General features: G+C 46.4%; 63 protein-coding genes and 3 pseudogenes (1 of these 66 only partly in view). 43 read left to right on the top strand and 23 right to left on the bottom strand.

Translation table 11 applies throughout. The features are described from left to right. From HWY38_RS10800 to lacG, 9 genes are all read right to left on the bottom strand, one after another. Positions 1-1,270 carry the 5' portion of an MDR family MFS transporter gene (locus HWY38_RS10800; protein ID WP_224181832.1) on the bottom strand. The gene continues 143 nt to the left of window position 1, outside the view, so only the first 1,270 of its 1,413 coding nucleotides appear in the window; its start codon is at positions 1,268-1,270; its stop codon lies off the left edge, out of view. Positions 1,271-1,394: 124 nt separating this feature from the next. Beyond that, a complete protein-coding gene (locus tag HWY38_RS10795; RefSeq protein WP_224181831.1) occupies positions 1,395-1,859 on the bottom strand; it encodes a MarR family transcriptional regulator in 465 nt (154 codons plus the stop codon). Positions 1,860-2,145: 286 nt separating this feature from the next. Continuing rightward, positions 2,146-3,258, bottom strand: a complete 1,113-nt coding sequence (locus HWY38_RS10790; RefSeq protein ID WP_224181830.1) for an arabinogalactan endo-beta-1,4-galactanase — start codon at positions 3,256-3,258, stop codon at positions 2,146-2,148. Positions 3,259-3,309: 51 nt separating this feature from the next. Continuing rightward, entirely contained in the window at positions 3,310-4,809 is a 1,500-nt protein-coding gene (gene galT / locus HWY38_RS10785) for a UDP-glucose--hexose-1-phosphate uridylyltransferase (protein WP_224181940.1), read from the bottom strand. 1 nt (position 4,810) lies between these two features. Beyond that, entirely contained in the window at positions 4,811-5,803 is a 993-nt protein-coding gene (gene galE / locus HWY38_RS10780) for a UDP-glucose 4-epimerase GalE (protein ID WP_224181829.1), read from the bottom strand. A gap of 3 nt (positions 5,804-5,806) precedes the next feature. Then, on the bottom strand, positions 5,807-6,976 hold the full coding sequence (locus tag HWY38_RS10775; protein ID WP_224181828.1) for a galactokinase: 1,170 nt from the start codon (positions 6,974-6,976) through the stop codon (positions 5,807-5,809). A gap of 15 nt (positions 6,977-6,991) precedes the next feature. After that, entirely contained in the window at positions 6,992-8,689 is a 1,698-nt protein-coding gene (locus tag HWY38_RS10770) for a PTS lactose transporter subunit IIBC (RefSeq protein ID WP_224181827.1), read from the bottom strand. Positions 8,690-8,700: 11 nt separating this feature from the next. After that, a complete protein-coding gene (locus tag HWY38_RS10765) occupies positions 8,701-9,015 on the bottom strand; it encodes a PTS lactose/cellobiose transporter subunit IIA (protein ID WP_224181826.1) in 315 nt (104 codons plus the stop codon). A gap of 62 nt (positions 9,016-9,077) precedes the next feature. Then, positions 9,078-10,478 carry a 6-phospho-beta-galactosidase gene (lacG, locus tag HWY38_RS10760; RefSeq protein ID WP_224181825.1) on the bottom strand — a complete coding sequence of 467 codons (1,401 nt, stop codon included), beginning with the start codon at positions 10,476-10,478 and terminating at the stop codon, positions 9,078-9,080. Between the two features lie 252 nt (positions 10,479-10,730). Between lacG and HWY38_RS10755 the strand changes: the two genes are divergently transcribed. Together HWY38_RS10755 and HWY38_RS10750 are read left to right on the top strand one after the other, a co-directional pair. Beyond that, positions 10,731-11,492: a DeoR/GlpR family DNA-binding transcription regulator gene (locus HWY38_RS10755; RefSeq protein WP_140957284.1), complete on the top strand. Its 762-nt coding sequence runs from the start codon at positions 10,731-10,733 to the stop codon at positions 11,490-11,492. Between the two features lie 17 nt (positions 11,493-11,509). Then, positions 11,510-12,193, top strand: a complete 684-nt coding sequence (locus tag HWY38_RS10750) for an HAD family hydrolase (RefSeq protein WP_224181824.1) — start codon at positions 11,510-11,512, stop codon at positions 12,191-12,193. A 539-nt stretch (positions 12,194-12,732) separates the two neighbouring features. Here the strand turns inward: HWY38_RS10750 and HWY38_RS10745 are convergent. Continuing rightward, positions 12,733-13,065 (bottom strand): hypothetical protein, encoded by a 333-nt coding sequence (locus HWY38_RS10745; protein ID WP_224181823.1) that lies wholly within the window; start codon positions 13,063-13,065, stop codon positions 12,733-12,735. A 100-nt stretch (positions 13,066-13,165) separates the two neighbouring features. On the opposite strand from HWY38_RS10745, the pseudogene HWY38_RS19265 reads away from it, so the two are divergent. After that, positions 13,166-13,562 (top strand): annotated as a pseudogene (locus HWY38_RS19265) (MgtC/SapB family protein); the annotation flags it as partial. Between the two features lie 283 nt (positions 13,563-13,845). On the opposite strand, the gene HWY38_RS19260 reads toward HWY38_RS19265, so the two are convergent. The 4 genes from HWY38_RS19260 to HWY38_RS10725 all read right to left on the bottom strand — a co-directional run bounded on the left by HWY38_RS19260 (position 13,846) and on the right by HWY38_RS10725 (position 15,428). Then, positions 13,846-14,028 (bottom strand): hypothetical protein, encoded by a 183-nt coding sequence (locus tag HWY38_RS19260; RefSeq protein WP_076983061.1) that lies wholly within the window; start codon positions 14,026-14,028, stop codon positions 13,846-13,848. Positions 14,029-14,141: 113 nt separating this feature from the next. Continuing rightward, positions 14,142-14,315 carry a YjfB family protein gene (locus HWY38_RS10735; RefSeq protein ID WP_012117340.1) on the bottom strand — a complete coding sequence of 58 codons (174 nt, stop codon included), beginning with the start codon at positions 14,313-14,315 and terminating at the stop codon, positions 14,142-14,144. A 43-nt stretch (positions 14,316-14,358) separates the two neighbouring features. After that, complete coding sequence (locus HWY38_RS10730) at positions 14,359-14,760, bottom strand: DUF2809 domain-containing protein (protein WP_224181822.1); 402 nt, start codon at positions 14,758-14,760, stop codon at positions 14,359-14,361. A gap of 98 nt (positions 14,761-14,858) precedes the next feature. Further along, positions 14,859-15,428 (bottom strand): YjgB family protein, encoded by a 570-nt coding sequence (locus tag HWY38_RS10725; protein ID WP_224181821.1) that lies wholly within the window; start codon positions 15,426-15,428, stop codon positions 14,859-14,861. A 124-nt stretch (positions 15,429-15,552) separates the two neighbouring features. Between HWY38_RS10725 and fdhF the strand changes: the two genes are divergently transcribed. From fdhF to HWY38_RS10705, 4 genes are all read left to right on the top strand, one after another. Beyond that, entirely contained in the window at positions 15,553-18,510 is a 2,958-nt protein-coding gene (gene fdhF, locus HWY38_RS10720; RefSeq protein WP_224181820.1) for a formate dehydrogenase subunit alpha, read from the top strand. Next, positions 18,503-19,045 (top strand): DUF1641 domain-containing protein, encoded by a 543-nt coding sequence (locus HWY38_RS10715; RefSeq protein WP_012117344.1) that lies wholly within the window; start codon positions 18,503-18,505, stop codon positions 19,043-19,045. Before fdhF ends, HWY38_RS10715 begins: the two co-directional genes overlap by 8 nt. A gap of 207 nt (positions 19,046-19,252) precedes the next feature. Further along, positions 19,253-20,473 carry a cytochrome P450 gene (locus tag HWY38_RS10710; protein WP_224181819.1) on the top strand — a complete coding sequence of 407 codons (1,221 nt, stop codon included), beginning with the start codon at positions 19,253-19,255 and terminating at the stop codon, positions 20,471-20,473. Next, a complete protein-coding gene (locus HWY38_RS10705; protein WP_191974056.1) occupies positions 20,470-21,654 on the top strand; it encodes a macrolide family glycosyltransferase in 1,185 nt (394 codons plus the stop codon). Before HWY38_RS10710 ends, HWY38_RS10705 begins: the two co-directional genes overlap by 4 nt. A gap of 42 nt (positions 21,655-21,696) precedes the next feature. On the opposite strand, the gene HWY38_RS10700 is transcribed toward HWY38_RS10705, so the two are convergent. Beyond that, the gene (locus HWY38_RS10700; protein ID WP_003154919.1) at positions 21,697-21,882 is read right to left on the bottom strand and encodes a hypothetical protein; all 186 of its coding nucleotides are present in this window, start codon (positions 21,880-21,882) and stop codon (positions 21,697-21,699) included. Between the two features lie 175 nt (positions 21,883-22,057). Between HWY38_RS10700 and HWY38_RS10695 the strand changes: the two genes are divergently transcribed. Continuing rightward, the gene (locus HWY38_RS10695) at positions 22,058-22,876 is read left to right on the top strand and encodes a uroporphyrinogen-III synthase (protein ID WP_224181818.1); all 819 of its coding nucleotides are present in this window, start codon (positions 22,058-22,060) and stop codon (positions 22,874-22,876) included. Positions 22,877-22,898: 22 nt separating this feature from the next. On the opposite strand, the gene HWY38_RS10690 is transcribed toward HWY38_RS10695, so the two are convergent. The 3 genes from HWY38_RS10690 to HWY38_RS10680 are packed head-to-tail and all read right to left on the bottom strand — an operon-like array spanning position 22,899 to position 25,408. Further along, positions 22,899-23,660, bottom strand: a complete 762-nt coding sequence (locus HWY38_RS10690; protein ID WP_003154915.1) for an ABC transporter permease — start codon at positions 23,658-23,660, stop codon at positions 22,899-22,901. A gap of 1 nt (position 23,661) precedes the next feature. Further along, positions 23,662-24,399 (bottom strand): phosphate ABC transporter ATP-binding protein, encoded by a 738-nt coding sequence (locus HWY38_RS10685; protein ID WP_224181817.1) that lies wholly within the window; start codon positions 24,397-24,399, stop codon positions 23,662-23,664. Between the two features lie 25 nt (positions 24,400-24,424). Next, the gene (locus tag HWY38_RS10680) at positions 24,425-25,408 is read right to left on the bottom strand and encodes a multidrug resistance efflux transporter family protein (protein WP_057080067.1); all 984 of its coding nucleotides are present in this window, start codon (positions 25,406-25,408) and stop codon (positions 24,425-24,427) included. A gap of 129 nt (positions 25,409-25,537) precedes the next feature. Between HWY38_RS10680 and HWY38_RS10675 the strand changes: the two genes are divergently transcribed. The 8 genes and pseudogenes from HWY38_RS10675 to HWY38_RS10640 all read left to right on the top strand — a co-directional run bounded on the left by HWY38_RS10675 (position 25,538) and on the right by HWY38_RS10640 (position 35,138). After that, positions 25,538-26,035, top strand: a complete 498-nt coding sequence (locus HWY38_RS10675) for a cupin domain-containing protein (protein ID WP_024085183.1) — start codon at positions 25,538-25,540, stop codon at positions 26,033-26,035. Between the two features lie 387 nt (positions 26,036-26,422). Further along, positions 26,423-26,839 carry a DUF1641 domain-containing protein gene (locus HWY38_RS10670; RefSeq protein ID WP_003154908.1) on the top strand — a complete coding sequence of 139 codons (417 nt, stop codon included), beginning with the start codon at positions 26,423-26,425 and terminating at the stop codon, positions 26,837-26,839. A gap of 39 nt (positions 26,840-26,878) precedes the next feature. After that, positions 26,879-28,057 (top strand): NAD(P)/FAD-dependent oxidoreductase, encoded by a 1,179-nt coding sequence (locus HWY38_RS10665; protein WP_003154907.1) that lies wholly within the window; start codon positions 26,879-26,881, stop codon positions 28,055-28,057. Between the two features lie 188 nt (positions 28,058-28,245). Next, complete coding sequence (uxaC, locus tag HWY38_RS10660) at positions 28,246-29,643, top strand: glucuronate isomerase (protein ID WP_003154906.1); 1,398 nt, start codon at positions 28,246-28,248, stop codon at positions 29,641-29,643. A gap of 24 nt (positions 29,644-29,667) precedes the next feature. After that, complete coding sequence (locus tag HWY38_RS10655; RefSeq protein WP_043867009.1) at positions 29,668-31,059, top strand: MFS transporter; 1,392 nt, start codon at positions 29,668-29,670, stop codon at positions 31,057-31,059. A gap of 70 nt (positions 31,060-31,129) precedes the next feature. Continuing rightward, a complete protein-coding gene (locus HWY38_RS10650) occupies positions 31,130-32,128 on the top strand; it encodes a LacI family DNA-binding transcriptional regulator (protein ID WP_003154904.1) in 999 nt (332 codons plus the stop codon). Positions 32,129-32,201: 73 nt separating this feature from the next. Further along, positions 32,202-33,635 (top strand): annotated as a pseudogene (locus tag HWY38_RS10645) (tagaturonate reductase); the annotation flags it as partial. Positions 33,636-33,644: 9 nt separating this feature from the next. Next, positions 33,645-35,138: a UxaA family hydrolase gene (locus HWY38_RS10640; protein WP_103694994.1), complete on the top strand. Its 1,494-nt coding sequence runs from the start codon at positions 33,645-33,647 to the stop codon at positions 35,136-35,138. A gap of 33 nt (positions 35,139-35,171) precedes the next feature. On the opposite strand, the gene HWY38_RS10635 is transcribed toward HWY38_RS10640, so the two are convergent. After that, the gene (locus tag HWY38_RS10635; protein ID WP_003154887.1) at positions 35,172-35,936 is read right to left on the bottom strand and encodes a sulfite exporter TauE/SafE family protein; all 765 of its coding nucleotides are present in this window, start codon (positions 35,934-35,936) and stop codon (positions 35,172-35,174) included. A 148-nt stretch (positions 35,937-36,084) separates the two neighbouring features. Further along, a complete protein-coding gene (locus HWY38_RS10630; protein WP_014304838.1) occupies positions 36,085-36,552 on the bottom strand; it encodes a DinB family protein in 468 nt (155 codons plus the stop codon). A 204-nt stretch (positions 36,553-36,756) separates the two neighbouring features. Here HWY38_RS10630 and HWY38_RS10625 point away from each other — a divergent pair, with 204 nt between their 5' ends. The 3 genes from HWY38_RS10625 to HWY38_RS10615 all read left to right on the top strand — a co-directional run bounded on the left by HWY38_RS10625 (position 36,757) and on the right by HWY38_RS10615 (position 39,113). Continuing rightward, positions 36,757-37,893: a Rap family tetratricopeptide repeat protein gene (locus HWY38_RS10625; protein ID WP_088005367.1), complete on the top strand. Its 1,137-nt coding sequence runs from the start codon at positions 36,757-36,759 to the stop codon at positions 37,891-37,893. Beyond that, positions 37,883-38,017, top strand: a complete 135-nt coding sequence (locus HWY38_RS10620) for a PhrA family phosphatase inhibitor (RefSeq protein WP_003154881.1) — start codon at positions 37,883-37,885, stop codon at positions 38,015-38,017. The genes HWY38_RS10625 and HWY38_RS10620 overlap by 11 nt, the downstream gene beginning before the upstream one ends. A gap of 142 nt (positions 38,018-38,159) precedes the next feature. Continuing rightward, positions 38,160-39,113 carry an N-acetylmuramoyl-L-alanine amidase gene (locus HWY38_RS10615; RefSeq protein ID WP_003154880.1) on the top strand — a complete coding sequence of 318 codons (954 nt, stop codon included), beginning with the start codon at positions 38,160-38,162 and terminating at the stop codon, positions 39,111-39,113. A gap of 37 nt (positions 39,114-39,150) precedes the next feature. Here the strand turns inward: HWY38_RS10615 and HWY38_RS10610 are convergent, their stop codons facing one another. Next, the gene (locus HWY38_RS10610; RefSeq protein ID WP_003154878.1) at positions 39,151-39,528 is read right to left on the bottom strand and encodes a PH domain-containing protein; all 378 of its coding nucleotides are present in this window, start codon (positions 39,526-39,528) and stop codon (positions 39,151-39,153) included. Between the two features lie 109 nt (positions 39,529-39,637). On the opposite strand from HWY38_RS10610, the gene HWY38_RS10605 reads away from it, so the two are divergent. Both HWY38_RS10605 and HWY38_RS10600 read left to right on the top strand, forming a co-directional pair. After that, positions 39,638-40,243, top strand: a complete 606-nt coding sequence (locus HWY38_RS10605) for a poly-gamma-glutamate hydrolase family protein (protein ID WP_032858666.1) — start codon at positions 39,638-39,640, stop codon at positions 40,241-40,243. Beyond that, positions 40,233-40,382: a hypothetical protein gene (locus HWY38_RS10600; protein WP_162918038.1), complete on the top strand. Its 150-nt coding sequence runs from the start codon at positions 40,233-40,235 to the stop codon at positions 40,380-40,382. The genes HWY38_RS10605 and HWY38_RS10600 overlap by 11 nt, the downstream gene beginning before the upstream one ends. Positions 40,383-40,397: 15 nt before the next feature. On the opposite strand, the gene HWY38_RS10595 is transcribed toward HWY38_RS10600, so the two are convergent. Together HWY38_RS10595 and xre are read right to left on the bottom strand one after the other, a co-directional pair. Next, a complete protein-coding gene (locus HWY38_RS10595; RefSeq protein WP_003154873.1) occupies positions 40,398-40,988 on the bottom strand; it encodes an ImmA/IrrE family metallo-endopeptidase in 591 nt (196 codons plus the stop codon). A 148-nt stretch (positions 40,989-41,136) separates the two neighbouring features. Beyond that, positions 41,137-41,475, bottom strand: coding sequence for an HTH-type transcriptional regulator Xre (gene xre / locus HWY38_RS10590; RefSeq protein WP_003154871.1), 339 nt, complete (start codon positions 41,473-41,475; stop codon positions 41,137-41,139). 191 nt (positions 41,476-41,666) lie between these two features. Between xre and HWY38_RS10585 the strand changes: the two genes are divergently transcribed. The 22 genes and pseudogenes from HWY38_RS10585 to HWY38_RS10480 form a co-directional block, all read left to right on the top strand. After that, positions 41,667-41,846, top strand: coding sequence for a hypothetical protein (locus HWY38_RS10585; protein ID WP_003154869.1), 180 nt, complete (start codon positions 41,667-41,669; stop codon positions 41,844-41,846). Continuing rightward, positions 41,836-42,663 carry a FaeA/PapI family transcriptional regulator gene (locus HWY38_RS10580; protein WP_088037083.1) on the top strand — a complete coding sequence of 276 codons (828 nt, stop codon included), beginning with the start codon at positions 41,836-41,838 and terminating at the stop codon, positions 42,661-42,663. Before HWY38_RS10585 ends, HWY38_RS10580 begins: the two co-directional genes overlap by 11 nt. Then, positions 42,563-43,363 (top strand): ATP-binding protein, encoded by an 801-nt coding sequence (locus HWY38_RS10575; protein ID WP_088037084.1) that lies wholly within the window; start codon positions 42,563-42,565, stop codon positions 43,361-43,363. Before HWY38_RS10580 ends, HWY38_RS10575 begins: the two co-directional genes overlap by 101 nt. Continuing rightward, entirely contained in the window at positions 43,363-43,530 is a 168-nt protein-coding gene (locus HWY38_RS10570) for a hypothetical protein (RefSeq protein WP_224181816.1), read from the top strand. Before HWY38_RS10575 ends, HWY38_RS10570 begins: the two co-directional genes overlap by 1 nt. Before the next feature lie 97 nt (positions 43,531-43,627). Next, complete coding sequence (locus HWY38_RS10565) at positions 43,628-43,969, top strand: phage portal protein (RefSeq protein ID WP_224181815.1); 342 nt, start codon at positions 43,628-43,630, stop codon at positions 43,967-43,969. Further along, positions 43,959-44,162, top strand: coding sequence for an XtrA/YqaO family protein (locus HWY38_RS10560; protein WP_007610788.1), 204 nt, complete (start codon positions 43,959-43,961; stop codon positions 44,160-44,162). The genes HWY38_RS10565 and HWY38_RS10560 overlap by 11 nt, the downstream gene beginning before the upstream one ends. Positions 44,163-44,268: 106 nt before the next feature. Continuing rightward, complete coding sequence (locus HWY38_RS10555; RefSeq protein ID WP_032874577.1) at positions 44,269-44,781, top strand: sigma-70 family RNA polymerase sigma factor; 513 nt, start codon at positions 44,269-44,271, stop codon at positions 44,779-44,781. A 112-nt stretch (positions 44,782-44,893) separates the two neighbouring features. Continuing rightward, complete coding sequence (locus tag HWY38_RS10550) at positions 44,894-45,691, top strand: terminase small subunit (RefSeq protein WP_224181814.1); 798 nt, start codon at positions 44,894-44,896, stop codon at positions 45,689-45,691. After that, complete coding sequence (locus tag HWY38_RS10545; RefSeq protein WP_224181813.1) at positions 45,688-46,986, top strand: PBSX family phage terminase large subunit; 1,299 nt, start codon at positions 45,688-45,690, stop codon at positions 46,984-46,986. Before HWY38_RS10550 ends, HWY38_RS10545 begins: the two co-directional genes overlap by 4 nt. A 48-nt stretch (positions 46,987-47,034) precedes the next feature. Then, positions 47,035-48,426 carry a phage portal protein gene (locus HWY38_RS10540; protein WP_224181939.1) on the top strand — a complete coding sequence of 464 codons (1,392 nt, stop codon included), beginning with the start codon at positions 47,035-47,037 and terminating at the stop codon, positions 48,424-48,426. Between the two features lie 19 nt (positions 48,427-48,445). Next, complete coding sequence (locus HWY38_RS10535; RefSeq protein ID WP_007407275.1) at positions 48,446-49,291, top strand: XkdF-like putative serine protease domain-containing protein; 846 nt, start codon at positions 48,446-48,448, stop codon at positions 49,289-49,291. Positions 49,292-49,317: 26 nt separating this feature from the next. Continuing rightward, positions 49,318-50,253: a phage major capsid protein gene (locus HWY38_RS10530; RefSeq protein WP_007407274.1), complete on the top strand. Its 936-nt coding sequence runs from the start codon at positions 49,318-49,320 to the stop codon at positions 50,251-50,253. Positions 50,254-50,269: 16 nt separating this feature from the next. Then, positions 50,270-50,653, top strand: coding sequence for a DUF3199 family protein (locus HWY38_RS10525; protein ID WP_063095517.1), 384 nt, complete (start codon positions 50,270-50,272; stop codon positions 50,651-50,653). Continuing rightward, positions 50,650-51,006, top strand: coding sequence for a DUF3599 family protein (locus tag HWY38_RS10520; RefSeq protein WP_224181812.1), 357 nt, complete (start codon positions 50,650-50,652; stop codon positions 51,004-51,006). The genes HWY38_RS10525 and HWY38_RS10520 overlap by 4 nt, the downstream gene beginning before the upstream one ends. After that, positions 51,003-51,506, top strand: coding sequence for an HK97 gp10 family phage protein (locus tag HWY38_RS10515; RefSeq protein WP_045207169.1), 504 nt, complete (start codon positions 51,003-51,005; stop codon positions 51,504-51,506). Before HWY38_RS10520 ends, HWY38_RS10515 begins: the two co-directional genes overlap by 4 nt. Beyond that, a complete protein-coding gene (locus HWY38_RS10510) occupies positions 51,503-51,949 on the top strand; it encodes a hypothetical protein (protein WP_007407270.1) in 447 nt (148 codons plus the stop codon). Before HWY38_RS10515 ends, HWY38_RS10510 begins: the two co-directional genes overlap by 4 nt. After that, positions 51,946-52,155 (top strand): hypothetical protein, encoded by a 210-nt coding sequence (locus HWY38_RS10505; protein ID WP_007610809.1) that lies wholly within the window; start codon positions 51,946-51,948, stop codon positions 52,153-52,155. Before HWY38_RS10510 ends, HWY38_RS10505 begins: the two co-directional genes overlap by 4 nt. Further along, positions 52,155-53,552, top strand: coding sequence for a phage tail sheath family protein (locus HWY38_RS10500; RefSeq protein WP_045207171.1), 1,398 nt, complete (start codon positions 52,155-52,157; stop codon positions 53,550-53,552). The genes HWY38_RS10505 and HWY38_RS10500 overlap by 1 nt, the downstream gene beginning before the upstream one ends. 1 nt (position 53,553) lies before the next feature. Beyond that, positions 53,554-53,997: a phage tail tube protein gene (locus HWY38_RS10495; RefSeq protein ID WP_224181811.1), complete on the top strand. Its 444-nt coding sequence runs from the start codon at positions 53,554-53,556 to the stop codon at positions 53,995-53,997. Positions 53,998-54,071: 74 nt separating this feature from the next. Next, positions 54,072-54,518, top strand: coding sequence for a phage tail assembly chaperone (locus HWY38_RS10490; protein WP_032874591.1), 447 nt, complete (start codon positions 54,072-54,074; stop codon positions 54,516-54,518). A 41-nt stretch (positions 54,519-54,559) separates the two neighbouring features. Further along, positions 54,560-54,712 (top strand): hypothetical protein, encoded by a 153-nt coding sequence (locus HWY38_RS10485; protein WP_015239684.1) that lies wholly within the window; start codon positions 54,560-54,562, stop codon positions 54,710-54,712. Further along, a pseudogene (locus tag HWY38_RS10480) lies at positions 54,700-55,752 on the top strand (phage portal protein); the annotation flags it as partial. The gene HWY38_RS10485 and the pseudogene HWY38_RS10480, both read left to right, overlap by 13 nt.

Here is a 55,752-nt window from a genome sequence, read left to right as displayed (position 1 = left end):
TAACGGTTGCGATCACAGCTGACCCAAAGCTGGAACCGAGGTTTTCAATCATATGAATACCGACACCTGCTTCGGGAAGCTGTTTGCTGTCAAGGCCTGTATAAGCGTCACTCATCAATGGTAGCATAATTCCTCCAAAACTGGTGCCGCGGATAAATAATACGACGGAAATCCAAATCATACTTGTGTTATCGGTGATAAAAATAAGCGGGATAGATCCGATCAGCGAAAGAACAAGACTGACCGTAACCACGTATTTCGCACCGATCTTATCAATCATTTTTCCGATCAGCGGACGAGTCACGAGCATTCCGACTCCTTGAGGGATTAAAGCGAGTGCTGCTCCGACTGCCGTGAAATGACGAATGTTTTGAAAAAACAGCGGAAGTATTAACATCGGCCCCATGATGGCAACATTCGCTAAGAACAACCCGATCGAAGATGATAAGAAGCTCTTGTTTGCAAACAAATTCATAGGCAGCACGGTTTGGTTTTTCTTGATCAGATTATATACAAGATAAATGGCTGCTGAAACAAGACCGATGCCCGCCCATAAAATGGTGTCGCTATTGTTAAATGATGCATGCTCCGCCGCTTTCGTAATACCGTAAATCAATCCCGCGCTCATTAATGACAAATTGATAATCCCGAAAATATCGAGTTTACGATCTTTGTTGAATGGTTCAAAGTCTGGAATGGTTTTCATCATAAGCGGTGCAGCAATCAAAACGATGAACACGTTGATGTAAAAAATCCAATGCCATGAAGCGCCTTGGACGATGAAGCCTCCGATGACAGGTCCTAAAATCGGGCCGAAGATCATAGGGGTGCTGACGATTGCCATCACTTTTCCCAGGTTTTCCGGACCTGCCGTTTTAACCAAGAGTGTTGACATAAGCGGAGTCATAATGCCGGCGCTGAATCCTTGAAGCAATCGGAAGAAGATGAAGCTGGAAACGTCACGGCTCATCCCCGCAAAAACAGAAATGACACCAAAGGCGATGACTGAGCCGATGAAGATTTTCTTACCGTTATATTTATTCATAAGCCAGCCGGATACGGGTACTGCAATCGCAAGTGCTAAGACATAGCCTGTAACGGACCACTGAATGGTATCCAATGTCGTGTTGAAGTCTTTGGTCAGTTTGTCGATGGCGATGTTTACCATCGTAGAGTCAAGCATTGGAGCGATTGCTCCCAGTGCAATAGCCCAGGCGGCTGTGAGAACTTCTTTTGGCATCCGAAGTTCCTTTCTTTTATGTGTTGACATAGTATTCTCCTCTCAAAATTTCCATATTTGTTTCCTTGTCAACAAAATAATAGAGTGATTTTGTTTCTTTGTCAACAATAAGAGGGATATAAAAAGGCAGCCCGTTTTCATGGAGAAGGGCTGCCTATGTGTCTGCACCAAGTTTCTTTATTTCTGAATCCAAATGCCTGCTGTATGTTTCCACGAAGTTCAGCATCGTGTCAAATTGTTCATCGGTTACTTGTTCAAACACGATTTTGTCCCGTTCTTGAAACTCTTTGTGCAATTTCTCGTGAATTTTATAAATGACTTTTCCTTGCTCAGTAAGCCTGAAATAGATTTCTTTCTTGTTAAGCGGCTTCTGATAGCTTTCGATAAGGCCTTTATTGATAAGCTTTTTCGTTAATTTACTTATGGCGCCTCTTGTCATATAAAGGGACTCCGCAAGTTTAGTCACATTGGCGTCTTCAATTTTTTCGATGAATTCGATGCAATGCACTTCAGAAGGTTTATGCCCCTTAAGGCTTTCTTCCATCTTCAGCCTATTCAGCCACACCATCTTGTTAAAAAAGTCCCTGAAATTCGTGAGGAGCTGTTCTTTTTTGTCCATGGCCCGTCCTCCTGCTCGGTGGTGCTTACACAATATTATAAAATGTTTGTTTCTTTTTCAACAATCGTAAAGTTATTATTTAGGAAATGAGAGATAGTGCGCAGAAATTAAGAAGGAGGGGGAACAGAAGAAGTATTCTATTTAAAAAGCGGCTTTTTAACCGAAACGTGGGTTTTCGAGTATTTTTCCTTCCGTATTCGTTACTTGCTCTGTTTCATAACAGGCCAACACTACAGCTTTATAAAAAAGCAGGCTGCGCAATGAGCCTGCTTGAGATTCGCATCAATCATTTTCCTGTTGCGGCGTCATGAAAAGCGTCAATTGCGGTTGTGTATTTCAAGACGTTTTTAGACACTTTGGCGGTTGCGCCTAATGGATACGCGTCTGACAGAACGCTGGAGTGAGCTTCGGGTTCCCAGTAAAATACGCCGGTTCCTTTGCCGTTCGGAACGGCTTTAACCAGTTTTATGGTGTCTTTTATGGTCCAGTAGGAATCTTTCGGATTATTTTCATCTCCGCCCAGTTCAACCACCATGACTTCCTTGTTGTAGCGTGAGGCGATGTCATTCAAATTAGATGATAAATGGCTGGTGAGCTCCCAGTACGGCTTACCTTCCCAATAGGGATAGAACGAAACGCCGATGATGTCGGTTTTTCCTCCGTTTTTAAAGAATTGATCAAACCACCATCTGAATAGGCTGTTGTCCGTGCCGTGTGCCAAATGGCTGATGACCTTGGTGGCCGGGCTGACGGATTTCACGGCGTCATAGCCTCTGTTCAGTAAGGCGGTCAATTTGCTGAAATCGCTCGTGCTGCCGTCGGGCAGTAAAATTCCTGAATTCATTTCATTCCCTACTTGCACCCAATCAGGGGAGATGCCGTGATTTTTAAGTTCTTTCATGACATCGTACGTATGGTTATACACGGCTGCCAGCAGCTGGCTGTTTGAATAGCCGGTCCATTTGTTCGGCTTGATCTGGTGGCCGGGATCAGCGAACACATCACTGTAATGGAAGTCAACCATTACCTTCATTCCTAACGCTTTTGCCCTTTTGGCCGCCGCAAGTACGCCCGCTTTGTCACTATAGCCGAGCATGGTCCATGTTGTGCCGTCTTTCAGCCAATAATAGCTGCTTGGCGGATTCACAAACACTCTCAGTCTCACGGCATTTATTCCGTGATCTTTAAGAATCTGCAAGGCATCTTTCTGTTTTCCGCCGTCATCCAGCCAGCGCACACCTTCGTCCTCCATTTGTTTCAGCCATCCTATATCAGCGCCATAGGCAAACGGGGCATCCGCTTTTGCTTTAGGAGACTTCTCAAAGAATGTAAAAGCAGTGAAAATGAGAGAAAGACAGATTGCGTTTACAAATACACGTTTCAATCGGTTTTTGAACATCACAATACCTCCTGATAAAAAAGATTGTTGATTGATTTCACTCTGAATGTTTCAGCTGCCATTCTCCAATAACGTCGTGAAACGCTGAAACGCCTGAATTCCTTCGGGTGTCATTTTAAAAACGCCTGCATCGGTCAGCGCGCGTAAAAATACATTCGCGGTTTCTTTTTGTAAAACAGCGGCTGCATTTTCCGGTGTTACGTCTTCATCCGCTTTGATGTTTTCAGCCCACGGAAGATGAATGTCTTTGATGTCATGAGGTTCATTCAGTAAATACTTTTTCACTTCTGCCAGTTCATCTTTCAGGCGGGGAGGTAAAACGGCGAGTCCCATCACTTCAATCAGACCGATATTTTCTTTTTTGATGTGATGGACATCTTGATGCGGGTGAAAAATGCCATCCGGATAATCTTCGGAGGTGCGGTTGTTTCTGAGAGCGAGATCCATTTCGAAATCCGTTCCCCTGCGTCTGGCAATTGGGGTGACGGTATTATGGGGTTCATTTGTCTTTGCGATGATGCTGACGGTTTCGTCTGAATATTCCCGCCACTTTTCAAAAACATACGCAGCGGCATCTGTCAGCAAATCCGGATCTTTTGCGCGAAGGCGGATCACTGATACCGGCCACTTCACGGCTTCGGCCTGAACGTCTGGAAAATGACGCATATGAAAAGGGTAGAGGGAACCCGCTTTTGCCATCGGAAACTCATGGGCGCCGCCTTGATAATGATCGTGAGAAAGAATGGAGCCTCCTACGATCGGCAAGTCTGCGTTTGATCCCGCGAAATAATGCGGGAAGATTTCCGTTATGGCCAGAAGCCTTCTGAAGCTGCCGCGGCTGATGTTCATCGGCTTGTGCACGCTTGATAGAAAGATGGCATGCTCGCTGTAATACGCATAAGGAGAGTATTGAAAACCCCACTGTTCTCCCGCTAAGTCAAGCCTGATGATGCGGTGGTTTGAACGGGCGGGGTGATGCGGTGTTCCGGGATACCCCTCGTTTTCCATACAGAGCAGGCATGTCGGATAACGGTTTTCCGGACTGTTTTTTACCGCGGCGATGTCTTTAGGGTCTTTTTCCGGTTTTGATAAATTAATGGTGATGTCCAATTCCCCAAAAGGTGTTATTGAGCGGTACACGATATTTTTTCGAATGGCCCGCGTCTTAATATAGTCGTTGTTTTGACTCAGTCGGTAAAAGTAATCTGTTGCTTTTTTCGGGCAATCTGATAACAATTCGCTGAATGCGGCATTGATCAGAGAAGGGGCCGGTGTGATCACGTCCATGATTCTGCTTCCCAGCATGTCTCTTTCAGCCGGCGTATCGTTAATGATTGACCGTTTTACCGCGTCTTTCACCATTTCGTCCAAATAGTAAAGCCTGTTTTGTTTCTTGATATGTTTCGGTTCTGCATAATCCGTCAGTCCGAGCAGATCGAGAAGTCTGTTTCTTGTGTAAATCACATCTGTTTCATTTATGTCGCCTAAGACAGTGCTTTCTTTCAGAAACCCTGCCACTGATTCAAAAACTTCAATGACCGCCGCCTCCATTTCATTTGTCTTTGTATCCGTTTGGATGATGCCGATGCCAATTCCATGCTGACGCAATGATTTCCGATATGTCCGTTTGTTTCGGATTCCAGCCCAGAATGTTCCGCGCTTTATCGCTGGAAGCGATGAGGGTGCTTGGATCACCGGGTCTTCTTGCGGCCGCTCTTACTTTTATGTCTCTTTCGGTCACTTGCCGGGCCGCTTCCGCCATTTCTGATACGGAAAAACCGCTGCTTGATCCTAAATTGAAAATGCCGCTGTCTCCGCCGTTTTGCAAATATTCCAGAGCGAGAATATGGGCATCGATTAAATCGGAAACATGGACATAATCGCGGATGCACGTGCCGTCTTTTGTTTCATAGTCAGTGCCGAATATCAAAACCTCCTCGCGCTGACCGAGCGCGGTTTGTAAAAGGATAGGGATAAGGTGGGTTTCCGGATGATGATCTTCTCCGATGGAACCGTCCGTTTTCGCGCCGGCAACGTTAAAATACCGAAGCGAGACATATTTTATACCGCAGGCGGTTTCGCACCACTTCAGCATTTTTTCTGCCATGAGTTTTGATTCGCCGTATGCGCTTTCCGGCTTTTCCGGCATGTCTTCTGTGATGGGCACTTTTTCAGGTTCGCCGTATACAGCGGCGGATGAAGAAAACACAATGTGTTTCACCCCGAATTCCTGCATGACCTCCAGCGTAATTTGCGTACCGTACACATTATTATTGAAATATGAAAGAGGGTCTTTCATTGATTTGCCGACAAGGGATTGAGCGGCAAAATGGAGAACGCCTGTTACGTTTTCCTTCGCAAACACAGAGCGAAGAAACGGTTTGTCACGGATATCTCCATAGTAAAAGACTGCTTTTTCATGAACGGCTTTCCGGTGGCCTGTCTGCAGATGATCAACAGCTATCGTTTTCAATCCTTTGTTTAATAATTGATCAACTGCATGAGAACCGATATAGCCGGCTCCGCCGAGAACGAGAATCGCCATGATTTATTTTTCCCTCCATTCAGCCGCGCCATCGCTTATATCCGCGATGTAGAAAGAAGCTTCAAGTCCTGTCCTGCTGCGGTAGTGAGATGAAACGGCCCGGGTAAAGCCGGCGGTTTCTTCACTTTCCACAATGGCTATGGCGCAGCCTCCGAACCCTGCGCCAGTCATCCGCGCTCCGAGCGCTCCTTCTTTCCAGGCTGCTTCAGCGAGCGCGTCTAATTCGTCACCGGTCACTTCATAATCATCGCGTAAAGAACGGTGGGACGCATTCATCAGCTCGCCGAACGTTTTCAAATCATTCGATTTGAGAGCCTCCGCGGCTGAGAGGGTCCGCTCGTTTTCGTTGACCGCGTGCCGGGCTCTTTTACGCAAAGTTTCACAGGAGAGAAGGGATTCGAGTTCGTTGAATTCTTCTGCCGTCAATTCCGCAAGTGATGCGATATTCCGATATTGCCGCAGTTCTGAAAGAGCTGCGTCGCATTCGCTGCGGCGTTCATTATATTTTGAAGCCGCCAGCTCCCGGCGCTTGTTCGTATTCATAATGACGATTTTATATCCGTTAAAAGCAGCCGGAATCATTTCGTGCTCAAGCTTATCGCAGTTTAACAGAATGGCCATGTTCTTTTTGCCTTTTTGCACTGCGAATTGATCCATAATGCCTGAATTCACGCCGATAAATTCATTTTCGACTCTTTTCCCGATAAGCGCCAGTTCAGTATCTGAAACATCCAGGCTGAATAACTTTCTTAAAATGGAACCGGTTAACATTTCAATAGAAGCGGAGGAGCTTAAACCGGCTCCGTTTGGAATCGTACCGTGAAAAAGAATATCCATTCCGCTGTCTATTTGGCCGCCGGCTTTAAGAAGGTAATGGATCATCCCCTTCGGATAATTGGCCCAGCCGTCTTCTTTTTTGTATGCTGTGGCGGAAAGATCAAGACAGACAATGCCGCTGTCAGGAAAGTTTTCTGAGTATAACCGGATCTGATGATCTTCGCGTTTTGCGCATACGGCATAAGTTCCGATCGTAATCGCGCAGGGGAGAACGTGGCCGCCTATATAATCCGTATGTTCCCCGATCAGGTTGATCCGGCCGGGTGCGAAAAACAGTTCCCCGTTACTTCTCTGGAAAATGTCTTCGAATCTTGATTTCAAAAGTTTGGCATCCATGATAAACCTCCGATTCTATTTTGAGGTATGCTCCAGTATGAACTGAATGGCTTTTTGTGAATTTCTTGTGAGACTGATATATTCCGCTCCTTTCGTTGCGATGAGTTTCACATGCAGGCGGTCCGCATCTTCTTTAATGTCATCGTAATAAGAGCCGACCTGCGGAGCCAAAATGATCATATCGAAGTCTTTCATGATGTCGTAATGGGAACCGTAGGCGCCTGCTGAGGCGGTAATCGGCACGTTGTATTCTTCGGCTCCTTCTGTCAGTGCGTTCGCAAGCATGGCGCTCGTTCCCGCTCCGGCGCACAGCACTAACACATTGGTGCCGTGTTCCAAGGCGGATGAGGATTCCTGAAAATTTGTGCTGATGACGGAGGACGCGTCTTCTGAGGCGCCGGCCATGACGGGCTGTAATGTTTGCGGCGCGGTTTCAGGCTCGGTGTGTTGGGCTTCTTTCGCCGCTAATACTTTGTCATAAGCTTTACAGAATGGCAGGTATATCAGGAAATCGACAATGATTAATACAGCCGTCAGCACAAAAGCCGAGAGCCCCATGCCGGTTCCGAGAATCAAGCCGGCGGGCGCCGGGGTGGCCCACGGAAGAACATACATAAAACTGTTCATTCCGATGACATCCACGAAAAATTTAAACAGACAGACATTCACCATCGGCGTTACAACAAACGGAATGAAAAAATAAGGATTTAAAATGATCGGCGCAGCAAAGAGCAGAGGTTCGTTTACTGCGAAAGACACCGGAACCGCGGATGCTTTTCCGACTGCTTTCAATTGCTTGGATTTCGCGAAAAGAAGAAAGATAAACGGAACAACAAGGGTTGCGCCGGTCCCTCCCATTGTGCCGACGAAGTTCCCGAGTCCGACGGTCAGCACGTTGGACGCCTGCTCACCGGCATTATGAAGCTGAAGGTTCGCCTCTACATTTGAGTAAATAATAGCTGCGATGGCCGGCTCCACAATAGAAGGTCCGTGAACGCCGACAAACCAGAACAGCGCCATCATTCCCCAAATGACACAAATCCCAAGATAACCGTCTGCGGCGGTAAAAAATGGCGATAAGAGAGAGGAGAGAGCCTCTGCAAAAGATACGTTCAGCGTGTTCCTGATCAGTAAATCAATGATTACCATGGCCAGAACGGAAAAAGCGAACGGAAAAACATCTTTAAATGTTTGTGAAATGGTACCCGGTACTTCTTTAGGCATTTTAATCGTAATATTTTTCAGCACGCAGAATCTGTAAACGTTCACTGTTATGAAAGCGGATACAAAAGCGGCTAAAAGACCTTTTGTGCCGAGGTATTCCGTGGAGAATCCGCCGTCGATTTGAGTGACGCTTAAAATGAGAAACCCGACGACTGACGCAAGCATCGCTGAAACGGGATTGATCCCTTTGTTTTTCGGCATTTTTCGGTTCATTGATTCACTCAGGCATTTCGCACTTGTTGCCGCAACGATCAGACCGAGGGCGCCCATTGAATAGTTATAAACTTTCCAAAGCCATTCAGAAACACTTTTAGGCCAAGTGAAACCCAATACTTCCGGCACAGCGGCGGTGAGGATAAAAATGCTGGCGAATAAAATAACAGGCATGGCCGTTAAGAAGCCGTCGCGGATCGCGCCTAAATAAATGTTTCTTGAGATTTTTTCAAAAAACGGTTTTCCCTTTTCGATTTGCTTGATGATACCATTCATTTTTCCACTCCTTATCGGCGGCTTCGGTAGAGTTCTATAAAATCCTGAATAAGATCACGGAGCAAAAGGGTTGTCATCAAGTGGTCCTGACCGTGAACGAAAATAAACCCTAATTCCATATCCTTGCCGTCAGCTTCTTCAGCTAACATTTTCGTTTGCGCATTGTGGGCGAGGGTTAAATTTTCATCGGCGCTTTTCAATGCTGCTTCCGTGTTTTCGTAGTTTCCGGCACGGACTTCTTTCAGGACTTTCAATAAAGTGCTTCTGGCGTCACCGGCATAGGCGACAATTTCAAAACCGAGCATCTGCAATTCTTCCTTTGTCATGAAAAAACCTCCTAAAGACGGCACACATGATGAAAAGAGACTCTTTTCATCATGTATGATCGTTAAATGATTGTTTTTGTTTCACTTACAAGTTTGTACCAGTAGGCCGATTCTTTCGGATACCGTTTTTGGGTGTCGAAGTCGACGTAAAAAAGACCGTAACGTTTGTTGTAGCCGTTGGTCCATGAAAATAAATCCATTAAGGACCATAAGAAATACCCCTTTACATTGACTCCGTCGGTAATCGCTTTACTAACGGCTTCTAAATAGACTTTTAAATAGTCGATTCTTGCCTTATCCATAATGATGCCGTCTTCAAACTCATCTTTATAGCCCATGCCGTTTTCGGTAATGTAAATTTTGTTATATTGCGGATAGTCCCGTTTGATGCGCATCAGCATGTCATACATGCCTTCAGGATAGATGAGCCAGTCCCAATCGGTCCGCTTCAGGCCTTCTTTGTAAATTCTTTCGCCGATTCCTTTTACTTTATAGACCGAAGTGCCCTTATCGCCCGTTCCGTTATGGTGAATAACGGTTTCTCCGTCGTACGCTTTGACGAAATGGCATTGATAATGATTGATGCCGAGATAATCATTGCGCGTCGAAGCTTTTTTCATCACGTCAAAGTCACTGTCTGAAAACTCGTATGAAGCGCCGTTTGCCTCACAGATTTCATCCAGGGCACGCATGGTTTCCTCGGAGTAATAGCCGAGGTAGGTGGCGTCGAGGAGGAATCTCACGGATAACACGTCATCCAGAAAACAGGCGTGGCGGTCTTCTTCTGAGTCACTGGCGGGATATTTTGTTTCCAATGAGTGGACGACACCGATTTCTCCCGGATAGCCGCCGTCTTTAAAAAGATTGACGGTCATCGCATGCGCTACCATCATGTGATGGAGGCATTGAATGACTTTTGTGATATCACTTTTAACAGATGGCGGAAAAACCCCGAGTAAATACTGGTTGGTGGCTGTGGGATAAATTTCGTTAAACGTGCTCCAATATCTGATTTCGCTGAATTCTTTAAAGCAAAACTCCGCATAGCTGACGAACGCTTCTATTGCAGCGCGGTTGAGGAAATCTCCCTGATCAAATAATCCTTTCGGTGTATCGAAATGATGCAGCGTGACAAAAGGGGTGACGTTGCGTTTATGGCACTCTGAGAAAATACGATGATAGTAATCAACACCTTCCTGATTGATTTTGCCCGTGCCGTCAGGGAAAATTCTCGTCCAGGCTATAGAAAGGCGGATGCCGTTTATTCCGAATTTTTCACATAGTTTAATATCTTCCGGAAACTGGCGGTAAAAATCACTTGCCGGATCAGGACTGAATCTTCCCTGTTTTTCAAGAAACTCATCCCAGGCCACAGGCCCTTTGCCGCCTTCTTTTGTGGCGCCTTCCGCTTGATATGCCGCAGTCGCCCCGCCGAAAATAAAGTCATGAGGTAATTTGAGCATTGCTGAATCCTCCTTCGCCAATGTGTGAATTGAAGTTTGTTAATGTTTGTAATTGTTATCTTTTGTTTAATAGTAAACGCATACATTTTTGTTGTCAATAGCTTCATAAAGAAATAAAATCTGTTTTAATAGGGGTTTTATAAGTTTTTCGTTGTTTTGTATGTTGATTATGTTGTTTGTTAGTGTTTGTTTTTGTTGACCAGATTGCCGCGGTGTGTTAGATTGTGTGTAAAGTTGAGGGGATGATTGAACATGTTAAAAAAAGAACGTCTTTTAAAAATCATCGATATCGTAAACTCACGGGGGTTTATTACGGTGAGTGATATTATCGATGAATTGGCAGTTTCTGATATGACAGTGAGAAGAGATCTGGACGAGCTGGATAAGGCCGGAAAAATTGTACGTATTCACGGAGGCGCACAGAGCATATCTTATTCCATTGATCACGAATTATCGCATAATGAAAAACTGGGTGTTCAAATGGAGGAGAAGGAGAAGATCGCGGAACTCGCAGCTTCATATGTAAATGACGGCGATACCGTTTTTTTAGGGCCCGGCACGACGATTGAACTTTTAGCCAAACACTTGCTGCATAAGCGAATCAGGATTATCACAAACAACTATCCCGTATTTGATATTTTAAAACATGGTGACACTGCGGATACCATCCTGATTGGCGGCGATTTCCGGAAAAATACCGGTGCCTTCGTCGGGCCCATCGTGAACGGCAATCTGCAGAAATTCAATTTTACGAAAGCCTTCATCAGCGCCAACGGCATACATAATGATGAGATTTCTTCTTACAGCATTGAAGAAGGGGAAGCCCATCAAATCGCGCTGAATAATTCGCGGACGAAATTTTTGCTGGCGGATAATAAAAAATTCAACCGGGAAGATTTTTACGTGTTCTATAACTTGCACGATATGGACTATCTGATTACGGATGATAAAGTGATGAAAGATGTTCAAATTCATTACGAGCAATATGTAGATGTCAAAATCGCAAAAAAATAAAAAAGGCGGGCGGTTCGATGAAAGGGGTTATTTTTGATTTCAACGGCACGATGTTTCAAGATTCGCATTTGCACGAAAAAGCATGGTTTTTCATGGTGAAAAAATACGCGCCGAAAACCATTTCTGATGAAGACATTTTCGTTAACATTCACGGGAGAACAAACAGTGAAATCCTGACGTATTTTATTTCCGGCGATTTAACAAATGAAGAAATCGAGAAGCTGTCTTTTGAAAAAGAAGCCTACTACAGAGAATTATGCCTTGAAAACAAAGATGAGTTAAAGCTGACGAAGGGACTGACCGGTGTATTGAACCATCTGAAAAAATCAGAAACGCCGATGACCATTGCCACGGCTACGGTAAAGGAAAATGTCGAGTTTTACTTTGACGTCTTTCATTTGGATCGGTGGTTTGATTTTGACAAAGTCACGTTTGATGACGGGAGCTTCCCCGGAAAACCGGCGCCGGATATTTTTCTCATCGCATCGGAAAAGTTAGGCCTCAGACCTGAAGAATGCTTAGTCATTGAAGATGCTTTTTCGGGGCTCACAGCGGCGAAAAAAGCAGGTGCAGGCAAGATTATGGCAATTGACCCGCTCGGAAAAAACCGCGCGCTATTTGAAGAAAAACAGCTGGCGGCTGACGGGATACTGACAGATTTCACCTCGTTTTTTGAGGTCATTGCCGGACATTCTGTTTGAGGGATGCAGTTGGATTGAGTGTGATCTTTATGTAAGATCTTTTGATACTCTATCCCAAACTTTGGGTGTTAAAAAAACGCTCCCTATTAATATATCCAACAGAAACCGAAGTTTTTGATGGGGGGATTCTTTAGTTGGCGGTCAAACTAAAGAAGTGGTTCAAGGACATAACAGAAGGAGTTCTAAATGAATATATTTAGAAAATGGTTCTGCTTTGGATAGGTGGAATCGCAAAAAAATTTAGGAGCTTTGCAAAATATTTCAACAGCTGTTCTTAATAATAGGGTTTACAGTGTTGAAGGTAGAAAAAGTCCTATTTAGCCAGCCCTCTTTTTAAAAAGAGGGCTTTTTTATGGATGCTTATTCTTTTTCAGTTGCGCTTTTGTTTTTGTATAATGATTTTCTCATTAAAGGCGGCATTTTTTGGATCAGAAAGGTGTTCCTTAATTGAGATATTGGCTGAATTTATAGATTCGCAGAGATAAAGGAAGTTTAAAAAGATATGCCGTTTGCGGATTTCAGCCGCCTTTTGAGAAGGATCATTCTTCAATGACGCTTATTTCCCCCGTGCCGAAAAAAAGTGAAACACGTTCTCCTCGCTTTTCATAGGTTTTGATAAGTCCTTCCTGCCCTTTAAGTTTCCAGCCTTTTTCGGCTATTTCCAATTGGTATAAACCGCTCGGACCTTCTTCTTCTTTTGCGAAACGGTATGTATAGTTTGAAACGTATTTTCCTTTTCCATATTCCTTTGTTTTGCTGTGCATAGCGAATAATGGCACCGGGAAATCCGGGTGAGAAACGGATGCTTTATATCCTCCCAAAATAAATAAGCTAAATAACAATAATATAAAAAACCACAGAATATATTTCATAAAACCTCCTTATGTCAATTAGTCGGTGCATTTTAAAAAAGATACACCGCATGATTGGGTTGTAAAAGCGGGTAAGAAGATAAGGAAAGGAGAGAGACGGATGGAACTTGATTTTGTGATTCGTCTGGCGGTTGCGGGTCTGCTTGGGGCTCTTATTGGATTGGAGAGAGAATTCAGGGCGAAGGAAGCCGGTTTGAGGACGCATTTTTTAGTGGCCGTCGGCAGCGCCTTGATGATGATCGTTTCCAAATACGGCTTTTTTGATTTGTTATCCAACAGCCATACGTCCTTTGATCCGAGCCGGGTGGCGGCGCAGGTTGTCAGCGGCGTCGGATTTTTAGGAGCCGGCACGATTATTTTGCAGCGGCATGTCGTGCGGGGGCTTACGACGGCCGCGGGGATTTGGGCTACGTCGGGGATCGGGCTGACGATCGGGGCAGGTATGTATGTCATTGGCATCAGCGGCACGATTTTGGCGTTAATCGGGCTTGAATTGTTAAATTTTCTGTTTAAACCGGCGGCGCATTCTTTGTCTGTCAGTTTCAGGATTGAGGAGAAAGCCGTCATGCATGATATTTTAACTTCTCTTGAGGAAAAAGGAATTCTTATTACGTCCTATGAATTGAATAAGGCGGTGCTTGAAGTGAAGGGAAGGGTGAAAAGCAAAAGCGGGAAAGCGGCGGTAATGGAGAAAGTTCAAGCTCTCCCGTATATTCTGTCGGTCAAAGTTGAATAGCAGACAGGGGAAGCCTCCTGTCTGCGGTCATTTCTTTTCAAACATTAATACCAGGGATAGAACGGGATATACGGCCGCGGATAGTATGGATACGGTCTGGGGAAATAATAAGGCGGCCGCGGGTAGTATGGATATGGTCTGGGGTAATAATAAGGCGGCCGCGGATAATGATATGGCACCCGTTCGTGGCTCTCGGCTGTGTCTTCATGGTAGAAAGGATCGTACAAGAGGAAAACCTCCTTTTCAAATGTTGGTTCCGTTTACCTTATTCCTGTATGCCCGGTATGGTGTACGTACAACGGGCAAAAAAAAGACGCCGGTTATCATCCGGCATCTTTTTTTACACTTTCACATCAATTGAGTGGCCGGCAGTCGGGTGCTGGGACGGCAGCATTTTCACTGTTTCTTCCGCCGCAGCCTGTGCATGCTGCATGACCGTTTTTGTTAAAGCGATATTTACATTCTGCGCCAGAGATGCTTGGTGCATAGCGATTGATAACGCAGGGATATCCATAGCTTCCACCTCCTTATCCCTTCATATCGGCGGTATGCTCCGATTATGAAGGGGACTGGCGGTTTCTTTTTACGGCCCATTCTAAAAGTGCGGCAGCGCATACCCCGAGGGTATAGGCAAAAATGTCACTCCAGACAAATTGCCAGCCGAGGATCAGCCCGCCGAGCGTGCTGCTTCTGATTGCGTCAATCCACGGCGCGTGATACAGCTGGCTGCATTCAATCAGACAGCAAAACGATAGGCTCAGGATAGCGGCTGTTTCCGTCCGGATGTGCCGAAATAAAAGCCCGAATCCTGTAAAAATCATTGCCGCCCACAAGGCATCTCCTAAATAAGCGTTTATGATGCCGGGCAATAGGGCGGTGATGTATGCGGTTCTGGACAGCAAACCGAGGGCGATGATAAAAACGGTATATATTCCGTATGTCAATGGATGTCTATTCACTTCACACTGTTCCCCTTTTTTTGTACTCCCATGTATTGTAAGGAACGACGGAGAAGCTGTCTATGAAAAAAACGGCCCGGGAGGCCGCTTTTTTTGCGTTATCTGGCTTTTAGGTTGACGTGGTCTGCTTTTTGGTCACTGCCGATGACGAAGCGGAGCTCATACTGCCCCGTATGGTAGACGTAATCTGTTTCGCCCGTTTTTGGCACTGTCAGGATTTTGTCAGCGCTGCCGATTTGTTTGCTTAAGACGTCAGGTGTGACGCCGCCGAGGTTTAAGCGCCGCTCGACCCCTGTTCCGAAATAGCGTATTTCCGAGATTTTTCCGTTTTTATGATAGGAAAATCCATAACCGGGGTTTCCCATGTCCCAGCTGTATAAATCAAATGGATTGCGGCTGTCTGCTTTTTGTTCCGGCTCGCCGATTTTATCGTAAACGTCCTGTCTTGTGCTTTGGTTGATTTTCAGGCCTCTCACATTTTGCGGCATTTCCCCTTTAAACGCCGATTGGTAAAGGCTGTTCACCAGTTCTTGTGCACGTTGGTTTTCCGTTTTTGAAGCGGCTGCGGCATGGACGGGCTGTGTAACCGAAAATGCCTCTGCACCGAATGCGCATCCAGTGAGCATCACGGCGGATAATCCCGTGGCGAGTGTTTTTTTCTTCAACATATGTGAACGCCTCCTTTTTACCGCTCATACCCGTATGTTTCCTGAGATAAACGAGATGTTTTAGTGAAAGGCCGGTTGGGAATCATAGAGGATGTATAGAGGGGTACAGAAAGGGGAAAAGAAAATGGCTGATACAAAGAAGGTTACAATCAATGGGGTTGAAATGGAAGCGCCGGACGGCCAAACCGTTTTGCAGCTTTTGAATAATAGTTCAATTGACGTGCCGCACGTGTGTTATCATCCGAGTCTCGGCCCGATTGAAACGTGCGATACCTGTATCGTCAATGTTAACGGGGAACTGGTGCGTTCGTGTTCCGCGCAAATAAAGGACGGAGATGTCATCGATACGCTTTCGTCTGATGTGAAAAAAGCGCAGATTATCGGCATGGACAACATTTTGCACAACCATGAATTGTACTGCACGGTCTGTGATTACAACAATGGGAGCTGCGAAGTACATAATACCGTAAAGGAAATGAAAATCAATCATCAAAGCATTCCGTTCGATCAAAAACCGTATCCTAAAGATGAATCAAATCCGTTTTACCGATATGATCCCGACCAGTGCATTTTGTGCGGACGCTGCGTCGAAGCCTGTCAGGACGTACAGGTAACCGAAACGTTAAGTATTGATTGGGAGCGGAAACGCCCGCGGGTCATTTGGGATCAGGATGTGCCGATCAATGAATCATCATGTGTTTCCTGCGGACATTGTTCGACGGTATGTCCGTGCAATGCCATGATGGAAAAAGGCATGGAAGGCGAAGCGGGCTATTTAACAGGCATTAACCAAGAGACGCTTCGGCCGATGATTGACATCACAAAAGGGGTCGAAACCGGATACGGATCGATTTTGGCCATATCGGATATGGAATCGGCCATGCGGGATGAAAGAATCAAGAAAACGAAAACCGTATGCACTTATTGCGGTGTCGGCTGCAGTTTTGATATATGGACGAAAGGAAGAGACATTTTAAAGGTAGAACCTCAGGCAGAGGCGCCCGCAAATGGCATTTCGACGTGTGTGAAAGGGAAATTCGGCTGGGATTTCGTCAATAGTGAAAAGCGCCTTACCAAACCGCTTATCCGGGAAGGAGACTCGTTTCGGGAGGCGGAATGGGATGAAGCGCTGCAGCTGATCGCTGATAAATTTACCGATATAAAAGAACATTTCGGCCCGGAAGCACTTGCCTTTATCACATCTTCCAAATGCACGAATGAAGAATCATACGTGATGCAGAAGCTTGCAAGAGCCGTCATCGGCACAAATAATGTCGACAACTGCTCACGCTACTGCCAGTCTCCCGCCACGGCCGGATTGTTCAGAACGGTCGGATACGGCGGTGATTCAGGGTCGATTACAGATATAGAAAAAGCTGAGCTTGTTCTGATAATCGGTTCAAATACGTCTGAGTCTCACCCCGTCCTGTCCACACGCATTAAACGTTCTCATAAGCTGCACGGACAGAAGCTCGTCGTCGCTGACTTGCGAAAACATGAAATGGCCGAGCGCTCCGATGTGTTTTTCCAGCCGCGTGCCGGATCAGATATTGTCTGGCTGAATGCCGTATCGAAATATCTGCTTGATCACGATTTGGCGGATACTGCATTTCTGAAGGAGAGAGTGAACGGATTAGATGAATTTGTGAAAAGCCTTGAACCTTATACAATGGAATATGCGGAAAAACATACCGGTGTGGACAAGGATACCCTAATCAAAGTGGCCCGGATGATTCATGAAGCCGGCAGCGTGTGCGCACTGTGGGCGATGGGTGTCACCCAGCATATCGGAGGAAGTGATACGAGCACGGCCATTTCCAACATGCTTCTTGTGACCGGGAATTACGGCAAGCCCGGCGCAGGCTCATATCCGCTTCGGGGCCATAATAACGTGCAGGGCGCCAGTGATTTCGGCAGTATGCCTGACAGCTTCCCCGGCTATGAAAAAGTAACGGATGAAAAAGCCCGCAAAAAGTACGAACAGGGCTGGGGAACAGACCTTCCGAAAGAAATCGGAATGACAAATCATGAAATGATCGAAGGCATCCACTCAGGAAAACTGAAGTCCATGTATTTAAAAGGGGAAGAAATGGGGCTTGTCGACTCCAATATTAACCATGTTCATGCCGCATTTGAAAAGCTTGATTTCTTCGTTGTGCAGGATATCTTTCTTTCGCGTACGGCCGAGTTCGCCGATGTCGTGCTTCCGGCAAGCCCGAGCCTTGAAAAAGAAGGGACGTTTACGAATACGGAACGGAGGGTGCAGCGCCTTTACGAAGTGTTTGAACCGCTGGGCGATTCAAAGCCTGATTGGCAGATCATTACGGACATCGCCAACCGTCTGGGCGCTGATTGGCACTATGAACATCCGGCAGACATTATGGAAGAAGCGGCAATGCTTTCGCCGCTCTATGCAGGCGTCACTTACGAACGTCTCGAAGGCTACAATTCACTGCAATGGCCGGTTGCAGCGGACGGAACCGATTCACCGCTTTTATTTACGGATAAGTTCCCGTTTTCAGACGGCAAAGCGATTTTATATCCCGTTCAGTGGACCGAGCCGAAAGAATTTGGTGAAGAATATGATATCCATGTGAATAACGGGCGGCTGCTCGAGCATTTTCACGAAGGAAATCTGACTTACCGATCAAAAGGAATATCCGAAAAAACACCGAGTGTGTTCCTTGAGGTCTCGCCCGAACTCGCCGAAGAAAGAGGGCTGGAAGACGGAACGCTTGTCCGTCTGACTTCACCGTACGGAAATGTGAAAGTCAAATGCGTCATCACAGACAGGGTAAAAGGCAAACAAGTCTATCTTCCGATGAACGATTCAAAAGACGCCGCCATTAACCTTTTGACAAGCAGCTATGCGGATAAGGATACCGATACACCGGCTTATAAAGAAACATCAGCGAAGATGGAGATTTTGAAAAAAGAAGGCGTTAATCCGCTTCCGAAAATCAATTTCCGTTACGGAAACCCGCAGCCGCAGATCGGTGTCCGGGTTGATCGGAAATGGGCGCGTAAAGATTATGTATTTCCGGGAGACGCGGTAAAAAGGGGGAAACAGCAAAATGGCTAAGGCAATCAGCGGCATCCGAAAACAGACCGTCACAGAAGAAGACAAACGAAAAAAGGACTTAGAAGAGATCGAGACGGCTCTTTTACGAAATAAAGACGCGATTTTGGAATCTCTGCACATTCTTCAGCACATGAACGAGCGCGGCGTTTTGGCGCTTCTGCGCGGGCTCTTCGGCCAAGGAGACAAAGTGATGGACATTCTCGTGAAGAAGGCGAATACTCCGGAAACGGCCAATATGCTGAAAAATCTCCTGCTGTTAAGCGGCGTTCTCGGCATGCTCGATGTAAAACAGCTTGAGCCGTTTATCGTTAAAATCAATGCGGGCGTCACAAAGGCCGTCGAGGAAAAAGACAGCGGCAGGAAGACGGGGTATTTTGATATCGTCCGCGCTTTAAAAGACCCGGAAATCAACAAGGCCGTCACTCTGCTGTTTTCTTTCCTGAAAGGCATGGGCGCTGATACGGACGATATGGAAAGAAATACGCAGCCTCCTGAAGACCAAAAGCAGCACCAGAAACCGCAGACGAATGAGTGAACATATCTCCCGAGCCTGGCCGAAGGCTCGGGTTTTTTGTGCGCTTCTGCTGTTTTCTTGGGAGAAATTTCACCTCCGGATTCATGACTTTTGTTGTGTTATGTTAATAGTTCAGGTTATGAATAGAAAAAAATTGAAAATATGTGCTAGGATAAAATTCAAGGTACGTCAACTATTCAAATATGAAACAATCAGGAGTGATGAAACATGAGTAAGCTGAGGAGCACGAGACAAGCCATCCAAAGAACCCTGATGAAAGGAAAAAACGGCCTGGACGTATACAACCCTTTTCCTTGGTACGAAAAAATGAGACGGGAAAGCCCTATACACTTTGATGAAGAAACGAAGGTTTGGAGTGTGTTTTTATACGATGATGTCAAAAAAGTCATCAGTGATAAAGAGACGTTCTCAAGCCTCATGACTGATGTGAAAAGCTCGATTGCAAAGTCCATGCTGAATATGGACCCGCCGAAGCATACCCAAATCAGATCTGCCGTCAATCGCGCTTTCACTCCCCGCGTCTTGAAGGAATGGGAACCGAGAATTAAAGACATTACCGATCATCTCCTGAAACAGGCAAAGAACAAAGGGCGGATTGATATCGTTAAAGATCTCTCTTACCCTTTGCCGGTCATGGTGATTTCAGAATTATTAGGCGTTCCGTCCGAACGTATGGATCAGTTTAAAAAATGGTCGGACATTCTCGTCAGCATGCCGAAAGATGCGAGTCCTGAAGCGGCGGAGAAAAATCAGCAGGAACGTGACCGATGTGAGGCAGAGCTGGCGGCATTTTTTGCGGAAATAATAGAAAGCAAACGAAAACAGCCCGGCCAAGACATTATTTCTATTTTGATAAAAGAGGAAGAAGAGGGAGAGAAGCTCACGGCAGAAGATCTGATCCCGTTTTGCAACCTGCTTTTAGTGGCGGGAAATGAAACAACGACTAATCTCATTTCAAATGCGGTTTACAGCATATTAGAGACGCCCGGCCTTTATGAAGAATTGAAGCAGGACCCTTCTCTCATCGCGCAAACGGTGGAAGAAACGCTGCGTTTTCGCGCTCCTGCTCCGTTTGTCAGAAGGACGGTCCGGCACGACACTGAACTGCGCGGACGCCGCTTGAAAAGCGGGGAGATCGTTCTCTGCTACGTTGCATCTGCCAACCGTGATGAAAACAAATTTGAGAAGGCGGGCGTATTTGATATTCATCGCCAATCGAATCCGCACCTTTCCTTCGGATTCGGCGTACACTTTTGCTTAGGCGCACCGCTTGCCAGACTTGAAGCGGAAGCCGCGCTGAAAGGAATTGTAAAAGCCTTTTCACACCTTGAGCCCGTCCGGATTGAGCCGATCCGAAACAGTGTCATGTACGGGCTGGAGTCTTTAGAAGCGGAGATAAACGAAAATGAGGGAGAAGAAAAAAGATGAGAAAAACACACATCGCCATTATTAATGTGGCCGCTCACGGTCATGTCAATCCCACGCTGCCTGTAGCCGAGGAACTTGTCAATCGCGGGTATAAAGTGACATTCGCTGTGACTGAGGAATTTGAAGCTTCCGTTGCCAAAACGGGCGCCATTCCCGTTTTATACCGCACAAGCATAAAGGCGGACCCGGAGACGATAAAAGAACGGGTAAACAAAAATGACGCGTTTGTGATGTTTCTGGAAGAAGCGGTTGAAGTGCTTCCGCAGCTGGAAGAGCTGTACAAAGACGACCTTCCTGACATCGTCCTGTTTGATTTTTTAGCTCTTGCCGGAAAATTGTTTGCGGATAATGGCGGCATCCCGGCCGTAAAGTTCTGCCCGAGCTATGCAATGAATGAGTATTTTCAATTAGGAAGAGACGAAGAAACACTGGAAGCGGCCAAACAGGCGATAGAAGAATACCAGGAGCAGATTGAAAATGAACAATTGAAACGTATGACAATGGAAGAGTTTTTCATGCCTGAAAAACTGAATATTGTCTTTATGCCAAGGGCCTTTCAGCCGAAACAGGAAACCTTTGACGAACGATTCTGTTTTGTGGGTCCGTCTCTTGGAGAACGCACAAATACGGGAAGTCTGGAAATTGATGCAGCCGATGACCGTCCGCTTATGCTCATTTCACTGGGAACGGCGTTTAACGCCTGGCCTGAATTTTACCGGATGTGTATTGACGCGTTTCGGGACTCGGACTGGCGGGTTATTATGTCAGTCGGCACAACAATTGATCCGGAAAGTTTTTCGGATGTCCCCGAACACTTTATCATCCGCCAGCACGTTCCTCAGCTTGATGTGCTGGAGAAAGCAAAGCTGTTCGTATCTCACGGCGGGATGAACAGTACAATGGAGGCGATGAATGCGGGTGTCCCGCTCGTTGTCGTTCCGCAAATGCACGAACAAGAGGTCACCGCAAAGCGTGTGGATGAATTGGGGCTTGGCGTGCATCTGCCGCCGAAAGAAGTCACTGTGGCCCGTTTGCAAAAAGACGTCCAGAACGTATACGGCGATAAAAACATCCTCAGCCGCGTGAAAAGCATGCAGCAGAAAATAGAAGAAACCGGCGGCCCAAAACAGGCTGTTTGCGCCATTGAAGAATTTTTGAAAACGGCGGCCGTCGAAAATTGATTGAGAAACAGGCAGCGCATCGGAAGACGGCTGCCTGTTTTGTTATATGTTTTTCTTCATGCCGCATCTCCGGCATTCCCTCAAAAATTTTCCGCCCTTCACTGAGCTTTTAAACAGCGTATAGTCGCAATTGTCACATCGGCCGCTGTGAACATCAGGATATTCATTGAACTCATAAATGACCGAAGTATCGTATCCTTTTGTCTCGAACTCTTTTTTTGTTTCCATGATTGAAAATCCCTCCGCGAATCAAATCGTTCTGCCCGGTTAATGATACAGCAACTGCACGGGGGATTCAACGGGAGCATAGCTTGATTTTCCCGGCTGATTGCGTAACAATAATAGAAATAAATGACGGCCTGCCATAGGGCGCCCGGCATCTGAAGGGAAGAAGAAAACAGCGATGGGAAAAGGATTGAACGGGAAACGGATTGCCATCGGCGGTTCGCGGAAAACAGAAGAGATCACAAAATTAATAGAAAAGCAGGGCGGAACGGCGGTCGTCCGTTCCCTCCAAGGAACCGTATACCTGGCGGAGGATCAAATTGAACCCGACGTAAGAACATTTGCCGGGCAAAAAGCCGACTGGGCGATATTCACCACAGGCATCGGTACGGAAACGTTATTGTCGGTATCGGAAAAAATCGGTCTGAAAGAAGAATTTTTAGCGGCCGTTCATGAAGCGAAAATCGGCTGCAGAGGCTATAAAACATATGCGGCCTTAAAAAAGCTCGGCATCACGCCGCATGCCTCAGATGAAGACGGTACAACAAGAGGGCTGATCCGCTCCTTGGAACGATTTGACTTTAAAGATAAAAGAGTCATGATACAGCTTCATGGCGAAAAAGCGCCGGTCTTAACGGAGTTCCTTGAGAAAAACGGAGCGGAGGTATTCCCTGTTCTCCCGTATCAGCATATTCCGCCTGAAAGGGAGACGGTCGATAAACTGCTGGGAGAGCTGTTAAACGGAGAGGTCGATGCCGTATGTTTTACGACAGCCATTCAAGTGCGCTCTCTCTTTGATTATGCAAAAGAAAAAGGGTTCACAAAAGAATTGCAGCAGGCATTCGAAAAACAAGTGCTTGCCGCCGCAGTCGGCAAAGTGACGGCTGAAGCGATCCGGGATGAAGGGATAAAGAGGGTTCTTGCTCCGGACATTGAGCGGATGGGAGCGATGATTATTGAATTATCCCGTTACTATGAATCTCTGACCTTATCATAAATAATTCAGCAGGGAAAAAAGCCTACGCTTCCCTGCTGAATTTTTTTAATTGCCAGTGTTCCGTGAAAAGGGAAGGATATGTCAAGGCGCTGAGTATAATACATGTAAGAAGAGCGGAGGCCATCGTTGTAAAAACGATCAGCAGCTGAAAGCGCACCGCCTGTATCGGATCAGCCCCCGCTAAAATCTGCCCCGTCATCATGCCGGGAAGCTGAACGAGACCCAATGTTTTCTGGCTTTCTAGCGTCGGGATCATACTGAGTTTCATACTGGACGTCAATATCTGCCGGACGGCCTGCTTAGGCGTTCCTCCGAGAGAGAGAATCAGCTGGATTTCTTCTTTCCGCAGGTCTGCTTCCGAACTGAGCCGGCTTAAAAACAGACTTGAGAGCACCATGGAGTTTCCGATGACCATGCCGCTTATCGGAATGACATATCTTGAAGTGAACGGAATGATGTGAAGGGTCAGTAAAAGTCCCTGCGTCACGGTTTCCGCGATTGCCAGTGTCAGAAAAACGCGCCAAAATGAGCCGATCCGCATTTTTTTCCGTTTGGCGACATTGTGCGAAGCGGCCGTGAGCATGAGAAGCACCATTAATATGATAAATATCGGGTGATCACCGCGAAAAATCAGCGACAGCACATAGCCTATGATGAGAAGCTGAATGACGGCCCTGACGGTTGCGACGATCATATCCTTTTCGACGCCGGCTTTAAAAGATTTAGAAAGGAATAAAGCGATAATGACAAATATACTTGTTAGTAACAGTGAAAGATCATTCATATCAGCACCCGCTCCCTTGTAAAAGCGACCGGGATTTTTCGTGTTTCGGTTCCTTAAAGAACGTTTTCGTTTCCGCGGTCTCTAAAAGCCGTCCCTCAGCCATAAACCATACCGTATCGGATAATCGTTCCGCTTGTTCAAGGTTATGGGTGATCCACAGGATTGTCAGCTGTTTTTGCCGATGGAGTTTCGTAATCAGTTTCTCAATGGTGAGAACGGATGAGGGGTCGAGCGCCGAGGTGCTTTCATCCAGCAGCAGGATGGACGGCAGTCCGGCGAGAGTTCGCGCTAATGAGAGTTTCTGCCGCTGACCTCCGGATAATTCTTTCGCATTCCGATCCAGAAGCCCGCGCGGAAGGTCTGTAAAATCTGCGAGCTCTTCAGGGGTATAGTGCTGCGCCCCGTGGAGTTTTTCTGCGAGCAGAAGGTTGTCCCGCACCGTGCCCTCCGTGACGGGAGCTGATTGAAATGCAAGGCCCGCGGTTTTTCTGAGCTCCCTGATATCCCAGCGCCTTATTTCTTTTCCGAATACAAGAACTTCCCCTTCATCAGGTGTATTCATCAGATTGCAAAGTGACAGCAATGTGCTTTTTCCCGCGCCGGAAGGCCCTATCAACGCCGTGATAGAACCTTTTTGAATATGTCCGGTTACACGGCTTAGGACATCAAAGGACGTATTGTTTTGTTCAAAGCGTTTGCCGGCTGACAGAAAAGATATTGCCGGAATTTCTTCTTTCATATAGGATGACACCTTTCGTAAAAAATCAGGAACCGGTGAGATTGGCTGACGTTTGCTCCGCCGTTTTCTGATCTGTCTGCCGGGAAGCGAATGTATGCATGACCATTCCCGCAATAATAATGAACAGTCCGGCAAATGAAAGAAGTGACGGAAACGCCGCTGATAAAAAGACGATTTCGCCGATCAGTGCAAAAAGAACCTCTCCGGACTGCGTCGCTTCAACAGCAGCGAGCTTCTGCGGCTCATTCCTCACCATATCGGTGGCGCGGAAAAATAATACTGTTGCGATAACGCCCGAGCTGAGTGCGACGATAAAGGATTGGAATGTCTGTCCCATTGAGGGAAGCCCGTCTCTATACCAGCCGAAAGCGGCGATCAAAAGCCAAAACGGAAGGCTTGCGAGCGTCATGCCGAGCACCCGCTGAAACGTATCGAGTTTTCCGCCGTATTGTTCCAGCATTTTGCGGTTGCCGAGCGGATAGGCAAACGCCGCGACGACGACCGGCGCCACGCTGAATAGTATCGTGCGGCCGGACAGAGAACCCGCATGCTGAAGCTGAATCAGCCCGGCTCCGATCAGGATGACGACGGAAGTAACCAGCGAAATCAGCGGGATCTTTTGTCTGACGGAAACCGGGCCCGCCGGTGAATTTTTTGTTTCGCAGAAAAACGGCGACAGAAGCACACCCGCGACAATTGTAATCTGCCACGTGCCGGCGATCAGCCAGCCAGGCCCATATGCCGCCGCAAACGTAATCGGGGCATAAAAAAGCACGAACCCGGTAAAACTCCACTTCAGCCAAAAAAACGGTTTTTTCCGGATTTCATGCCAGAGCGGCGCCCATTTTCCTTTCGCATATACGATCAAAAATAAAAACGGAATCATAAAAAGAAAACGCAGGGAAGAGCTCCACATCCAGCTTCCGCCGGAAAGCTCCATCGCCCTGTTTAAAATAAATGTGACTGCAAAAAACAGAGATGCCAATATTCCGATCACGATGGCTTTCATTAAATCCCTCATTTTGACACATATTTTTTTATACTATACTATTCACCGGCAGGCTTCGCAATGGAATATGAGAAAATAGCGTTTTAATAAATGATGAATGGGAAACAGACATATACGGAGGTGAACACAATGCAGAAAGAAGATATTCAAGTGCTTTATTTCGAAGATGACGGCCGCATTCCGAATAACCCGAATCTTCCGCTTGTTATTTATAAAGCGGTATTTAATGAAGAAACGGTACAGAAAGCAGAGTCCGTCCTCAGCCGGCACGATTGGTCGAACAGCTGGACGGGCGGAGTATTTCCGTATCATCATTTTCACAGCACCACGCACGAAGTTCTTGTCGCGGTAAAAGGAACCGCGGTTTTGAGGTTCGGCGGGGAACAAGGGGCGGACGCCGTTCTTCAAACGGGAGACGCAGCGGTCATTCCGGCCGGCACCGGACATAAAAAACTGTCGGGCAGTTCTGATTTTACCGTGATCGGGGCTTATCCGGGCGGCCGGCAGTACGATACAAAAACGGAGAAAAATGATAGAACTTCAGAAGAAATCAGCCGTGTCCCGCTCCCGGAATGTGACCCCTTTACGGGAAAAACGGGCCCGCTTTTAAAACTGTGGGAAAAATGACAGGGGAAAAGCGGACGGTCTGTAAAAAAATAGCCTAAAAGAAACGTTATTACACCCCCGCCATATAAATAATTTCATAAACGAAACAATTCACGTTCAAATTTTGTTCAAAAAGTGTTATTATATAAGAGTAAATCAAATTGGGGTTTTTTATGTTTGCTATTTTCAGAGAGGAAAAAGAAATTTTGACTTATTCAATTGTTTTTGTTGATATAAAAATAATACTGGATATGGCAAAGTGAAAAACTGGGTAGTAAACATTTATTTTTGTAAATGATTGTGCATGAATTCACAATCTTGCTTTTTCGTGCTTTTCTGCATGAAGGGGGAAAGGCTACCCTTTCCAAAAAAAATCAGCATACTGCTTATAGTAAAGGAGAATCGGATATGCCAGAAACAATCGATCAAACAAATGCATCTGTCAGCCAAGGCCAACGCGATCTTATTGATCAGCTGCTAAAACCTGAAGTTCAAGAATCACTGACTGTTTTAGTGGATCAGCTTCCAAAACTGACTGAGTTAGTAAATATTTTAACGAAGTCTTATGATTTTGCACAGTCTGTAGCGACAGACGAAGTATTGAAGAGCGATACAGTGGGTGCGCTTACAGAAATTCTTGAGCCGGTGAAAGAAACAGCGAAAGAAGTTGCGGCTACTGCGATCGAAGCAAAAGACCGCGCGGATGCAAGCAATGAAACGATCGGACTTTTCGGCCTGCTGCGCATGCTGAAAGATCCTCAAGCTCAAAAGCTGTTCCGTTTTGCTAACAGCTATCTTGAAATCATGAACGAAAAACAAAAATAATCTCAGATTCAAATTGATATAAAGGACGGAGGATATACGATGTCAAAACATATTGTCATTTTAGGCGCTGGTTACGGCGGAGTTCTTTCTGCTTTAACCGTTCGCAAACATTACAGTAAAGATGAAGCACGCGTAACCGTTGTGAACAAATACCCGACTCACCAAATCATTACGGAACTGCACCGCCTTGCAGCCGGCAACGTGTCTGAACAGGCTGTTGCTATGCCGCTGGAAAAACTTCTGAAAGGAAAAGACGTTGACATTAAAATCGCAGAAGTCAATTCTTTCTCAGTTGATAAGAAAGAAGTTGCCCTTTCTGACGGTTCTAAGCTGACTTATGACGCGCTTGTTGTCGGACTTGGTTCTGTTACGGCTTATTTCGGCATTCCTGGACTCGAAGAAAACAGCATGGTGCTGAAATCTGCTGCTGATGCCAACAAAGTATACAAACACGTGGAAGACCGTGTGCGTGAATACTCTAAAACGAAAAACGAAGCTGATGCAACGATCCTTATCGGCGGCGGCGGCTTAACAGGCGTCGAGCTTGTCGGTGAGCTTGCTGACATCATGCCGAACCTTACGAAAAAATACGGCGTAGATCCGAAAGAAATCAAACTGAAATTAGTAGAAGCAGGTCCGAAAATTCTTCCTGTTCTTCCTGATGACCTTATCGAACGCGCGACAAAAAGTCTTGAAAAACGCGGCGTTGAGTTCTTAACAGGTCTTCCTGTTACAAATGTTGAAGGAAACGTTATTGATCTGAAAGACGGTTCAAAAGTCGTTGCCAACACATTTGTATGGACAGGCGGCGTACAAGGCAACCCGTTAGTCGGCGAATCCGGCCTTGAAGTGAACCGCGGCCGTGCGACGGTTAACGATTTCTTACAATCTACTTCTCACGAAGATGTATTCGTTGTCGGAGACAGCGCTGTATACTTTGCGCCGGACGGCCGTCCGTACCCGCCGACAGCGCAAATCGCTTGGCAGATGGGTGAACTTGTCGGTTACAACCTGTTCGCTTACTTAGAAGGAAAAACGCTTGAAACATTCAAGCCTGTAAACTCTGGTACGCTTGCAAGCCTCGGACGTAAAGACGCGGTTGCCATCATCGGAGCGAACTCTACTCCGCTGAAAGGCCTTCCGGCATCTTTAATGAAAGAAGCAAGTAACGTACGTTATTTAACACATATCAAAGGATTATTCAGCCTCGCTTACTAATCCTTAAGATCATACAGAAGACATTGCCGGACTTTTCTCGGCAATGTCTTTTTTTTGCATAAAAATGTTAATGGATACAATTTTCTGAAAAATAAAATAAAAATGATTGATATGTGAGAAAGAGGAAGCTAAAATAAAAAAGAACCATTTTGTTAACGTTAACATTTTTTAAGAGGGAGGATGAGAGTGTGAAAGCTTTTATGGGTGATGACTTTTTACTGGATAGTAAAACGGCCGTAAAGCTGTACCGGGAATACGCTGAAAACATGCCGATCATTGATTATCACTGTCACTTAAGCCCAAAGGAAATCTATGAAAATAAAACCTTCGCAACCATTACGGAGGCATGGCTTTACGGTGACCACTACAAGTGGCGGATCATGAGGGCCAACGGCATTGAAGAGCGCTGCATTACCGGAAACGCTTCAGATGAAGAGAAGTTTTTCGCCTGGGCAAAAACGGTGCCGATGGCGATAGGCAATCCGCTGTACAGCTGGACGCATTTAGAGCTGCAGCGCTGGTTCGGCATTTATGACGTATTGAATGAAAAAACGGCCGCGGCAATTTGGAAAAAAACGAATGAGCTCCTGCAGGGAGACGGGTTTGGCGCAAGGGATCTCATTCTGAAATCAAATGTCAAAGTCATTTGCACAACCGATGATCCTGCCGATGCGCTGACATACCATGAACTGTTAAAAGAAAGTGATTTTCCGGTTCAAGTGCTGCCCGGATTTCGGCCTGACAAAGGACTGGACATCAGCAGCCCGGGTTTTGCCGATTGGGTCCGGTCGCTGGAGAGCGCTTCCGGAATGGCTGTCACCACCTACCAATCGTATTTGGATGCGTTGGAATCCCGCGTCCGCTTCTTTCACAGTGCCGGGGGAAGAGTGTCGGATCACGCATTAGATCAAATGGTTTATGCCGAGACGACCGAAGAGGAAGCGGCCCGGATTTTTGCCGCCGGATTAAGCGGAGAGCATGTGTCTTTTGAAGATGAAAAGAAATTCAAAACACGGACGCTGCAATATCTTTGCGGTCTTTACGCCGAACTGGACTGGGCGATGCAGTTCCATATTAACGCGTTAAGAAATACCAATACAAATAAGTTCAGCAGCCTCGGTCCTGATACGGGATATGACTCGATTAATGATGAATGTATCGCAAAACCGCTTGCCCGGCTGTTAGATTCCGCCGAAAAAAAGCGGCAATTGCCTAAAACGATTTTGTATTCTCTGAATCCGAATGACAACTATACTATCGCCAGCATGATCAACAGCTTTCAGGATGGGAAAACACCGGGGAAAATTCAATTCGGCACAGCCTGGTGGTTTAATGACACGAAAGATGGAATGCTTCAACAAATGAAAGCGTTATCAAACGCAGGTCTGTTCAGTCGTTTTATCGGGATGCTGACGGATTCAAGAAGTTTCCTGTCCTATCCCCGCCATGAATACTTCAGGCGGCTTGTCTGCACGCTGATCGGCGGCTGGGCGGAACAAGGCGAAGCGCCCTGCGATATGGAGCTTTTAGGGAGGATTGTCGAGGGAATTTGTTACCGGAATGCTGAGGAATATTTCCGCTTTTAAAAAATGGAATGAAAGAGGTGGCCTATGAGTAATGTGCCTGTCGTGACAGCACCTGGCGCAAAAGTGAAGGAGCATAAGCTGAGTCTGAAAGAAAAAGTATCCTATGGTTTCGGAGATTTTGGGAACGGATTTATGTTTGATCTCGGGCAGATCTATTTGCTGAAGTTTTTCACAGATGTCGCAGGCATTCCGGCAGCGTTCGCCGGCAGTATTTTTTTGGTCAGCAAGCTGTTTGCGGCTTTGACTGATCCGATTGTCGGCTCGGCCATTGACTACAGAAAAAAGATCGGACCCCGGGGGAAATTCAGGCCGTACTTATTATTCGGAAGTATTATTCTTGCGGTCATGACCGTATTGATTTTTGTGTCACCGGACGTGAGCGTCACCTGGAAACTTGTGTACGCCTATGCTTCTTACATGCTGTGGGGGGTCGCTTATTCTTTTGTCAATATTCCGTACGGCTCCCTCGGCGCAGCCATTACACAGGATGCGGAGGACAGAACGGCGCTTTCCGCATTCCGCCAGATCGGCTCTCTCGGCGCGCTGCTCATTACAAGTGTCATCGTCATCCCGATTCTCGTTCATTTTGATAACGTTCACATCGGCTACCCGGCAGTCATGGGAATGATGGCCGTAATCGGAATCGCGGGATTTATGATCTGCTACCGAAACTGCAAAGAAAGAATTATCGTCCGTGAAGCGCCGAAAGAAAAGCTGTCCGTCATGTCGGTTTTCAAATGCTTTATCGGCAACAAACCGCTTCTGACTGTCGTTTTCATGACGATTTTCTCAATATCGGCATACAACATTAAATCCGCTATGCTTGTTTACTTCGCCCAATACAATCTCAACAATGCGGAGCTGATGTCCTACATGAGTTTTATCATCATCGGCTCTTCATTTTTAGGTGTGTTGTTTATGCCGAAACTCGTCAAACGCTTCGGAAAAAAGCAAACGGTGATGATCGGTTTTGCCGTCAGCGCCGCGGCTGATGCGCTGAATTTCTGTCTCCCGTCAAATGTATATATCTTTACGGCGTTAGCGAGCATTGCTTTTATCGGGATCAGTATACCAAACGGCATTACGTGGGCGCTTGTGTCGGACATTATTGATTACGGAGAGTGGAAGACGGGTGAACGGAAGGAGGCGACGACATATTCGCTTTTCAACTTCTCCAGAAAACTCGCCCAATCTTTATCAGGTTTTCTTTCAGGCATCGGGCTGAGCGTTATCGGCTATATCCCGAATGCGTCTCAGACAAAAGGCACGTTAATCGGGATTAAAGGGCTTCTGCTGCTGTACCCGGCTTTCGCTTTAGCGTGCGCCATGCTGATTATCGGTTTAATGTATAAACTGACGGACCGGCAGCATGCCGAGCTCGTTCAGGACTTACATCATGCAAAACCTCAACTTTAGTGATTTTATGGACTGTCCGTTAATGATACAATAGAAATAAATGACAGCATACAGAAAGAAAGGAAAAACGATGGTAACCATAAAAGATATCGCAAAACTCGCCAACGTATCCCACACAACCGTATCCCGGGCACTTAACGGCAGCCCCTACATTAAAGAGCATACAAAACAAAAAATATTAGAGCTCGCTTCACAGCTGAATTACACACCGAATGTAAATGCAAAAAGCCTTGCCATGCAAAAGTCCCATACGATCGGACTGTTTTTTACAAGCATCACAAACGGAACCTCACACAGCTTTTTTTCCGATACCATCAAAGGTGTAAACCGCACAATCAGTGAGGAATACAATTTGTTCGTCCGCGCGATTGACGATCTGAAAAGCTTTGAAACCATTACGCCCATGAGATATGACGGAATCATTTTAATGAGCCAAAGCGACAGTGATAATTCATTTATTTATCATATCCGCGAGAAAAACATCCCGCTCGTCGTGCTGAACCGGGACATTGATGACCGGAGCATCACGAATATCCTGTCAAACGATAAAGAAGGCTCCAGACAGGCGGTCGACTGCCTGATCGCAAACGGACACAGAGATATCGCGATCATTGAGGGAAAGGAAGGATTCAGGTCAGCTTCTCAGCGGAAAGAAGGCTATTTGACATCTTTAATTGATCATTCTATCCCGATTAAGCATGAATACAGTGTAAAAGGCCGCTATGATATGGAAAGCGGCAGTCAGGCGATGGAAAAACTTTTGGCGCTTCAATCACCGCCTACGGCTGTTTTTTGTTCAAACGATGATATGGCGATCGGGGCGATGAATACCATTTTCGCCAAAGGCCTGAACGTTCCGGAAGATATTTCCGTTATCGGGTTTGATGACATCGGCATTTCCCAATACATGACGCCGAGGCTTTCGACAGTAAAACGCCCGGTTGAAAAAATCAGCATACTCGGCGCAGAGAAAATTTTGGCGCTTATCACCGACCCGGATACGGCGGCGGAAAAAATATACGAAAACACCGAGGTGATGATAAGAGATTCAATTAAAAAACTCACATAACGGCCCGTCTGATTATCCGGGTTTTTGTACGGGAAAATGTTAACGTGTGCATAAATATAAGGAGGCGGACAGCTTGCGGCAGCTGAATAAAAAGATGTGCGGAAAATACATTCAATATCCTGAAAAAGTCCTTCAGTTCGGCGAAGGCAACTTTTTGCGGGCCTTCGCTGACTGGCAGATCGATCAATTGAATCAATTGACGGATTTTAACGGAAGCGTTGTCGCCGTACAGCCGAGAGGCTCTGAGAAAATAAAACGTTTAAACGAACAGGACGGTTTGTTTACGCTTTTTTTGCGGGGGATAAAGGACGGAAAACCGGCTGAAGAACACACGATTGTCAAATCCATCAGCCGCGGCATTGATCTTTTTTCTGACTATGATTCCTTTAAACGGCTGGCAGCACAAGAGGATCTTCGTTTTATCATCTCCAATACGACAGAAGCGGGAATCACGTTTGAGAAAGGCGACCGGCTTGAGGATAGGCCTCAAAAAACATTCCCCGGGAAATTAGCGGCGTTCCTTTATTTCCGCTATAAGGCATTTGCGGGTGACGCCGAGAAAGGGTGCATTGTGCTTCCATGTGAACTGGTCGAAGAAAACGGACGGAAACTGAAGGCTGCCGTGCTTCAATATGCCGGGCTGTGGGAGCTGGAGCCTGATTTTACTCAATGGATTCATGATGCGAACATCTTCTGCAATACCCTCGTGGATCGGATTGTTCCGGGATTTCCTGTTGATACCGCGGAAGAACTTACCGATTTTCTCGGATACGAAGACCGTCTGCTTGTGGTCGGTGAGCATTATTATTTGTGGGTGATAGAAGGGCCGGAACAGCTTCAGAATGAGCTTCCTTTTGCTGATGCCGGGCTGAACGCACTGATCACGTCTGACCTTACGCCTTACAGGACAAAAAAGGTGAGAATCTTAAACGGCGCTCATACGGCATTGGCGCCAGTGGCTTTATTATACGGACTGCTAACCGTCCGGGAAGCGGCTGAGCACGAGGTGACGGGCAGATTCATCGAAGAGCTGATCAATGAAGAAATCCTTCCCGTGCTGCAAATGGAGGGTGTCACCCAGTATGCGGCAGATGTGTTACACCGGTTTAAAAACCCTTATATCCAACATTATCTGCAAAGCATCACCCTTAACGCCGCCGCGAAATTCAAAACAAGAAACCTGCCGACGCTGAAGGCTTATATCGAACAGGAGGGCCGGCTTCCTGAGAGGCTGGTATTTTCATTCAGCGCCATGATCTATTCATACTGGAACGGGCTGAACAAACCGGCAGATGGCGAGGAGGTTCTGAACCGTTTTCAAATGGCGCGGTCCCGTTGCAAAGATGATATGTTTCAAGCGGCATTTTCTATATTAGGAGAAGAGCGATTGTGGGGAAAGAATCTGAACCATCTTCCGGGGCTGACTGAACGAACGGCTTTTTTTCTCTCTGTCATTCATAAGCGGGGGATGAAGCATGCGTTACATGAATGCTGCGGCAATAAGGGGGGAAGTGAAATGAAAGAGGTCATAAAAATCCATAAAAACGATAACGTGCTTCTCGCTATGCGCCATTTTAACAAAGGGGAGCGGCTGTATACAGACGGACTGGCGATTGAAGTGAAGGACCCTGTAAAGCGGGGGCATAAAATCGCGCTGAAAACCATTGAAGAAAACGGCAGCATCATTAAATACGGTTTTTCAATCGGGCGTGCGACAAGGCGGATTTCGGCCGGCGAGCATATTCATACCCATAATCTGCAAACGAATTTATCCGATGTGCAAGAATACACGTATTCACCGCGCTTCGAGGACAATCCTTTTACAAATGAGAACCGGACATTTAAAGGCTACAAAAGAGAAAACGGTACATCCGGCGTCCGGAATGAACTGTGGATCGTGCCTACAGTCGGCTGCGTAAACGGCGTCGCTGAGAAAATCCTGCAGCGCTTCGTAAAAGAGGCGAAAGACATTGCCCCCTTTGACAATGTGCTGGTTTTAAAGCACCAATACGGCTGCTCCCAGCTTGGCGATGATCATGAGAATACGAAACAAATGCTGATTAACGCCATTCGTCATCCAAATGCGGGCGGTGTGCTGGTTTTAGGGCTGGGCTGTGAAAATAATGAGCTGGCGGCAATTAAGGAAACGCTTTCTGAAGTGAACGGAGATCGGTTGAAATTTCTCGAATCACAGGCTGTCACAGATGAAATTGAAGCGGGGACAGCGCTTCTTAAAGAGATACACCTTGCGGCAAAGGGAGATAAACGTGAGGAGATTCCGCTGTCAGAATTGAGCATCGGATTGAAATGCGGCGGGTCGGACGGTTTTTCCGGCATCACCGCAAACCCTTTATTAGGAAGATTTTCAGATTACTTGATTGCACAGGGAGGGAGCACGGTCTTAACGGAGGTGCCTGAGATGTTCGGCGCTGAGACGATTCTCATGCAGCGTGCGGTGAGTGAAGAAGTGTTTCATAAAACAGTCCGATTGATCAATGATTTCAAGCAATATTTTATGAAGCACGAGCAGCCGATTAATGAAAACCCGTCACCAGGGAATAAGGAAGGCGGCATTTCAACGCTCGAAGACAAGTCGCTCGGCTGCACCCAAAAAGCCGGTCTTGCACCGGTTTCTGATGTGCTGACATACGGTGAAACACTGAAAACAAAGGGATTGACACTGCTCAGTGCGCCCGGCAATGATTTAATCGCTTCTTCAGCGCTCGCTGCGGCTGGCTGTCACATCGTGTTGTTTACAACCGGAAGAGGCACGCCGTTCGGCACATTTGTCCCGACTGTGAAAGTATCAACAAATACCGATTTATTTCAATCAAAACCTCATTGGATTGATTACAATGCGGGCAGATTGGCGGAAGACCAAACAACAGAAGATCACATTGTGAGAGATTTTATTCAATACATTATTAAAGTTGCAAGCGGAGAATACGTCAATAACGAAAAAAACGATTTTCGGGAGCTTGCAATCTTTAAGTCCGGTGTGACGTTATAAGGGAAAAGGCGATCTGACAACAGACCGCCTTTTTTAGATTAATTTTATCCCGCTGATTAAAATAATCGCCGCCATCACAAACTGCAGCGGGCGCGGTGAGAATTTCGGCGAAAAGAAGCTGCCGAGAAGCACACCCGGCACAGAGCCGATCAACAGATTCAATACAAGCAGGTAATCGACGCTTCCGAAGCTTGCGTTTAACAGACCGGCAACAGTTACGAGCAGAAAGGCATGTGCGATATCCGTTCCCACCACTTCTGCCGTTTTCATTCTGAACAGGTATAACATGGCGATCGCAAATAATGAGCCGGACCCAATAGATGTCAGGCCGACGATGAAGCCGAAAATGACGCCGATCAGTATCATGAGTGTCCGCTTTTCTTCAAGTGTTTTTTGCTGCCAGCGGTTCGGCCGCAGTTTTTTATCGAAAAAAAGGCGGGCGATAATGGAAATGGCGACAAGGGTCAGCACGTAGCCGAGCGCCTGTTTGATAATCTGCTCCTGATGCTGGTGAAAAGCGGGAAACAAGTGAAGAACACCGATGGCGGCTGTTGCGCTGGGAATGCTCCCGAGCGCCAAGTAGCCGACAAGTTTAAATTGAACGGTGCGCTGCTTCCAATGAGAAACGACACCGAACAGTTTGGTGATGGAGTTATATAAAAGGTCAGTGCCGACGGCGATTGAGGGGTTGATCCCCAAAACGATCAGTAAAGGAGTCAAAAGCGCCGCTCCTCCCACACCCGTCAATCCGACCAGCGTTCCGACAAAGAAACCCATAAACACAATGCTTACAGTCATCTGTGTGCCTCCTGAATAATCCTACTATTTTTATCAGATTATATATGATTAAGAGGCAGTAATCAATTAAATTTTCGGAAAATTTTATACAGAACAAAAAAATCCGCCTGCCTGCTGTTATTTCGCAGATCGGCGGATGATGGCCGGATTATGATTTTTGCTGATAAAACGGAAGTTCCGTGTGGCCCATTTCTCTGACATACACGAAAAGATTGCCTTTATGATGAATTTCATGCTCCATGGCAAGCTGAAGGAGAGCCGCGCCGGTTATTTTTCTGCCGAAAGAGGCAGTCAGGTCAATTTCGCGGTTCAGCTGCTCTTCAGTCAGCTGTGACAGGATGTCTGTCGTTTTTTCAGTACATGCTTCAGCCAGTTTGACGAGGTCTGTTTCCGCTTCTTCTTTCGGTTTGTTCTGGATAGCTGACCCGTTTCCGTCGTTAATGACGTTTGCAAACATAAGAAAAGAATAAACGATGTGTTTTACAAGTTCCTGAGCGGACATTGATGTCTCCGCCGGCTTGTAGTCGTAATGCTCGCGGCTGATTTTTTCCGCCAGCTCAATCGTCACGTTTCGATGTGACAGAAAGTGGCTGACCAATTGATTTTGTGCTGTCATGTGAAAACCCCCATTTAATACAGAATAAAAGCTGCAAGGATATGCTATATCAACGGCACGGAAGAAACAAGCAATAAGCTTGTGATGGAGATAAATCGTTGCGGATATCCGAAATTCGACAATTGCGGTCTTTTTGCGTTCTTCTTTTTCTAGCAATTATGATAAAATATGACATATCTCGGTCATTCCAAAAGGGGGGATTTATTGAGGATGAAGCAGACTATTCCGTCCTCTTTTGTCGGGCTCAAAATTAATGAATGGTATACCCATATCCGGCAGTTTCACGTCCTTGAGGCGGAGCGCGTCAAACGTGAAGTAGAGAGAGAGATTGAGGATATGGAAGAAGATCAGGATCTGCTGCTGTATTATTCATTAATGGAATTCAGACACCGCGTCATGCTGGATTACATCAAGCCCTTAAAGGAGGACCCTTCTCAGCCTGAGTTTTCAGAATTATTGGAAGACATTGAAGGCAACCAGTATAAACTGACAGGACTGCTTGATTACTACTTTAATTTTTTTCGAGGAATGTACGAATTTAAACAGAAAATGTTCCTAAACGCCATGATGTATTACAAACGGGCTGAAAAAAACCTTGCACTCGTTTCTGATGACATCGAGAAAGCTGAGTTTGCTTTTAAAATGGCCGAGATTTTTTACAACCTGAAACAAACCTACGTCTCCATGAGTTATGCCGTTCAAGCCCTTGAAACGTACCAATCGTATGAGACGTACAACGTCCGCAGAATCCAATGTGAATTCGTTATTGCAGGGAATTATGATGACATGCAGTATCCAGAAAGAGCATTGCCCCACTTAGAACTTGCTTTAGATCTTGCAAAACAAGAAGGCAATCCCCGTCTTATCAGTTCAGCCTTATATAATCTCGGAAACTGTTACGAAAAAATGGGAGACCTCTCTAAAGCAGCCGAATATTTTGAGACATCCGTTTCCATTTGCAGGTCAGAAAAGTTCGATAATCTTCCGCATTCTATTTACTCATTAACACAGGTTCTTTATAAACAGAACACTACAGCCGAAGCAGAGAAGCAATATCGCCTCGGGCTCAGTATCGCCCGCGAATACAATGATGAATTGTTTGTCAATCTGTTCCAATTTTTGCATGCGTTATACGGCAAGGAAATGGATAACGCATCCGTCAGGCGCACGTTTGATTTTCTGGAAGAACACATGCTGTATCCGTATGTGGAAGAATTGGCGCATGACGCTGCCAAATTTTACATGAAACACGGACAGCCTGAAAAAGCGCTCACGTTTTATGAAAAAATGGTGCACGCCCAAAAACAAATCCAGAGAGGAGATTGTCTATATGAAATCTAAACTGTTGTCAGGATTGCTGCTAGTTGCTGTCGGGTTCAGCTTTACACAGGTGATCGGCCATGAAAGCCATTTGGAAAACCAAGCGGACGGCACGTTCCATATTGCCGCGCGCAACCAAACATAACATAAAGACCCTTCTTTGGAAGGGTCTTATTTTTTGCATGCGTATCCATTCCAATTTTATCCGAATGCAGGGTCGATATGCTCAAGTTATCTGTCCTACGAATGCCACCTATTGATGAAAAAGGCATAAGGAGAGATGAAGAGTGGGGATTGAAGTGAAAAAACGGCTCGTATCGGCTGATAAATATGCGTTAAAATGTCCGAATCCGATGACGCCGGAGTATATTACCATTCATAACACGGCAAACGACGCATCCGCCGCTAATGAAATCAGCTATATGACGGGAAACAGCGAATCAACGAGCTATCATTTTGCGGTTGATGACAAAGAAGTGATCCAGGGAATTCCGTTGGACCGGAATGCCTGGCATTCGGGAGACGGCACGAACGGCACCGGAAACCGAAAGTCGATTGCTATAGAAATCTGTTACAGCAAGTCAGGCGGCGAACGGTACAGAGCCGCAGAAGAACTGGCGATTGCGTTTGCGGCGCAGCTTTTGAAAGAACGGGGCTGGGGGATTGACAGAATCAGAAAGCATCAGGACTGGAACGGAAAGTACTGCCCGCACCGTATTTTGTCTGAAGGCCGCTGGGATGAAGTGAAGGCGAAGATTGAAAAGAAATTAAGCGGAAGTATGCCGGCGAAAAAAGCCTCTATTTCTTCTTCCGCGTCTGAATACCATGTGAAAAAAGGCGACACCTTATCGGAAATCGCCGCATCGCACGGTGTCAGCGTAAAATCGCTGCAAAGCATCAACCATATCACCGATCCGAATCACATTACAGTCGGACAAGTGATCAAGCTCGCTCAGACGGGTTCTTCTTCAAAAAGTCAGGCTGTGTCTTCATATCCGCTTCCATCCGGTGTGATCAAAGTGACGAAACCGCTGACGAAAGGGACAAACGTAAAACAAGTGCAAAACGCTTTATCCGCACTTTATTTTTATCCCGATAAAGGAGCAAAAAATCATGGGGCGGACGGCGTTTACGGCCCGAAAACGGCAAATGCCGTAAAACGTTTTCAATCCGTCAGCGGATTAACGGCAGACGGAATTTACGGCCCGAAAACGAAGGCGAAAATTGAAGAAAAACTGTAATCAAGAAAACGGAAGCTCCCCGGGCTTCCGTTTCTTCTTACATACAAACTGCGGCAAGGGCCTTTTGAATATCATAAATGCTTTCATCTTTTTTAAACTGCTTTGAGACAGCGGGAAGTTCCGCGCCTGAAATCCAAATTTTCAGCTCTGAATCAAGGTCAAAGCGGCCGGCGGTTTCTACGCTGAATCTGGAAATGCTCTTGTACGGAATGGATTGAATCTCCGTTTTCTTCCCCGTGAGTCCCTGTTTATCAACAAGAATAAGACGCTTATCCGTAAAGACAATGATATCTCGGACAAGCTTAAATGCGGCATTGACATTCTCGCCTTCCAGCAAAATACGGGCCAGTTCTGATTTTGCTTCAGCCGTCGATATTGTCGACGCATTGCCAAGCAATCCGTTGATGAACCCCATGATATCTCCCCCCTGATACGTATTCTATCAAATCATACTATAAAAAGGTTTCCATTCCCAGATGAGTAGAGTAAACTGGTGCTGACTGGAAAAGGAGAGCATGTTACACATGAAAGATAGATATGACAATTTCGCAGCCCTTTCCGCTGCTGAATCGGAATACAGAATTATTTATGAAGAAAAAGAGGGAAGTAAATGTATCGTCCTCGCTCCCCACGGCGGCAGGATTGAGCCGGGTGTCAGTGAGCTGGTGCAGGCATTTTCTGACCAAAGCTCAATTTATTTATTTGAAGGGACGAAGCGGTGCGATAACCGTTCTCTCCACTTGACAAGCACACGCTTTGACGAGCCTCTGGCTTTAGAAAAAGTGACCGCCCATCATTACGCATTGGCTTTTCACGGGTATCATGATCTGAAAAAGGCAAATACACTCGTCGGGGGCGCGGATCTGGAAAAAGCAAGACTGATTTGTGATCTGCTGCGTGAAGCGGGATTTGATGCCGAGCTGACAGAGAAGAATGATCGGCTGGCAGGTGTAAATCCCGGCAACATTGTCAATCGGACAAAAAGGAAAATGGGGCTGCAATTGGAAGTGAGCACGGCGCAGAGACACGCGCTGTTCAGCAATTTTGGCTGCCGGGGAGAAAAATACACGCCAACCGATCTGTTTTTTCGGTATGTAGAAACCGTGAAGGCCGGTTTTTATGATAAATGAACAGGGGGCCCGTTCTTACATTCACTGGAGCTATGCGGCGCATGAAGTGCTTGGCGGGCAGCACGGTGATTACAGCGTCATGATGCAAAAACTTTTTCTCCGATCTCAAAATGATGACATTCTGCCGGCTGTGTTCTAAGCCGGCGGAGAATCGCTAATTTTCAATAAAATACGGCGTTTTTTCTTCAGCGGCATGCAAGTGTGTCTGTCCGCTTCCATAATACACATTCGGCCGCTTGTCGGATAACAGACAAGCGAGCCGCTTCTGAAATTGAATACCTGCTTTACGCCGTTCAAACAGCTCGAGCCTTTTTTCCGCAAATGATGCCGTCACCCGGAAAGCGGCTGCGATTAAAATAACGGCGTGGCTCCTCCGCTGGGGCAGCTCCATGTTTAACAGCATAAAGGTCGGCACACAGAAGTGGTACATAAAATGGTTGGCCTGAAATTCCTGCAGTTCCCTGAACAGCTTGTTCATATGAAAATGGTTCCCGGTATGCTTCAGCACATGGCACAGTTCGTGCGCAAAATCCTGCCATTGCTCTTCGGGTGACTTTTTTTGATTCAGGACGATGCTGTACATGCCGTCCCGCTTCAGCATCATACTGTGCGTATCTTCAAAATGAATCCAAATGTCAAGCTCCTTGGCAATCATCTGCATATCAATATGGAGAGGGGCGGTCATTCCCATGCGGCAATATAAGTTTTTGACGTATTCCTCAAGATGTGTTAAAAAATCGCCCAATTGAATACACCCTTTCGAACATATGTTCTTTTTTAAGCGAGAAAGAAAAGCCCTGATCGGACTTTGAATCAATTCCCTTTTCTTTTAAAAATAAACATTCAGCTTTTATATCGGCTGAACGTTAAGCAGTTTAAAGGAAAAGAGCGGATTATTTATGTTTCGGCCTGCGGTTTTTCTCTTTTTCTTTTAAATAATTAATGAATTCAATGGCCTGCTGCTTGCTTTCCGGGGAAAAGTCCTGCATGTCCCGATATGCGATCTGCAGGTCGGGATCGGCAAACATGTCTTCATCTGAAGGTTCTTTTCCAGTTAACAAATAATCAGTCGACACTTTGAAATAATCCGCAAGCTTTTGCAGCGTGTCGTAATCGGGTTCAGATCGGCCGTTTTCATAATGAGAATATCTGGCGCGCGAGACACCGATATGATTTGCGACTTCTTCCTGCGTTTTCTTACCTCTGAGACTCTTTAATCTTCCGCCTATCATCCGAAATGACCTCTCTTTTTTCAACACCCTAAGTTACTTATGATTATAGATACAAAATGTATCAAAAGAAAGGGATGATAAAAAAAGTATCAAAAAGGTCTTGATGATACGAAATGTATCGTATATAATCAACATCATAGAGATACAAAACGTATCAAAATACGATAAGAAATTGATCAGGAGGGTGAGAGATGCAGCCGATAATCATCCGTTTCAGCAGCAATCCGGCTGACCAGAGATGTTTAGGAAAAGCAGGCGGTTCGATATCTTTTACCGCTTGCGGACTACCGGTATTCCGATTTGATAACCGATTGCAGTATGAGCGCTATATACGTCTGAAGAAAAATGGAGACGTCCCTTATGAATCGTAAAAGCTACCCGCTTTTCATCTATTCCGGATTATTGAATTCTGAACATTATGACAAAATAGGGTCCGCCATTTGGCTGTTTTTATGGTTCATCAGCTCAACGACAAAGGAACATGTAAAAGACGGCATAAAGTGGGGGATCGTCCTCGGACATAAGCCCGTAAAAGCAAGAGAAATGGCCGATGTATTCGCGGTCAGCGAAAAAACCGTCAGGCGGTGGCTCGAGAGCTTGGAACAGCATGAGTATATCAAAACCGTCCGCGCCCCTTACGGACTCATCGTCTCCGTAAAGCACTCGAAAAGATTCACGCCGAAAAAGACATTAACCCGCCCGGAAGCAACTGACCGGACAATATCGGCGGATCACCGGGACAAAAATGTCCGGAGAGAAATAGATATAACAAAAAATCATACTGCTGAAGAAGCGATTAACGACATTGCCGCCCATTTTATCAGATTAAGGTCTGCACAGGAGGGGCGGAGCGTATACCCGTCGCCCCGGGATTATCAGGCCATCGCCCGGATTGTTTCCCTCGGTGCGTCAGCACAAGAAGCAATCAAATGGCTCGGCGAATGCTTTACCGCTTTTGAACAGCGGCGCACCTCTTCAGCTGAAACGATCAAGGCTTTCAGCTATTGCGCCAAGTTTATGGAAGACCGCTTGAATGCACGAATTGCGGGAAGGACAATCACAACAAAAAAAGAGAGGAATACGATACATGACAAAACGAACGATCGAGCAGATACTGGCCGACCTGAAAAACGGAAAACGTCCATTACTGGCGGACAGACCGGAAGAATCAGACAAAAGCCGCTTTGACTGCCCGCTCTGTAAAGATCAGGGCGGTTATCTCAAAAACCAGCTGGGAATGGATGTGTGGGTGAAGTGCCGCTGCGCCGCCGAACGAAAAGTAGAACGCATTCTCGGCGCAAGTGAAATTACAGATGCCTTTCGGAAACTGGATTTCAAAGGATTTATCACGCGGGGCAAGCCTCAGGCAGTCGTCGACGCATATGAGTGCGCCCTTGAATATGTTGAGAACTTCGACAAGATGAAAAACTGCCGGAAAAACAGCATTGCCCTTTTAGGGCGTCCGGGGTCGGGGAAAACCCATCTTTTGACCGCTCTCAGCAATTATGTCATGAGACAGAAGCAGACACCGGTGCTGTATTTTCCTTTTGTGGAGGGCTTTACGGATTTAAAAAATGATTTTGATCTGCTTGATGCAAAGCTTGGCCGTATGAAACAGGCGGATGTGCTTTTTATTGACGATCTGTTCAAACCGCTGAACGGAAAACCCCGGGCGACCGATTGGCAGATTGAACAAATGTACGCCATCGTGAATTACCGCTATTTAAATCATAAGCCGGTTCTTATCTCGAGCGAGCTGGCCTGTGACGGATTGGTGCAGGTTGATGAAGCCCTGGGCACAAGAATTTATGAGATGTGCAGCGATTATTTAGTCATCATTAACGGCAATTCATTTGACGTAAACCACAGATTAGAGGGGGCGAGATAATGTGTAAGCTGTGCGGACCGAAGAAGGTCATTATGACGGAAACGGGTTTCGGCGCTGTCTTTCACCCTTGCCCGAACTGCAAAACAGGCACTGATTTAACGCCGGTCATTAAACGTCTTGAGCGAATGGTTCAAGTCGCAAAAGCGAGGCTTGATGCACGTGTATAAATATATCAAATGGCTTTTTTGCCTGCTGTTCAAGGCGAAACGGATAGAAAAGCAAATTGAAGCATGGCATGAGGCTGATGGAAAGTGAGGATAACCATTGCAAGAAAAACACAGCCCCGCTCCATGGCGGGCCGTACACAGCGGAGAAGAAAAACCCATTTACATTTATTCCGCTTACAGCGAAGCGGATAAAGAGAAGTTCCCTTATTCAAACGGAAGGCTCATCGCGGCCGTTTTCAACTTAAGTTCATACTCACAGCAGATCAACGCGGCATTGATGGCGAAAGCCCCGGAACTTTTTGAGGCGGCCGAAACGGCTCTCCGCCTGCTCCGGGGAGAAAGTTCTGAAGAAAAAGAAGCGTTCATAAATGAGCTCGGAAGCCTCATACATGAAGTAAACATCCTGAAAAAGACGGAGGGCGTAAAACATGAATCCTAAAAAACTGACTGACATTGAACATACAACATTAAAAAGCCAGCTGGAAGAAGGCAAGGTTCGGGTGATTATTGTAGACGGACTGAAGAAGGAAGCATGGCTCGCCGAAGCGCCGGAGCACGGCAAAACGCTTGTCGAAACGCGAAAAGGAGATCTGGCCCGGATCGAATATGAAATCGGCTTTAAATTGAATTAAAAACAGAATACGTCCAAGACGGAAAGCCTGCGGACACTGATCAATCGCGCACATGCTGCGCATTGGTTGGTGTCCTTTTTTTGTTCCGAAAAAGAGGAGGATCTACATGGAAGACTTACTATTTGAATATAAACGCACGCTGAAAGAGACGAAAAAGTGGTACAAGCAGTTGGAGGAAGCCGATGAAACGATGCTTACTTCAGAAGAACTGAAAGATAAAAAAATCATCAGAACGATCATTACAGATGTGGAATATGTCATCGAATGGCTTGAAAAAGGCCGGCAGCCCGGCATAAGAAGAGCGATAGACCGCAGAGACGCTTATCAGAGAATGCTGATTAAAGATCCTAGAATCATAGAAACCTATTCGCAGGCGCTGATGTTTGAACCTTCCGCAAATGTGACTGAAGAAGACAGAATCAGACTGCGGGACGCATTAGCCGTTTTAACGGATAGAGAAAAAGAAATGCTGCTGCTCCACAAAGCGGAATGCTTTTCGTATGAACGGATCGCCGCCTTGCTGAACGTAAAGAAATCAACCGTACAGACGACGGTCAAACGGGCGCTTCTAAAAATTCAAAAACAGCAGGAACAAAGAAATCAATCGCCTGCTTCATAAGTTGTCATACGTTTGCCACCTAGAAGTGAACAGACGATCACAAAAAGCGGCCCGATTAGAAGCCGCTTTTTATTATAGACAATCATGTCGGAGGTGGCGGTGATGCCGTAGCATGAAAAACGCAAAAAGAGAACAGGCATTTACAATCTATCAGTCTCATAAAGGCCGCATCACAAATCGCGCCCTTGCCGGCAAATCAGGCGTATCCGCAAGAACAATCGGCAGATGGAAAAAAGAAGGGCGCTGGGACGAGGCGCTTAATAAGAACGCGGAAAGCGGCGGAAAAAACAACCCGGGCGAAGGTGATGAGTTAAACGAACGCCAGCGGCTGTTTTGTCTTTATTATGTGAAAAGCTTTAACGCCACCCAATCTGCGATAAAAGCCGGGTATTCACCGGAAAGCGCGCATGTGACGGGAAGCAGGCTGTTAAAAAACGAAAAAGTCGCTAAAGAAATCAGCCGCATGAAAAAGGAAATGGTTAATAAAGTGTTTGTCGAAGCGATGGACGTTCTTCAAGTCTATGTGAAAATCGCTTTCGCCGACATTACCGATTATGTAACCTTCGGAAAAAAAGAGGTTCAGGCCTTCGGAAAATCAGGGCCGCTCTTTGACGAAAATGATAATCCGATTATGCAGGAGATCAGCTACGTTGACGTTAAAGATTCGCACCTTCTGGACGGAACCATCGTCACGGAAGCAAAACTAGGGAAAGAAGGCATTGCAATAAAGCTTGCCGACAAGATGAAGGCTCTTGAAAAGCTGTCCTTGTACTTTGACCTTTTCCCTGACCAATTTAAACAAAAAATCGAAAATGAAAAATTAAAGCTGGCACAGCAGAAGATGGAAAAAACAGAAGACAGCCAAAAGCCGATTGACATTGTCATTACGCGGAAAGAGGAACGGTCATGATTGAAAAAGCGGTTAACCCGCGCTTTGAAGATTATTTGTTCAATTGGAATGAAACGTACCAATTTCTCGTCGGAGGCTACGGCTCGTCAAAAAGCTATCATACCGCGCTGAAAATCATCCTGAAGCTGCTTCGTGAAAAGCGGACGGCGCTTGTCGTGCGGGAAGTTTTCGATACGCACAGAGATTCTACCTTTGCCTTGTTTGAAGATATTATCGGGGAGCTTGAGCTGGGACATGCCGTAAAGGCCGTGTCTTCGCCGATGCAGCTGAGATTTTCAAACGGAAGCCGGATTATGTTTAAAGGGATGGACAACCCGGCCAAATTGAAATCCATTCATCATATTTCACTCATTTGGATTGAAGAATGCTCTGAAGTGAAGTATGAAGGCTTTAAGGAGCTGATCGGGCGTCTGCGCCATCCCGAGCTTTCGCTTCATATGATATGCACCACAAATCCCGTCGGCACCTCCAATTGGACGTACCGGCATTTTTTCCGTGATGACCAAAAAAAACGGTTCGTATTGGATGATCAGACGCTGTATGAAAAAGGCACCGTCGTTAAGGGAGATACGTATTACCACCATTCCACAGCGTGCGATAATCTGTTTTTGCCGAAAAGCTATATTAAGCAGCTGGACAGCTTACGGCATTACGATCCCGATTTATATCGAATCGCCCGCAAAGGACAGTTCGGCGTCAATGGCATCCGCGTGTTTCCGCAGTTTCAGGTCATGGAGCACAACGAAGTAACGGAGCGGATTGCTTCCATCAGGCGCCCCCTGTTTCGGACGGGCATGGATTTCGGTTTTGAAGAGTCATACAATGCGGTCATCCGGCTTGCTGTCGATCCGGATCAAAAAGAGCTTTATATTTTCTGGGAGTATTACAAAAACAAAATGACCGATGATCAGACAGCTGAGGAGCTTCAGGAATTGGCGGATCAAAAAGAGCTGATCAAAGCGGATTCGGCTGAGCCGAAAAGCATCCAATATTTCCGCAGGCAGGGTTTTTGCATGGTTGCGGCCAAAAAGTTTCCGGGCTCAAGACTTCAGTATACAAAAAAGCTGAAACGGTTCAAACATATCTATTGCTCAGACAGCTGTCAACATACGACCCGCGAATTGCAGAACTTAACGTACGCAAAAAATAAAAACGGCGTTCTGTCGGAAGATGAGTTTTCAATTGATCCCCACACACTTTCAGCCATTTGGTATGCGCTGGATGACTATGACGCGGCGGATTTGAAAGATGCATCACAAAAACGGAGACGTCCGAATCGGGAAAGGAGGAGGTAGGCGTTGCCGAACTATCAAAACGTTAGAGCCACCGTCTTTAAATCAAAAATGGCCGCGCCGCAGGCAAGGCAGATGAACGAAGATCAATTTGCCGATCTGTACGGCGAAGACATCATTTCACCGCCCTATAATCTCATTGAACTGAAAACAATCGCCGAATACTCGACGATTCTTCAGCAGTGCATTGACGCGTATCGGGTCAATATTACGGGTTTTGGGTTTGATGTGGAATATACCTTTGATGTAAATAGCCCAGATTGCTCCCCGTCAAAAAAGGCCCGGGCCGAAAAAAACTGGATGAAGCTGGAGAGCTTTTACAAATGTCTTCATTTTGATGAATCGGCCGAGACGGTCCTCGGATATGCGATAGAAGACCGCGAAAAAACGGGCAACGGTTTTCTCGAAGTGCTTCGGGACGGGGCAGGAAAACCGGCGGGGATTGAATATTTGGATGTGAAACATATGCGCGTCTGCGGTGTGACTGATCCCGTTGAAGTTACATTTTCATATGAAGAAAACGGCGCATCCAAAACGATTAAAAGGCAAAAACGGTTCCGTAAATATGTTCAGATGCTGAACGGTCGGAAAGTGTTTTTTAAGGAATACGGCGATCCCCGCACGATGGACATGAGAACCGGCGAATACGTAAAGACCCTGTCTGAAGAATACCGGGCAAATGAAGCGATTCACTTAAAAATCGGCAGCGGCACTTACGGAATTCCGCGCTGGGTCGGCAATATCGTCAATCTGTACGGCGCCCGGAAAGCGGAAGAACTGAATTTTATGTATTTCAAGCAGGGCCGTCACGTGCCGGCCGCCATTACGGTTGAAAACGGCATGCTGTCAGAAACCTCGTACAAAGAGCTCCAGGATTATATGAATGACCTGGAAGGAGTGGAAAACGCCCACAAGTTTCTGCTGATTGAGGCGGAAGGTATTGCGAAGGAAAAAGACCTTCACGGAGGCGAAGACATTACGCCCGTGTCTGTGGAAATTAAATCACTTGCCGAAATTCTGCAGGATGATGCGCTGTTTCTTGAATATGACGACAAAAGCAGAAATAAACTCCGCTCCGCGTTCCGTCTCCCGCCGCTTTATACGGGCGAGGCGCAGGAATACAACAAAGCCACCGCCGATACGGCACGGAAAATAACGGAGGAGCAGGTGTTTCAGCCGGAGCGGAAAACGCTGATTAATAAGCTCAACACGTTATTTTTGCCAGAATTGGGTCTCCACGATGTACAGCTCACATTAAAAGGGCCTGATTTTCGCGATCCGCTTGAAATTGCGAAGGTGCTTACGCCATTTATTTCCGCCGGCGCGGTCTCTCCTAATGACCTCCGTGATCTGGCCGGAAGAGTGCTCGGGAAGACGCTTGAGGAGTGGCCTGAAGAGTACTACAGCCGGCCGGTGCTGAAAGGGAAAAAGGAGCAATCCTGAAAGGGGGTGAAAACATCTCGTGCCGAGAGAATTGAGAAATGCCGTCATCAGTTTTGTGAGCTATGTCGATAAGGCGGCGAACCAAACGGAATTCTTTTTTACAAAATCAGCCGGAGGCCTTCCGTCATTTGAAAAAAAGGTGCAGGTGTTTACAAAAAGCGAATCGGATGAACAGAAGCTTGTTTACGGCATCGTTTACGAGCCGGATGTCCCGGATGCCCATGGCGATTATATGACGGCTGAAGAGATTGAAAAGGCCGCTCACGGTTTTTTGGCGGATGCCCGCAACATCGATACAAATCATAATTTTGAAGGCGGGACCGGCGAGGTGGTGGAGTCGTACGTCGCCCCGGATGACTTTGAAATCGGGAATGCTGTGATTCGGAAAGGATCTTGGGTGCTTGTCACCAAAGCTTCCGATGAAGTATGGGATCAGATTAAAGCCGGTATCATTACGGGCTACAGCATGGCGGGAACCGCTGACGTTTACGAAGAGCCGGCAGAAAAGCAAGCCGGCTTATTCGGCGCGGTCAAGCAATTTCTCGACCGTGACCGCAAATCAAGAAACCGCAAGGGAGAGGACTTGAACAAGATGAGAAAAGAAGACGTAAGAGAATCGATTGAACACGCGCTGCACCCGCTTTTAAAGCGGCTTGACAGCTTGGACCAAAACACGGAAGACAAAGACGGGGCGGCTGCGCCGTCTGATGAAGAAAAGCTGAAAACGCTTGTTGAGGACATGCTCGCGCCGATTATTAAACGCATTGAAGCGCTTGAAAAAGTAAGAGGCGCATCAAAGCAGCCTGAAGAAGAGACGGGCGGCCAAGAGCCTGTTAAAAAATCCATTTGGAGCGGACTGCTTTAAGCCCAGTCAGAAGGAGGAACTGTAGAGTGAGAAATCAAGATATTATCAGAAAGGCGGAAATGTCACTTTCCGCTTTAAAAAGCGGCGGTTTAATGAACCCTGCACAAGCTTCAGCATTTATCCGCATGGTGCAGAACACGCCGACCATTTTCAGCGAATCGCGTGTGATTCAAATGGAAAATGACTCGCAGAAATTTGAAAAAATCGGTTTCGGCCAGCGTATTCTGCGTGCCGCTGAGGAAGGAAAAGCCTTAACTGACGATCAGCTGACCGTCCCGGCAACAAGTACGGTGCAGCTGAATACGAAAGAAGTCATTGCGGAAATTAATATCACCTATGACACGCTTGAAAATAATATTGAAAAAGACGGCCTGCAGCAGACGATCATGCAGATTTTGGCGGAGCGGGCGGCAGTCGATATTGAGGAGCTTGTCGTAAACGGCGATACATCTTCTTCTGATCCGTACTTGGCACAGCTTGACGGAATCCGTAAGCAGACTGTATCTCACGTCATTGACGGAAACGGGGAAGAGCTGTCCAGAGCCACATTTAAAAAAGGCTTAAAAGCCATTCCGGCAAAATATTTGCGCCTGCCTCAGGAATTCAGATTTTACACATCTCAAGGCATGGAGATTGAATGGAAAGACCGTGTGGCTGACCGTCAGACCAACCTGGGGGATCTTGCGGTGCAGGGCGGTTTGTCTTCAGCATTCGGCGTTCCGGTCAAAGGAGTGTCCAATCTGCAGCCGTACTCAGTCGGAGAAGGTGATTCCCAGTACGATGCGTCTGACATCATTCTGACTCACCCGAAAAATATCATTCTCGGTTTTTCACGGAATATCCGAATCGAAGTAGATAAAGATATTCGCAGCCGCAAATTTATTATCGTACTGACGGCTAAACTTGACAGCAAATTTGAAGAAGAAGATGCAAGCGCCAAAATCGTAAACGTTAAAGAATAAGACGGGGGTGGCAGTTATGTTAATTCAGCCGTCTGACGTTGTTTCATATTCAGTTTATGATCAAGTCAAAAACAGGCCGGAGCCGCTTCTTATACAGGACATTCTGGAGGCGGAGGCGGAAGCGGCCAGAATGGCGGGGCATTCGTTCACTGACCCTATTTACTCACCGCTTCCCGAAAAGATTAAGCTTGCGTTATTAAAGCTTTCTCAATATTTTGCGCTGATCAACCAGAATGAAGCAGCCGCTTCCGCCTATCAATCTGAAAAGATAGGTGACTATTCCTATACGGTGGCAGATGAAGGCGGAATCAGAAAACCGGCGGTGCACCATCTGCTCTGTGAATATATCGCGCCGGGTTATTCCCCGGTTTCTGCAAACGCAAAGGTGAGACCTTTATGAGCTACGAACGGCTGCTCACTGACAGATGCGATATTTATCATGAGACGGTGTCAGTTCCGAAGGCAGGACGCTTCGGGATTCCCGCCGAAAAACTCCAGCCTGTCTTTTCTTATCCGGAAGTTCCGGATGCTGAAGACGTGCCGTGTCTGTTTGTTGAAAAACAGCAGCAGCTTATTCAGCTTGAGCCTGATCATAAGGTATATCAGCGGTTTCTCGTTCATTTTCCGAAAGAGGCCGTTGTGTGTGTCAATGACAAAATCATTTGGGAAGGCCAGGCGTATATTCTGGAAATGCCGAAGAAAGCAAGACAGCACCATTGGGAGGTTATCGCTGTGAGAGATGATAGACTATGAGCATAAAAAACCTTGAACAATGGAATCGGTCGCTGCAAAAGGCATCATCCGGAGAATTTGCCCGTCAGGCAGGCGAATGGCTGGAACAGTCAGGAGAGGATTTTCTCGACTTGGTACGGGAGGAGCTTATTCATTCGGGAGGGATTGATACAGAAGGCCTGCTGTCTTCTTTCCGAAAAGGAGCGCAGGATCATGTATGGATCATTGAAAACGGGGGACTGACCCTTGAAATCGGTACCAATGTAGAGTATGCCTCATTCATAAATGACGGACATTGGACCGTCTCAGATGAAAATGTCAGATGGGTGCCCGGGTATTTTCAAGGCTCTCGGTTCATCTATGATCCGTCAGCTTCAACGGGAATGGCGCTCAAAAAACAGTGGATCAGCGGGAATGGGTTTTGGGACAAAGCCCTTCTATTGTATGAAACACTCTTCGCCGAATCGCTGGACAAGCGTTTCGATCAGTGGCTTAACACGTTGGGGGGAGATAACGGATGAATCGCGAAACCGGTTCAATCGCCGCTTTTTTGTATCAGCAGTGCGGCGTGCCCGTATATGAAAATGAACTGCCTGAACAATTTCAGGTGCCGTCACTATACATTCCGCCCCCGTATGTTTTTGACGAGAATGACACAGTCTCCACCTTTAAGAAGACATACAGTCTGAATGTGAAGCTGTTCCATGCCGACTCGGTGCAGGCGCTCTATGCAGCCGACCGGATCGCCGATGCGGTGAGAGAATCAAGACAGCTGATTCCGCTGCTTACGGAATCAGGGGAGGACACCGGTGATTTCGTCCGCATCAGCCGTATCGAAACAAGAGTCGGAGACAAAGGCGAGGCAGTGATCACAATCCGCTGGACGAGCCGCTACTACTATCAGAAACAAACATCTCCCGCACTGCGGGATGTGGACATTAACAGCGGGGTGAAAGAAAAGTGAAACAACATAAAAAGAAAAACGCCGCAGCGGCGGAACGAGCGGTTCTTTATGACACGGCGGATTTAACAAAGCACGCGAAGGAGCTTTTCGGCGTAAAACCTGAGATTCTCCAGGGGGCTTTATTCGGCGTGAAGCAAAAACAAATGACAAAAGCGCAAGCCAAGTCTTACATTGAAGCATTTTTAACCAAGGAGGTCATGCAATAATGAACGGCGGAACATTTACACAAGGAAAAGAAAAAGAACGTGCCGGGATCTATTTTAACTTTAAAACAACCGCCCAGGAGCGGGTATCGATCGGTGAACGCGGGATTGTCGCCCTTCCCGTCGCATCAAGCTGGGGGGAAGCGAAAACATTCGTTTCCATTTCAAGCATTGAAGATTTGAATAAAAAAGTGGGGCTCAGTATTGAAGATCCGTCACTGATTCTGCTTCGTGAGGCGAAAAAGAAAGCAAAAACCGTTTTGATGTACCGTCTGACAGAGGGAATCAGAGCGAGCGCCGATCTTTCGCAAGGTGTTAAAGCAACCGCTTTGTACGGCGGTTCAAAAGGAAATGACATCATCATCCGCATCAGTGAAAACGTCCTTGATCAGACCGCTTTCGACGTGACCACTTACATGGATGAAGCGGAAGTTGACAAACAAACGGTGAAAAAAGCCGAAGAATTAAAAGCAAACGGCTATGTCACATTCACGGGAACGGGCGAACTGTCGGCTTCCATCCCGCTGACAGGCACTGAGGAAGAATCCGGGGAAACGTTAAACCCGCAGGCAGGCATCCGTCTTGCGGGCGGAACTGATAAAGCACCGGTCAACTCAGACTATACGGATTTTTTAGCTGCGGCTGAAACGGAGAATTTCGATGTCATCGCTCTTCCTGTCGCGGAAAACGATCAGCTGAAAGCGACATTTGCCGCATTCATTAAACGCCTTCGCGATGCGCAGGGACAGAAAGTGCAAGGGGTGACCGCCCATTACAGCGGAGATTATGAAGGTATTATCAATGTGACTGAAGGTGTGCTGTTGGAAGACGGAACCGAGATTAAAGCTGAAGATGCGACCGCCTGGGTGGCAGGCGCAAGTGCCAGCGCCGCATTTAATCAATCCTTAACATTCGTTGAATACGAAGGCGCCGTCGATGTGCTGCACCGCCTGACTCATGATGAAGTAATCGAACGTCTTTCCAAAGGTGAATTCCTTTTCTCTTATGATGCCCGTGATAAGTCAGTCAGCGTTGAAAAAGATATCAACTCATTGGTGACATTTACGGCAGAGAAAAACAAAAAGTTCGCGAAAAACAAAATCGTCCGTGTGCTTGATGCGGTGAATAACGATTTGACACGTGAATTGAAAGCCTTAATTAAATCGAAAAAAGGCACGGGCAGCGATCTTCCTGCGACAAATGACGGCCTTCAATTCGTTAAAACGATGATCATTCAATATTTGACTACGCTTCAGGATGCGGGCGGCATCGCCAACTTTGATTCAGACAAAGACATTACAATCGGGCTGAATGAAGACCGCGACGGCTTTTTAATCGATCTCGCCGTACAGCCTGTGGATGCGGCAGAAAAATTCTACTTTAACGTGGAGGTAAACTAAGATGGCATTAAAAGCGCAAAACATGATTTCAGGAAAAGAAGGCCGTTTATTTCTCGACGGAGAAGAGATGGCGCATATTAAAACCTTTGAAGCAAACGTGGAAAAAAACAAATCAGAAGTAAACATCATGGGCCGCCGCATGACGGGACATAAAACAACAGGCGCCAACGGAACGGGCACGGCAACATTCTATAAGGTCACATCCAAATTCGCCGTCCTTATGATGGATTACGTCAAAAAAGGCAGCGACCCGTATTTTACGCTGCAAGCCGTTCTTGATGACAAATCATCTGGCCGCGGAACAGAACGCGTCACTCTGTATGACGTCAACTTTGATTCTGCAAAAATCGCCGGACTGGACGTAGACTCAGAAGCACTCGAAGAAGAAGTGCCGTTTACCTTTGAAGATTTCGATGTGCCGGAAAAGCTTTCTGAAACGTTTTAATTAAGATCGGTATGAGTGAAACAGGCCTTTTACAGGCCTGTTTTTTATAAAAAAAGAGTAAGGGAGTTTTCATCATGAGCGAAAAAAACGAACAAGTATTTGATCTATCATTCTTTATGCCGGGTAAAACAGTCGAGGCTGAGGAGATTCGGGTTCCGCTTTCAAAGCGTTTTGTCGATAAAAAAGGAAACATCGTGCCTTTTATTTTTAAAGCCATTACGACTGAGCGCATTGATGAACTGGAGAAGGAAAGCACGACATATAAAAATGTGAAGGGCAGAGGCCGCGTAAAAGACTTAGACAGCCAGCGCTTCTATGCGCGGATCGCGGTTGAATCTACGATTTACCCTGATTTCCGGTCTAAGGAGCTCCGCGACGCTTACAAAACGGCAGATCCGGTCGAGGTGGCAAAACGCGTGCTTTCAGTCGGCGGTGAGTATGCAAATTGGCTGAATAAAGCGATTGAGATCAATGGTTTTGAAGATGAATTAGAAGATCTGGAGCAAGAAGCAAAAAACTGATAAAAGATGGGAATAAGGAAGCCGTGTATCTCTATTACGCGATGCATGAGCTTCATTATTCTCCATCAGAACTGAAAGAGTTATATGAAGCACCGAGACATTTTAAGGCGCTGTTGTACGGTTTAATCGGTTACAAGCTGGACATTCTTGAAAAACAAGCGAAGAAAGGGGGAGCGACATCATGGCAAAGCTGACCGCCCGTTTTGAATTGGAAGATCGGGTTTCAAAGAAAATAAGGAAAATCCAAAATGGCTTCAGAGCGCTTGAGAAATACAGGAAAATGACAAAACGCCAAAGTGAAATTGATATACGCAAAGAGAGTAAATCTGTTTTAAGAACAATTGACCGCATCCAGCGCTCTATGAAAAGAAAGCTGGGCGCAAAAATGATCTCTATTTCAGCTGAAGACGGAGCCAGTGCCGTCATTCAAAAGGTGCAAACCCAATTAGCGGGTCTGCCTGCGTCTTTAACCATTAAAATAGGAGCAAAAGACAGCGCGACAGCGGCATTTGAGAGATTGCGGGATCTGGCTGCCGGTTTTAAAGGATTTACCGTTTCACTTTATGCGTCAGACGAAGTGACCCCTGCCATGGAACGCATCAAACGCTACATGCAATCTGCGTTAAAGAACGGGTACTCTGTCACTATACGCGTCATAGATCACGTCATGACAACAGTCGGCCGAATTTCAGCGGGCATTGATTCGCTGACGGGAAAAAACAATGTCATTCAATTATCGTTAAACGAAAAGGTGACAGCACAGCTGGCTGCAATGCAAAAGAATATGCCGGACGTCGGAAAAGCTTCTGCATCTGCTGCTCCTGCTTCGCCGAAAAACGATTTTTCAATGCTTGACTCCATTGCAGACACCTTCATGAAAAAAGTCAATGACATCGCATCCAAATTTTATCCGGAAACAATCATAGCGGAACTGGATAAATTCGCTGCAAGCTTTATGAAGAAAGCGGACGAAATCGCGAGCAAATTCAGCCCTGCAACGATTTTGGCAGAGCTGGATAAGTTCACAACGTCATTCATGGGGAAAGTAGACGAAATCGCGAGCAAATTCAGTCCTGAGACGATATTAACCGAACTGGACAAGTTCACGACCTCATTCATGGGGAAAGTAGACGAAATCGCAAGCAAATTCAGTCCTGCAACGATATTAGCCGAACTGGACAAGTTCACGACCTCATTCATGGGGAAAGTAGACGAAATCGCAAGCAAGTTCAGC

Source organism: Bacillus sp. KS1 (assembly GCF_020075515.1).
Classification (GTDB): domain Bacteria; phylum Bacillota; class Bacilli; order Bacillales; family Bacillaceae; genus Bacillus; species Bacillus velezensis.
Note: the sequence above shows the minus strand (reverse complement) of the source record. Positions and strands in the feature narration are given on the sequence as shown.

Bases quoted from the DNA above. Each gene is read 5' to 3' on its own strand.
- HWY38_RS10655 (WP_043867009.1), top strand. From the start codon at position 29,668: ATGAGTAATGTGCCTGTCGTGACAGCACCTGGCGCAAAAGTGAAGGAG.
- HWY38_RS10620 (WP_003154881.1), top strand. From the start codon at position 37,883: ATGAAATCTAAACTGTTGTCAGGATTGCTGCTAGTTGCTGTCGGGTTC.
- HWY38_RS10675 (WP_024085183.1), top strand. From the start codon at position 25,538: ATGCAGAAAGAAGATATTCAAGTGCTTTATTTCGAAGATGACGGCCGC.
- HWY38_RS10630 (WP_014304838.1), bottom strand. From the start codon at position 36,552: ATGACAGCACAAAATCAATTGGTCAGCCACTTTCTGTCACATCGAAAC.
- HWY38_RS10635 (WP_003154887.1), bottom strand. From the start codon at position 35,936: ATGACTGTAAGCATTGTGTTTATGGGTTTCTTTGTCGGAACGCTGGTC.
- HWY38_RS10745 (WP_224181823.1), bottom strand. From the start codon at position 13,065: ATGAAATATATTCTGTGGTTTTTTATATTATTGTTATTTAGCTTATTT.
- HWY38_RS10670 (WP_003154908.1), top strand. From the start codon at position 26,423: ATGCCAGAAACAATCGATCAAACAAATGCATCTGTCAGCCAAGGCCAA.
- HWY38_RS10610 (WP_003154878.1), bottom strand. From the start codon at position 39,528: ATGGGGTTCATCAACGGATTGCTTGGCAATGCGTCGACAATATCGACG.
- HWY38_RS10580 (WP_088037083.1), top strand. From the start codon at position 41,836: ATGAATCGTAAAAGCTACCCGCTTTTCATCTATTCCGGATTATTGAAT.
- HWY38_RS10775 (WP_224181828.1), bottom strand. From the start codon at position 6,976: ATGGATGCCAAACTTTTGAAATCAAGATTCGAAGACATTTTCCAGAGA.
- HWY38_RS10790 (WP_224181830.1), bottom strand. From the start codon at position 3,258: ATGTTCAAAAACCGATTGAAACGTGTATTTGTAAACGCAATCTGTCTT.
- HWY38_RS10705 (WP_191974056.1), top strand. From the start codon at position 20,470: ATGAGAAAAACACACATCGCCATTATTAATGTGGCCGCTCACGGTCAT.
- HWY38_RS10485 (WP_015239684.1), top strand. From the start codon at position 54,560: ATGCATGAGCTTCATTATTCTCCATCAGAACTGAAAGAGTTATATGAA.
- HWY38_RS10755 (WP_140957284.1), top strand. From the start codon at position 10,731: ATGTTAAAAAAAGAACGTCTTTTAAAAATCATCGATATCGTAAACTCA.
- HWY38_RS10570 (WP_224181816.1), top strand. From the start codon at position 43,363: ATGTGTAAGCTGTGCGGACCGAAGAAGGTCATTATGACGGAAACGGGT.
- HWY38_RS10550 (WP_224181814.1), top strand. From the start codon at position 44,894: ATGAAAAACGCAAAAAGAGAACAGGCATTTACAATCTATCAGTCTCAT.
- HWY38_RS10695 (WP_224181818.1), top strand. From the start codon at position 22,058: ATGGGAAAAGGATTGAACGGGAAACGGATTGCCATCGGCGGTTCGCGG.
- HWY38_RS10690 (WP_003154915.1), bottom strand. From the start codon at position 23,660: ATGAATGATCTTTCACTGTTACTAACAAGTATATTTGTCATTATCGCT.
- HWY38_RS10490 (WP_032874591.1), top strand. From the start codon at position 54,072: ATGAGCGAAAAAAACGAACAAGTATTTGATCTATCATTCTTTATGCCG.
- fdhF (WP_224181820.1), top strand. From the start codon at position 15,553: ATGGCTGATACAAAGAAGGTTACAATCAATGGGGTTGAAATGGAAGCG.
- HWY38_RS10545 (WP_224181813.1), top strand. From the start codon at position 45,688: ATGATTGAAAAAGCGGTTAACCCGCGCTTTGAAGATTATTTGTTCAAT.
- HWY38_RS10510 (WP_007407270.1), top strand. From the start codon at position 51,503: ATGAATCGCGAAACCGGTTCAATCGCCGCTTTTTTGTATCAGCAGTGC.
- galT (WP_224181940.1), bottom strand. From the start codon at position 4,809: ATGGAGGCGGCGGTCATTGAAGTTTTTGAATCAGTGGCAGGGTTTCTG.
- HWY38_RS10500 (WP_045207171.1), top strand. From the start codon at position 52,155: ATGAACGGCGGAACATTTACACAAGGAAAAGAAAAAGAACGTGCCGGG.
- HWY38_RS10605 (WP_032858666.1), top strand. From the start codon at position 39,638: ATGAAAGATAGATATGACAATTTCGCAGCCCTTTCCGCTGCTGAATCG.
- HWY38_RS10700 (WP_003154919.1), bottom strand. From the start codon at position 21,882: ATGGAAACAAAAAAAGAGTTCGAGACAAAAGGATACGATACTTCGGTC.
- lacG (WP_224181825.1), bottom strand. From the start codon at position 10,478: ATGCTCAAATTACCTCATGACTTTATTTTCGGCGGGGCGACTGCGGCA.
- HWY38_RS10665 (WP_003154907.1), top strand. From the start codon at position 26,879: ATGTCAAAACATATTGTCATTTTAGGCGCTGGTTACGGCGGAGTTCTT.
- HWY38_RS10710 (WP_224181819.1), top strand. From the start codon at position 19,253: ATGAGTAAGCTGAGGAGCACGAGACAAGCCATCCAAAGAACCCTGATG.
- HWY38_RS10765 (WP_224181826.1), bottom strand. From the start codon at position 9,015: ATGACAAAGGAAGAATTGCAGATGCTCGGTTTTGAAATTGTCGCCTAT.
- HWY38_RS10585 (WP_003154869.1), top strand. From the start codon at position 41,667: ATGCAGCCGATAATCATCCGTTTCAGCAGCAATCCGGCTGACCAGAGA.
- HWY38_RS10495 (WP_224181811.1), top strand. From the start codon at position 53,554: ATGGCATTAAAAGCGCAAAACATGATTTCAGGAAAAGAAGGCCGTTTA.
- HWY38_RS10555 (WP_032874577.1), top strand. From the start codon at position 44,269: ATGGAAGACTTACTATTTGAATATAAACGCACGCTGAAAGAGACGAAA.
- HWY38_RS10795 (WP_224181831.1), bottom strand. From the start codon at position 1,859: ATGGACAAAAAAGAACAGCTCCTCACGAATTTCAGGGACTTTTTTAAC.
- HWY38_RS10685 (WP_224181817.1), bottom strand. From the start codon at position 24,399: ATGAAAGAAGAAATTCCGGCAATATCTTTTCTGTCAGCCGGCAAACGC.
- HWY38_RS10640 (WP_103694994.1), top strand. From the start codon at position 33,645: ATGAAAGAGGTCATAAAAATCCATAAAAACGATAACGTGCTTCTCGCT.
- HWY38_RS10575 (WP_088037084.1), top strand. From the start codon at position 42,563: ATGACAAAACGAACGATCGAGCAGATACTGGCCGACCTGAAAAACGGA.
- HWY38_RS10650 (WP_003154904.1), top strand. From the start codon at position 31,130: ATGGTAACCATAAAAGATATCGCAAAACTCGCCAACGTATCCCACACA.
- galE (WP_224181829.1), bottom strand. From the start codon at position 5,803: ATGGCGATTCTCGTTCTCGGCGGAGCCGGCTATATCGGTTCTCATGCA.
- HWY38_RS10735 (WP_012117340.1), bottom strand. From the start codon at position 14,315: ATGGATATCCCTGCGTTATCAATCGCTATGCACCAAGCATCTCTGGCG.
- HWY38_RS10515 (WP_045207169.1), top strand. From the start codon at position 51,003: ATGAGCATAAAAAACCTTGAACAATGGAATCGGTCGCTGCAAAAGGCA.
- HWY38_RS10600 (WP_162918038.1), top strand. From the start codon at position 40,233: ATGATAAATGAACAGGGGGCCCGTTCTTACATTCACTGGAGCTATGCG.
- HWY38_RS10520 (WP_224181812.1), top strand. From the start codon at position 50,650: ATGAGCTACGAACGGCTGCTCACTGACAGATGCGATATTTATCATGAG.
- HWY38_RS10715 (WP_012117344.1), top strand. From the start codon at position 18,503: ATGGCTAAGGCAATCAGCGGCATCCGAAAACAGACCGTCACAGAAGAA.
- xre (WP_003154871.1), bottom strand. From the start codon at position 41,475: ATGATAGGCGGAAGATTAAAGAGTCTCAGAGGTAAGAAAACGCAGGAA.
- HWY38_RS10525 (WP_063095517.1), top strand. From the start codon at position 50,270: ATGTTAATTCAGCCGTCTGACGTTGTTTCATATTCAGTTTATGATCAA.
- HWY38_RS10750 (WP_224181824.1), top strand. From the start codon at position 11,510: ATGAAAGGGGTTATTTTTGATTTCAACGGCACGATGTTTCAAGATTCG.
- HWY38_RS10680 (WP_057080067.1), bottom strand. From the start codon at position 25,408: ATGAAAGCCATCGTGATCGGAATATTGGCATCTCTGTTTTTTGCAGTC.
- HWY38_RS10540 (WP_224181939.1), top strand. From the start codon at position 47,035: ATGGCCGCGCCGCAGGCAAGGCAGATGAACGAAGATCAATTTGCCGAT.
- HWY38_RS10725 (WP_224181821.1), bottom strand. From the start codon at position 15,428: ATGTTGAAGAAAAAAACACTCGCCACGGGATTATCCGCCGTGATGCTC.
- HWY38_RS10770 (WP_224181827.1), bottom strand. From the start codon at position 8,689: ATGAATGGTATCATCAAGCAAATCGAAAAGGGAAAACCGTTTTTTGAA.
- HWY38_RS10560 (WP_007610788.1), top strand. From the start codon at position 43,959: ATGAATCCTAAAAAACTGACTGACATTGAACATACAACATTAAAAAGC.